This window comes from Roseospira navarrensis, from assembly GCF_009601025.1.
In the GTDB taxonomy this organism is placed as follows: domain Bacteria; phylum Pseudomonadota; class Alphaproteobacteria; order Rhodospirillales; family Rhodospirillaceae; genus Rhodospira; species Rhodospira navarrensis.
Genome location: NZ_WIVE01000021.1, coordinates 1 through 56,984 on the forward strand (window position 1 = coordinate 1; position 56,984 = coordinate 56,984).

The window sequence follows — 56,984 nt, forward strand, 5'->3', positions numbered from 1 at the left end:
GGGGTGTGCGAAGGTGACGGTTTTCTTGGATGTGCGGACGGTCATGGGAGACCTCCACGTCGCGACGATCCCGGCAGCGGGGAGGCGGGTGGAGGGGCGGCCCCCTCCGAGTCCGGTCACTTTGGCTTCTGTGCCGACGCCACGTCGCTCCCTTTCCCGGGGGGCTGGGCAACTGGTTTGCCGGCGGCCGGCGAACCCGCCGCCTTGTCGTCCGGCTTGTCCTTGTTTGCGCTGGGCTGCGATTGGGAGAATGATTTGAAAGACATGACTGCCCCTTTTCGGGCCATGCGGACAATGATTTGCCAGCGTTTACAATATGGTATTGATGGTGTGTTCTTTCAATGCGTCCGCAGGTTTTAAAGTTTTTTTCAGAGGGTCTCTTTTGTCGTTTTGATATCGCTCGTTTTTTCTGGACCTCTTTCCAAACCGGAATGCGCGGCCGCCCCCCGTTCCCGCGAGGACCCCACAGTTTGCTTTGGGCCAGGATCTGATCCGGCGCACCGATGAGAATGACTCCCTCGACACAGGGTGGCCAGGTCGGGGAGGCCGGATCAGCGCCCGGCCCCAACCAGCGCCGCGCAGGTCGCCAGGTCCACGCCGCCCGTGTCCAGGTCCGGCACCACGCGGTCGGCGGCGGAAAAATCCTCGTCGCGGGTATAGGCGGAAGGCGTGACCAGGCAGCGCATGCCGGCGCCCTTGGCCGCCGCGAGGCCGATGCCGCTGTCTTCCACCACCACGCAGCGCGCCGGGTCCAGGCCCAGGGTCTCCGCCGCCAGGGTGTAGACCGCCGGGTCCGGCTTCTTCCGCGCCACGCAGTCGCCCGCGAACACGGGGATGCGCCGGGCGCGCTCCGGCCCCAGGCATACCCGCACCACCGCCGCCACCGCGCGCTCGTGCGACGTGGAGCACACCGCCACCGGCACACCGGCCCCCAGCGCCGCGTCCACCAGCCGCGCCACCCCGGGACGCGGCGGGATCGCGCCAGCCTCGATCAGGTCCAGATACAGCCCGGTCTTGCGGTGGTGCAGGTCGGCGATCAGGGCGGATCGGGCGTCCGCGTCCGCGTCCGCCACCGGCCAGCCGGCCTCGTCGAAGTACCGACTCATCCGCTCCTTGCCGCCGCCCGTGGTCAGGAGGGGGCCGTAGGTCTCCTCTGTCCACGCACACCCCAGCCCGATTTCGGCGAAGGCCCGGTTGAAGGCGACGCGATGGCCGTCCCGCTCGGTGTCGGCCAGCACGCCGTCGCAATCGAACAGCAGCCCCTGAAGCGGCCCACGAGTTGCCATGGTCTAGCGCCCCTCCCCGGGTCCGCTGCCGTCGGGATCGGGCAGCCCGACCGCCGCGCCGGAGGGATTGGCGTCCAGCGGCGTGCCGGGCGTGGCCACCGCCCCGGGCCGGGTGGCATGCTCGCCCATGGCCGCCAGCCGGTCCACGTGAAGGTGCGCCGGCGGCGCATTGCCCTGCTTGTCCACGCCGAAATACAGCGTCATGTGCGGGTACGGGATCTCGATGCCCTCGGCGTCGAAGCGGTGCTTCATGCGGCGATTGAACTCGCGACCCACCCACCACTGCATGATCGGCTTGGTCTTGATGCGCGCCTTGATGATGACCGCCGAGTTTTTGAAGCCGTCCACGCCCAGCACCTCCAGGGCTTCCAGGATGACCGGGCCGTATTCGTCGTCCTGCTGAAGCCCGGCGGCGATCTCCCGCAGGATCTGGGTGACCTGGTCCGTGTTCTCCCGATAGGCGACGGCGACTTCCATCAGGTAGTACGAAAAGTCCTTGGTCATGTTGGTGACCGTATCCACGGCGCTGAACGGAATGGTGTGCAGGTTGCCCGACAGGTCGCGCAGCCGGATGGAGCGGATGGACATGGCCTCCACCACGCCCGCGTGCGTGCCCACCTGCACGACGTCACCGACGCCGATGGTGTCCTCCAGCAGGTTGAACACGCCGCTGATGACGTCCTGCACCAGCTTTTGCGAGCCGAAGCCGATGGCCAGACCGATGACACCGGCACCGGCCAGCAGCGGGGCGATGTCCACGCCGATTTCGGACAGCACGATCAGAGAGGCCACCACCACCAGGAACACCGTCAGCACGTTGCGCAGCAACGGCAGCAGCGTGCGCTCGCGCTGGCCGCGCTCGACCACCTTGCCGTCCGCATCGGTCGAGGTCAGATAGCGCTGGATCATGTGGTTGACGCCCTCCCAAAGGCCGATCGCAATGGCCAGGACCAGCAGAAGGTTCAGCGCCATGGTGACAAGGCGCTGGCCGCCGCCCATGGTCAGCCAGGACGTCGCGCCCACGTGCCAGGAATCCAGCACCAGCACCAGGGCCACCAGGGCCACCATCAGGCGGGCCACACCGGCGCCGATGCCCACATAACGCCGGCCCCGGTCGCGGGCCGCGCGGTCCAGCTTGGAGGCGCCGTGCAGGCGCAGGGCGGCTGCGTCGCGCAGTTTCTGGACTCGCTCCAGCAGCAGCACCGCGACGAACAGGGTGAGGACGGTCTTGACGGTGGCCCAGCCGGCGACCGCGAACCACTGTTCCGAATCGATGATCCAGGCGAAGAAGATCCCGATGGCATAGGCGGTCGCCAGGATGTGCCAGATGTCGGCCAGGCCCCTCTGCAGGCCGCTGATCCAGGGCGCGGATCCCCCGGTCTGAACGGGGATCCGGCGGATCGCGGCCTTGCCCACGCTGCGCAGCGAGATCAGCGTCCGCACCACCAGCACCAGCACGATGAAGCCGGCCACGTGGCCGAGCAACGTGCGCCCTCCGGGGGGCATGCCGAGCAGGCGCGACACCTCCACCATCAGATAGCTCAGGACCAGCGCAAGGGCGGTCCAGCGCAGGCCCCGGAACAGCAGGCGGGCCGTCTCGTCGCCCACGGGGATCAGGCGCAGGTCGGCGTTCGCGGGCGACAGGCCGGCGCGCAGCACGATATCCAGACCGCGCAGGATCACCAGACTGGTGACCACCACGGCCGCCACCAGTTCGGTCCGCCACGGCGCGTCGATCACCGGCATGATGGCCTGGGCGGCGGCGGCGAAGACGCTGATCGGCAGCAGGGCCAGCACCAGATGCGTGACCAGCAGGATCACGCGCCGGCTGGTCCCGGTGTCGGTCGCCTTTTCCCGCAACCGGCGCATGGCGCCGCCCAGTGCGAGCCGGAGCAGGACGGCCGCCGTCAGACCGGCCAGCACCACGGCGCCGATCTGCCACGCGAGATTGAGCCACAGACCGCGCTGGGTGTCCTCGAACTGCACCACCAGCCAGGTCCAGATTTCCGGGATCTGGGTGGTGATGCCGCTGGTCGAGACGACGTCCTCGTACAGGTCGTGGAAAAACTCGGTCAGCGCGGTGATGTCCGGCGCGGGAATGGGCAGCGCCGAGCCCGTGTCCGTGGACTCGGCCGGGGGGTCGCCCGTGCCTGTCGTGGCGCCGTCCGGCGCGGCCGCCGTGTCCGATGCGCCGCCGCTGCCTTCGCCGCCGCCGCCGCCGGAGTCGCCGCTGCCGCCGCCGGACATGACCGAGGATACCGCCGCCGCCATGCCGGCCAGACCCCGCCCGGGCGTCGGCGGGCTGGCGGGCTGGGCGGCGTCGGCGGCGCCGGGTCCGTCGGCGCCACGGGCTTCCCCCGCCGAGGGCGGCGCGTCCGGCGCGCTGACCCGCAGCAGCTCGATCAGGGCCGCGCGGGCCTCGGGATCCTTCAGCACGGCGACCAGATTGGCGGCCTCTTCAAAGGCAGTGGGGGGCGCGGCATCGGGGGGCACAGGATCGGGGCCCCTCGGGTCGGCGGGCGGCGCGGGGGACGCGCCGGGTCGAGCGTTCGCGGTGGGCGCGGTCTCTGAGGGGGCCTGGGCCGCGCCGTCGGCGGCCGCCGATTGGGGCGGGGCGGATGCGGCGGGCGCGGTTTCTCCCGGCGGGCCGTCCGCCTGGGTCGCGGCGGCGGCCTCGGCGGCCGCGCGGCGATCCTCCAGCATGGCCCCGAGCGCGCGCTGGGTCTCCTCGGGCAGCGGCTGGGCCGCCGGCGCGGGCATCCAGGGGCCGCCCCACAGGACGGCGAGGAGGCAGAGGAGGCCGAGCAGCGGCAGCAGGGGGAGCCGGGGGAGCCGGTGCGGTGGGCGGCGGCGTGGTGGCGTCACGTCGGATCATCTCCGTCTCGGCGGGGATCGGGGACAGGGCCACCCACTCGGACCGGATGCCCGGGTCCGGGGCCTCCATATCCCGGCGTCGGATGCGCGGGACTCATCCGCCCGTTCGGCCCCGGTCCGCGTCCCGACGCGGTGAGCCTCATCCTGTTCCCTGGAAGCGCGTCGAGGGGGCGGGCGGCGGACCCGCCTTCGGCAGGGCGCCTTGCCTGTGGTCTGCCGTTACCATCCCCGATCCAGCGGGGGCGGCGCAAGGCCCCTGGGGCCATCGGGCCGGGCAATCGGGCGGGGCGGCGGAGGCGATCAACCGGACGAGTCCGGTTCGTCGCCGATCAGTATGAAACGCATGAACAGGGTCCGGGCGGGGTCGGGCAGACCGAAGAACGCCCCCGGGCGGGTGCCGGGGGCGTTCGCGTAAGCGTTGGTGTTGGTGCGGCCGTCAGGCGGCGGCGCGGCCCTTGTTCAGCCAGCGCGTGCCCGCCAGACCGACCAGGGCCGTCAGCAGGAACCAGCCGGCGGCCGGCAGCGGCACCACGGACGGATCGCCGTAGACGCTGACATGCGACAGGGCCTGATTCAGGTCGCTGTCGATGGCGTTGAAGGCGGTGTAGGGCGAATCCTCGTGCCCGGAGCCGATGGCCCAGTTGAACGACAGTGTGGACAAGGCCAGCGCCGCGACATCCACCGAGAACGCCGCATAGTCCGGATTGCCGTCGTTCTTCTTCCCGCCCTGCCCGGACTTGAACGAGATGTACAGCGTGTCGTAGCCGGTGGGCACGATGAAGGAAAACGTGCCGTACAGACCGGATTGCAGATCATTCTCGTCCGTCTTGCCCAGCAGCAGCGGCATGGTCCCGTCGCTGTTGCTGTCGCTCTTGTCCAGCAGCGTGCCGGTGAAGCCGGGCAATTTGTCCAGCTTGTCGTTGCCGTCGCCGAAGGCATAGCATCCGATGCTCGCCACATCGGCGCTGGCGAGAGAAAACTCCCGGTCGTCCGTCGCGGCCGTATCCGGACAGGTGGCCATCGCCGCCTGGGCCCCGCCGGCCGCCCCGAAGGTCATGACCGCCGCGAGCCCGGCGGCTCCAAGGATACCCTTGACCATCGTCAAAAACCCCCGTCGCATCCGGCTGCATCTGTTGGACCCCGAAGGTCCGACGGCGCCGGCAAGCCAATTTCGTTAGCGTAAAGATACGACCAAGTCTCCGACGCTTCAAGTATGTCTTCCAGGATAGACCCGCAAACGACCAGGGCGCGCGCGTTTCATTCCGCACCCTAAAAAGGCGCCCGCCGACGAACGGTTTCCTGGCGTTTTCTCTCAGCCGGAGGCGAACAACATCAGGAGTTGTGCGGTCGAGCGGCCGGGTCTTGCCCCGAGCCGGTGCCGCGCATCCGCCCCGAGTCGCCCCGGGGTCCAAAGCGGGGCGGGAAGGCGGCGCGGAGCCCCCGGACGGGCGCCTAAAGACCCATCAGGCTGCTCGAAAATTCGTCCGCCCGGAACGGCCGCAGGTCCTCCACGGCCTCGCCGATGCCGACGAAGTGGATCGGCAGCTTGAACGCCTGCGCCAGCGAGATGACCACGCCGCCCTTGGCGGTGCCGTCCAGCTTGGTGACGGCCAGGCCGGTGACCCCCACCATCTCCTGGAACACCTTGACCTGCTGCATGGCGTTCTGGCCCACGGTGGCGTCGATCACCAGCAGCACGGTGTGGGGGGCGGTCTCGTCCAGCTTCTTGATGACGCGGACGACCTTCTTCAACTCATCCATCAGCTCGGTGCGGTTCTGCAGCCGCCCGGCGGTGTCGATCAGAAGCACGTCGTCGCCGCGCGTGCGCGCCTCCTGGATGGCGTCGAACGCCAGACCGGCGGCGTCCGCGCCCGTCTGGCGGGCGATGACGGGGGCCCCCGTGCGCTCGCCCCAGATCTTGAGCTGCTCGACCGCCGCCGCGCGGAAGGTGTCGCCGGCCGCCAGCGAGACCTTGATGTTCCAGTCCGTCAACTGGCGCGCGATCTTGCCGATGGTCGTGGTCTTGCCCGAGCCGTTCACGCCCACGACCAGCACGATATGCGGTTTGGGCTGCTTCCGGATGGCCAGGGGCACGGCCACGGGTTCGATCAGCGTGGCCAGTTCACCGGCGAAGTGCTCGCGCACCTCCTGTTCGGTCGGGTTGGCGCCGAAGCGGGCGCGGGACAGGGACTGGATCAGATCGTTGGCGGTGGACACGCCCAGGTCGGACTGGATGAGCACATCTTCCAGGTACTCCAGCGCCTCGTCGTCCAGGCGGGCGGTCACCATGTGGTCGGTGATGCCCTTCGAGATCTTGGTGGACGAGCGGGTCAGCCCCTCGCGCAGCCGGGCGAAGAACCCGCCGCCCGCGCCCTTCTTCTTCTTCGGCGTCTCGCCCCACTCGATGTGGTGGAGGTTGGGATCGGCGACCGCGTCCGCCGCCGGGGCGCCGGCTTTCGCGTCAGCCGGCCTTTTCGCGTCGGCTGCGGCCTTCGCTCCGGCCTCGGCCTGCCATCGTGCCTCGGCCTCGGCTTTCGCCTCGGCCTGCTGTCGCGCTTCGGCCTCGGCTTTCGCCTCGGCCTCCTGTCGCGCTTCGGCCTCGGCTTTCGCCTCGGCCTCCTGGGCCTCCCGGCGGCGGCGGGCCTCGGCCTGAGCCTGGGCCTCGCGCTGTCGGCGCTCCTCTTCCTCGGCCCGGGCGAGAGCCTCCGCCTCGGCCAGAAGCCGGGCCGCCTCCCGGCGTTCCGCCTCGGCCGCCTCGCGGCGGCGTTGCTCGTCCGCGTCCGCGCGAGCCTGCGCCTCGGCGGCGTCCTTGCGCTGGCGCTCCTGCTCTTCGGCCCGAGCGCGGGCTTCGGCCTCTTCACGACGACGACGTTCTTCCGCCTCGGCGCGAGCCTGCGCCTCGGCGGCGTCCTTGCGCTGGCGCTCCTGCTCTTCCGCACTGGCGCGGGCTTCGGCCTCCTCGCGGCGGCGTTGCTCGTCCGCGTCCGCGCGGGCCTGCGCCTCGGCGGCTTCCCGGCGCTGGCGCGCCAGCTCCTCGGCGCGGGCGCGGGCTTCGGCCTCTTCTCGACGACGACGTTCTTCCGCTTCGGCGCGAGCCTGCGCCTCGGCGGCTTCCCGGCGCTGGCGCGCCTGCTCCTCGGCGCGGGCGCGGGCTTCGGCCTCTTCTCGACGACGCTGGTCTTCCGCCTCGGCGCGAGCCTGCGCTTCGTCCGCTTCCCGGCGCTGGCGTTCCTGCTCCTCGGCCCGAGCGCGGGCTTCGGCCTCCTGGCGCTGGCGTTCCTGCTCTTCGGCGCGGGCGCGGGCCTCGGCCTCCTCGCGGCGGCGGCGCGCCTCGGCCTCGGCGCGGAACCGGGCCTCCGCCTCCTGGCGCTGGCGCTGCTCTTCCGCCTCGGCCCGGGCCTGCGCCTGGGCGGCCTCGTGACGGCGGTGCTCTTCTTCCTCGGCGCGGGCGCGGGCCTCGGCCTCCTCGCGCTCCCGGGCTTCCTGCTCCGCCCGGGCCCAGAGCTCCGCCCGCTCGCGCCGTCGCGCCTCTTCTTCCTCGGCGCGGCGCCGGGCGTCCTCTTCCTCGCGCTGCTGCTTCTTCTTCTTGCCAAAGCCCCAGATCACGCCGACATCCTCTCGTCTGAGCTTCCGGTCTGGCGCCCGTCGGGCGCGGCGCTGAGCCGCCCGTCCCGCGCGCCGGTCAGGCGCACCGGCACCACGGTTCCGGGCGCCGCAGACCCGCCGTCGTCCAGGTCCACCGGAAGGTAGTCCTCGGTATGGCCGAAGCCGGGAGTCTCCACCAGCACGGTCGCCGGGCCGCCCACGCGCCCGGCCAGCCGCGCCGCCATGCGCGCCTCGCCCGCCGCGCGAAGGGCCGCCGCGCGCGTCCGGCCCACGTCGCCCGGCACCTGCGGCATGCGGGCCGCCGGGGTGCCCGGGCGGGCGGAGTAGGGAAAGACATGCAGGTGACTCAGGTCCGCCTCGTCCACCAGCGCCCGGGTGTTGGCGGCCTGGGCCTCGGTCTCGGTGGGAAAGCCGGCGATCAGATCGGCCCCCAGCGCCAACCCGGGGCGGAGGTGCCGCAGCCGCGCCGCCAGGGCCACCACATCGGCGCGCCGGTGGCGGCGCTTCATGCGCTTGAGCACCAGATCGTCCCCCGCCTGCACCGACAGATGCAGATGGGGCAGCAGGCGCGGTTCCTCGGCCACCAGCCGCAGCAGGGCCGCGTCCACGCCCACCGGGTCCAGCGAGGACAGCCGCAGGCGGGCCAGGTCCGGCACCAGCGCCAGCAGGCGGGCCACGGTCTCGCCGAGGGAGGGCGTGCCGGGCAGGTCGGCGCCGTACGAGGTGATATCCACCCCGGTCAACACGACCTCCCGCGTGCCGCCCTCGACCAGGGTGCGCACCTGCTCCACCAGCCGGCCCAGCGGCACCGAGCGGTTGGGGCCGCGCGCGTACGGAATGATGCAGAATGTGCAGCGGTGATCGCAGCCCTGCTGCACCTGAACGAAGGCCCGGGTGCGGGTTTCGAACCCCGTGATGAGGTGCCCGGCGGTCTCCTTCGCCTCCATGATGTCCGTCACCATCAGGTCCCCGGCGTCGGCGCGGTAGCTTTCGGGGCGCAGCTTCTCGTCATTGCCGAGCACCCGATCCACCTCGGGCATGGCCGCGAACCGCGCCGGATCGAGCTGCGCCGCGCAGCCGGTCACGATCAGGCGGGCCGAGGGATTGTCGCGCCGCAGCTTGCGGATGGCCTGGCGGGCCTGACGCTCGGCCTCCTTGGTCACCGCGCAGGTGTTGATGATGACGGCGTCATCCAGACCGGCGGCGCGGGCGTGGTCGCGCATGACCTCGCTTTCATAGCCGTTCAGGCGGCACCCGAAGGTGACGAGCCGGGGGCCGGGGGCGGTGCTCATGACAGCAGGCTCCCGTTCAGGTGGCCGGTGAAGGCGGTGGCGACGGGTCCGGTCATCAGCACCGGGGCATCCCCGCCCGCCCAGTCGATGACCAGCGGGCCGCCGTCCAGGACGACCGTGACCGCGCCCGGCAGCATCAGCCCCCGGCGGATGGCGGCCACGGCCACGGCACAGGCGCCGGTGCCGCAGGCGCGGGTGATGCCGGCCCCGCGCTCCCACACGCGCATCCGCAGGGTGCCGTCCGGGCGGCGCGAGACCACCTCGGCGTTGACCCGGTTCGGGAACAGGGCGTGGTGCTCGATCACCGGGCCGATGCCGCGCAGGTCCACCCGCTCGGCGTTCTCCACGAAGGCCACCACGTGGGGATTGCCCATGCTGACCGCCACCGCGTCGGAGAACGGGGCCACGCCCAGGTTCACATGGAGGGTGTCGCGGGCCTCGGCCAGCGGGATCGCGGCCCAGTCGGTGCGGGCCGGGCCCATGTCCACGCGGACCAGACCATCCGCGGCGCGCGTGGCCACCACCGGCCCGGCCAGCGTGCCCAGGGTGACGGTCTCGGCGCCCGCCTCGTCCATCAGCAGGTGAGCCACACAGCGGGTGGCGTTGCCGCAGGCCTCCACCACGCCGCCGTCGGCGTTGCGGATGCCCATGAAGGCCGCGCTGCCGGGATACGCTGGGCGAGGCGGCTCGATGGTCACGAGCTGGTCGCAGCCCACGCCCGCGCGCCGGTCGGCGATGCGGGCCGCCTGGGCGTCGGTCAGGGCGAGCGGATGGGTCCGGGTGTCAACGACCACGAAATCGTTGCCCAGGCCGTGCATCTTCCGGAACGGAACGCCCGCGTCTGTCATGGCCGGGTTATAGGGCGCGGCCGGGAGCGGGGCAAGGGCGGGCTCCGATCTGGAAACGAAGGCCGGCGCGGATCAGGCCCCATCACCCGGAGCGGTGCCGGCCCAGGATCGCGGCGATGGCGCGGGTGGCCTCGGCCCCGGTGAGGTAGTCCGCGGGCGCGGCGCGCAACGCGGTGTCGCGCGGGGGCTCGGGGGCAGGCGTCGGCGCGGGCGCGGGGTCGGGTTCGGCCCGGGCCGTCTGCGCAGCCCCGGCGGCGGGCTCGACGGCGGCGAGGCCGGGCACCTCCATGGTCAGGCCGGCCGCGCCGTCGCGCGTGCTGACCGCGCCGCCCACGGCCAGAACCCGGGTGTTCGCGGCATCGGTTCCGGCGGTCGGGGCGGGCCAGGGGGCGGCGTCGGGTTCGAACAGGCCGCGCGCCGTGCGGGCCAGCGCCAGAAAGGGCACGTCCGCATCGGCATCCATGCCGGGCAGCGGCAACGGCGCCGGGGCGGGCTCGGCCACGGGGGCGGCCACGGGGGCGGGCGCGGCGGCCGGACTCGCCGGCGAGGCCGGCGCGGATGGGCCGCTCATGGAGTCGAGCAACGCGGCCACGGCCACGGCGGACGCCCCGGGCAGGCTGAACCCACGCGCCGCGCTGGCGTCCTCCACCGCGCGGGTGGCGCTGAGCACGCGGGCGATGGTGGAGGCCGACTCGGTCCCGGCCGGCGCGATGGGCGCGACGGGCATTCCGGGCGCGGCGGGCGCCGGGTCGGCCTCGGCCATGCGGATCTCCGGCGGCGGGGCGACGGGCGTCGGCGGCGGCTCCACGGGCAACGGGGCGGGGGCCTCGACGCCGGGCGGCAGCGGACGCGGCCCCGGCGGCACGGGCGGACCGGCGTCGGCGACGCGGGTCGCGCCCATGTCCTCGGGTGGCGGCGCGGCGGGCTTGGCGCCGGGCGCGACCGGCGGGCCGACCTCGGCGGTGCGGACGGCGCCCATGTCCTCGAAGCCCGGCGGGACCGGCTTGGCCCCGGGCGCGACCGGCGGCCCGGCCTGGGCGCTGCGGGTGGCGCCCATGTCCTCGGGCGCGGGCGGGGTCGGCTTGGCGGCCGGTGGCGGCGCGGGCGGCCGGGTCAGGCTTTCGACGCCCTGGAACCGCCGCATGGCGTCGCTGATGGTGGCATCCAGCAGACCGTGCAGTTCGCGCAGGCTGCGCGGCCGCCCGTGGTCCAGGAACAGGCCGGGGTTGGCGTGGGCGGCCTCGGGCAGCACGTCGGCCGCCGGGCGGTCCGGGGTGCGACCGACGGCGGTCAGGAAGGTGACGGCCCCGCCCGGCCCCAGGAAGTGCGCAAGGTAGATGTCGGTCGTGCCGGCCGGACGGCCCAGCGAGGCTTCCAGGTGGCGCTTGTTCTCGGCCGCGTACTCGGCGGCCATGATGGACGACAGGCCCGGGTCGCGCCGCAGGGCCAGGACGTTCTGTTCCAGCTCCGAATCGGCGATGCCAAGGCGGCCCCGGCTGTCGGTGTGGATGCGCGCGGCGATGTCGCCCAGGCCGTGCTTGGCGCCGTGCCGCTGCAGGGTGTCGAGCCAGGTGTCGCGGGTGAACTGGAACAGCCCGCTGGCGGTGCCGCGCAGGTTCCGGGCATCGGGCCGGAAGCCGCTTTCCTGATTGGCCTTCGCCAGCATGTAGGCGAAGTCCACGCCGGTCTTGACGCTGGCGTCCCGGATGCCCGTGAGCACATCGCCGCCCACGGTGCGATTGCCGATCTGGACGCTCGCCGCGAGTTGCTGGGGAAGCGATGGTGTGGTCAGTCCCGTCACGGCCCTGTCCCCGCGTCTGGTGTCCGCCGGGGCGGCCCCGTCCTGGGGCCGGCCCCCGCCCGAATGCTCGGGGCGCGGCGACGACTCCGTCCCACGCCCGCAGTCCCCAGCATGTGGACAAAAGGGTGGATGACCCGTTAACGCGCGGGGAGAACGTGGCGCGGCCAGTTGAGGGGCATTTTACGGAAAGCCCGCCAAGGCCTTGTTTTTGCAGCACAAAAAGGCCGCCCGCAATGGGCGACCGGCCGCGAGTCCGGGGCCGGGTCGTTCCTACCCCGCCTTGGGATATCTCGGCTCTGCACGGCGCCCGGAGTCGGGTCAAGGGCCGCCGTCACACCAGCGGCGGGCGCGTGGGACTCACCCGCCCTGGGCGCCCGAGGGCGCCCATCCTGAAACGCGCGGCACCGGCCCACGCCCTCACCCGGCCACGGGCTTCAACGGTCATCGTCAGATGCCGTTGGACTCAGACGACAGCGCCCCCGGACCGGATGGCCCGGGGGCGTCGGCGCGATGAGATGCGATGGCCGCTGGTCCTACTCGCCCTTGGCGTTCTCGGCGGCCTGCTTGCGGGCCTTGGAGACCTCGCGCTCGTGGGTGAGCGCCTTCTGGGTCGCGGTCCCGTCCTCGACGATGCGGGCGGAGCGGCCGCGACGGCCGCGCAGGTAGTACAGCTTGGCGCGACGCACCTTGCCGCGACGCACCACCTCGATGCGGTCGATGGTCGGGGCGTACAGCGGGAACACGCGCTCGACGCCCTCGCCGAAGGAGATCTTGCGCACGGTGAAGGTGCTGTTGAAGCTGGCGTTGCGCCGCGCGATCACCACACCCTCGTAGACCTGGATTCGGCTGCGGGTGCCTTCGACCACCTTCAGGTGGACCTTGACGGTATCGCCGGGCGAGAACTCGGGGACGCCGCGCGCCTCCAGGGCCTTGTCGATCTGCTCTTTTTCGAGCTGCTGGATGATATCCATGGTCAGGGGTCCTTTTGCGTCAATCTTGATTGGTCTTCATTGGCGTCAGGGATGTTTGACCCGCGCGCGCGGGAGGGGTGAGCTTGTACACCCTCGCCGCGCCGGCCGCAAACCGTTTGTTCCGGGGCGCGTGGCGCCGGATCCGCCCTACCCCTCGGACTCGGCATACGCCGCCCACAGGTCCGGGCGGCGCGCACGGGTGATCGCCTCGGCCTGCTCCCGCCGCCATTGGGCGACGCGGGCGTGATGGCCCGAGATCAGCACGTCCGGCACCGGGCGGCCGTCCCAGTCGCGGGGCCGGGTGTAGTGCGGGTACTCCAGCAGGCCGTCCTCGAAGCTGTCGTTGTCCAGCGACTCGGTCTTGCCCGTCACCCCGGGGAGCAGGCGCACCACCGCGTCCAGCAGAACCAGCGCCGCCGGCTCGCCCCCGGACAGGACGACATCGCCGATGCTGACCTCTTCCAGGCCGCCCCGCTCGCTCCAGGCGTCGATGGCGCGCTGGTCCAGGCCCTCGTAGCGGCCGCAGACCAGCGTGACCCCGGGGCCGGCCGCCAATTCGCGCACCAGCGGCTGACCGAGCCGACGCCCGCGCGGGGACAGATAGAGCAGCCGCCGGCCCGAGTCGGGCGCGTGGTGCGCGGCGATGGCGTCGCTGACCACATCCGGCCGCATGACCATCCCGGCGCCGCCGCCGTAGGGCGTGTCGTCCACGGTGCGGTGGCGGTCGCGCGCATACGCCCGAATATCGACCGTCCCGAGCGCCCACAGCCCGTCGGCCAGCGCCTTGCCGCCCAGCGAGTGCCCCAGCGGCCCGGGGAACATCTCCGGGAACAGGGTCAGGACCGTGGCCGTCCAGGGCGCGGCCTCGGCCGGGGCGGGCTCAGCCATCGGATGGGTCGCCATCGGATGGGTCGCCATCGGATGGGTCGCCATCGGATGGGTCGCCATCGGATGGGCTGTCGGACTCGCCGCCGGGTGGCGGCGGGTCCAGCAGGCCGGGCAGCGGCGCCACCACGATCCGGGCGGCCTTCAGGTCCACCACCGGCACGGCCGACCGGGTGAACGGGATCATGAGCGGGCGCCCGGCGCCGTCCCCGTTCCCGTCCCCGTCCGCCCCCTGAGGCGGCGGGGCCACCTCCAGCATGTCGCCGGCCCCGAAGTCATGCACGGCCCGGACGGACCCGAGGCAGGTGCCGTCCTCCTGCTCCACCGCCAGCCCGACGAGGTCGGCGTGGTAGTACTCCTCCTCGTCCTCCGGCGGCGGGAGGGCGGCCCGGGGCACGTGCAGCCGCACCCCCTTGAGGGCTTCGGCCGCCGTGCGGTCGGCCACGCCGTCGAGGCGGCAGATCACCACGCCCTTGGCGGTGCCGATCACCCGGATGGGCCAGGAGCGCGCCCCGTCCCCGGTGGAGACGGGGCCGTACGCCGCCACGGCCTCGGGCGCGGCGGTGAAGCTCTTCACCCGCACCGCGCCCCGCACCCCGTGCGGCCCGACGATCACCCCCAGGCAGACGTGCTCGGCCATGGCCGGTTTCCTCGCGGCGTGCGATTACTCGCTGGCCGCGCCCTCGGCTTCCGCAGCGGCGGCGGCCGCGGCCTCGGCCTTCTCGCGGGCCTCGCGCAGGCGCTCCTGCGCCTTCGCCTTGGGCTGGCTCTTCTTGGTCTGCTCCGGACGCGGCAGCGGATCCATCAGGCCGGCCTCGGCCAGGAACTTGGCCACGCGGTCGGTCGGACGGGCGCCGTTGGCCATCCAGTGGCGGATGCGGTCTTCCTTGAGGCGGATGCGCTCCTCGTGCTCGCGCGGCAGAAGCGGGTTGTAGGTGCCCAGCTTCTCCAGGAAGCGGCCGTCGCGCGGCCAGCGGGAGTCGGCCAGAACGATACGGTAGAACGGACGCTTCTTGGCGCCGCCACGGGCCAGACGGATCTTGAGGGACATGGGAAACGGCTCTCCTTGAGGGTGTGTGTGGATCAATGATGGGAATGGGGGAGGGTGACGGAGGACGCGGCCGCGGGGCCGCGGGTTATCTCTTGCGGCCCTTCGGCCGTTGGGTCAGCAGGTTGGCGGGGAGGCCGGAGCGTCCCGGTCCGCCCGCGCCACCCAGACCCGGCAGGGCGGGGCCGGCGCCGCCGCCGCCCAGGCCGGGCGGCATCTTGCCGTCGGCGAGCTGGTCGGCGAGGCCCGGGGGCAACTCGCCCTTCTTGGCCATCTTCTCCAGCTCCTTCGGGTCCATGTCGGCGAGCCCGGCCATGTCGCCCATGCCGCCCCCGCCGCCGCCGAACATGCCGCCCATGCGCTCGGCGAGGCCCTTCATGCCGCCCATCTTCTTCATCTGCTTCATCATCGCGCCCATCTGCTGATGCTGTTTCAGCAGCTTGTTGACCTCGGGCACGGTGGAGCCGGAGCCGGCGGCGATGCGCTTCTTGCGGGACGCCTTGATGATCTCGGGGTGGCGTCGCTCGCGCACCGTCATCGACAGGATGATGGCTTCCTGACGCTTGATGAGCGAATCGTCGATGTTGGCGGCGTCGATCTGCTTCTTCATCTTGCCGATGCCGGGCATCAGGCCCATCAGGCCCTTGACGTCGCCCATGCGGCGGATCTGGCGGAACTGGCTGAGCATGTCCTCCAGGTCGAACTTGCCCTTTTCCATGCGGCGGGCGATCTTTTCCGCCTCGTCCATCTGGATGGACTGGGCCGCCTTCTCCACCAGGCTGACCACGTCGCCCATGCCCAGGATGCGCCCGGCGATGCGCTCGGCCTGGAATTCCTCCAGCGCGTCCATCTTCTCGCCCACGCCCATCAGCTTGATGGGGCGGCCCGTGATGGCGCGCATGGACAGGGCCGCGCCGCCGCGCGCATCGCCGTCCACGCGGGTCAGGACGATGCCGGAGATGCCGACCTTCTCGTTGAACTCGGTCGCCACGGTCACGGCGTCCTGGCCGATCATCGCGTCGGTGACGAGCAGGGTTTCCGCCGGGTTGGTGATCTTGCGGACCTCGGCGACCTCCTCCATCAACTCCTCGTCGATGGCGAGCCGGCCGGCGGTGTCCAGGATGACCACGTCGTAGCCGCCCTTGCGGCCCTCGTCGAGCGCGCGCTTGGCGATCTGGGTCGGCTTCTGGCCCATGATGATGGGCAGCGTGTCCACCCCGGTCTGCTCGCCCAAAACGGCGAGCTGATGCTGGGCCGCCGGGCGCTGCACGTCCAGCGAGGCCATCAGCACCTTCTTGCGCATGGCCGTCTTCAGGCGCAGGCCGATCTTGGCCGAGGTGGTGGTCTTGCCCGAGCCCTGCAGGCCGACCATCAGGATCGGCACCGGCGGCGTGGCGTTGATGTTGAGAACCTCGGCGACGCGGTCGCGCTTCTTGCGCTCGCCCTCGCCCTTGCCGTCGTCCTCGGCCTCGTCCGGGGCCTGGGCGCCGATCTGGCCGGCCAGCATCTCGACCAGCGCGTCATGGACGATCTTGACGACCATCTGGCCCGGGGTCACCGACTTGATGACCTCCTGGCCGACCGCGCGGGTCTTGACCGTGTTGACGAAGTCCTTGACCACCGGCAGCGCGACGTCCGCTTCCAGCAGCGCGATGCGGACCTCGCGCATGGCGGCGTTCACGTCGTCCTGGCTGATGCTGCCCTTGCCGCGCAGCTTCTCCAGGACATCGCCGAGACGACCGGACAGACCTTCGAACATGGGGGACCCCGTGGTGAGACTCGGTGGCGTTTGCCGGCGGCCACACACCGGCCGCCGTCGGGACCGTCCACGCAAACACGTATGGCGCCAGTGCGCGAACCCTCGCGGACTGACGGACCGCCGTGGCGGTGAACGGGCAACCGGGGTGCGGTTGGCGTGCGGTCAATGACCAGAACCGCCGGACCCTGCCGGGGCCGCGCGGACGGTGCGATGTCTACGCGGCGGGCGGTCGGGAGTCAACAGTTCGGCGACCCGCCCCCACCTTTCCGGTGACGCCGCGCCCCCGAAGTGGCACCTTGCGCGGATCGCGGCGGGCGCACTCCCGCCCGGTTCCACCCCGACCCTGATCCCGATCCGGCGATGCTTGAAACCTTCACCGTCATCACCGCCCTGGTGGGCGTGCCGTCCCTGTTCCGCGCGGTGGTCGGCCTGGGCCGGGGCCGCCCCGCCCCCGGCGACGACGAACGGCGGCTGCAACTGGTGCTCAAGGGCGGCAGCCTGGTGGCCATCGCGCTGCTGACCGCCGCCACCCTGGGCGTGTTCGGGGCCTGGGCCGTGGCCTTCGCCCTCTGCGCCCTGCTGAGTCTGGTGCGGCCGCGCTGGATGATCCCCGGCGCGCAGTTCGATTCCAAACAGGGCGCCGCCGCCTATGGCGCCATGGCCGGGCTGATGCTGATCGTCTGGCTGACCATGCCGACGCAGTTCAATCCGTCCGCCGGGGCCACCGAGACCCTGGATCTGGTCACCCTCGGCACGCTGCTGGGCGGGCGGGCGTGGCTTTGGTTCGCGCGGCCCGGCGCGCCCTTCCGCAAGCGGCGGGGCCGGCGGCGCATCGACCTGGAGGACGACCCGGCGGCCCTGGGCGCCGACGGCACGGGTGCCGGGCAGGCCTGGTGGGATCGCGTCTGGAGCCAGCGCAGGGCGCGCGAGGACGCCAGCTTCGCCGATGCCGCGCCCATGTCCGAGGCCGCAGGCCCCTGGGACGACGCGAGCGGCCGCACGGGCCGGACCGGCCCCTCGGCCGATCCCGACCCGGACCCGGCCCCCGATGCCGCACCCGATCCGGCGTCCGATCCCGCCGCCGCCGACGCGGCGCTGGCGGTCCCGGGCTATGACCCGGACCTGCTGCGCGAGGAACTGGCCGCCTTCCGCGCCAACCGCGCCCTGATCGACCGGGTGGCCATCGCCTGGCCCAGCCATACGGTGTCGGAGGCGCTGATCCACGTCTCGGTGATCCTGAACGAGACCCGCCGCTTCCTGCAGGATCACCCCGACAAGTACCGCGACATCCGCGCCATCCTGGTGGGCCATGCCGCCACCGCCGCCGACATCGCCCGGCTGGTGGACCGCATCAAGAGCACCGGCGAGGTGCTCGACGATCCCGACGGCGTCGCCGAGCGCCTGTTCGCGCTCGCCACCCTGATGCGCGAGACCCGCCGCAAGTCCACCCAGGCGGAGCGCGACCGCCTGAAGGCCAGCATGGCCGTCATCGACGACGAGTTGAGCGCGCTGTCGGCGGTCAAGGACCTGCGGGTCCGCATGGCGCGGGAGGGCGACCGCGCCTGACATCCGCGCGGGTTCTGGCCCGGGACGGGGCGCTGCGATACAGTCCGAACAGACCATCCGACGCGACCGACAAAAGGGAGAGTCCGGCATGACCGGCGTGATTCATCTGGGCGGGCCCGAAGCACAGGCCATCGAGACGCTGGGCGCCGAGGGCATGCGCGCCCCCGACCCGACCGATGCCGCCACAGCCCGGCGGATCGAGGAGATCATGGCCGACATGGACGGCATGGAGCCGGACCGCTTCGCCGTCGGGCCGTCGCGCATGGCCGCCGACTACAGCGACCGGGTTCTGGCGCACGTGACGGCCTCGGAACTGGATGGGGTCCACGACAAGCTGGTCGAGCTTCAGATGCTCTACAAGGGCCTGGGCGCGGATCGCCTGCGCAAGGACAGCCACGGCTTCGTGGGCCGCATGATGTTCAGTTTCCAGAAGGAACTGGAGAAGTTCCGTCAGCGATTCGAGAGCGCCAAGACCACCGTGGACCGCGTGGTTGCCCAGCTTGAGAAGGACCAGCGCGAAAGCGCCATCGCCATCCAGACCCTCGCCCACATGGGCCAGGAGGTCACCGGGGCCTTCCGCGAGCTGGCCCTGCATGTCGAGGCCGGCCAGCGCAAGCTGGAGGACTGGCGCGCCCAGGGGCCGTCGAACGCGGGCGCGCCCGAGTCGGCCGGCACCGAGACCGCGCAGCTCATGGACGCCATGCAACAGCGCGAATGGCAGGAGCGCCTGGACCACTGGGACCGGGTGGTCACCAACCTGACCAAGACCCGCACCATCATGGGCACGACCATCCCCACCGTCTATCAGACGCTGAAGATGGAACGCGTCGTGATGGAGGAGCTGGGCACGGCCCTGACCCAGTTCATCCCCGCCATCCGCCAGCAGATCGCCCTGTTCGTCCAGCAGGCCCGGCAGGGCCGCCGCCTGGAGAACCTGAAGGCCACCCGCGAGATGACCGACGATGTGCTGCGTCAGGTGGCGGGCCAGTTGGAGGAGAACGCCGACCTGCTGAACGAGCAGATGCGCGAGGGCGGCGTCTCCACCGATGTGCTGCTGGAGATGATGGACAGCGTGGCCGGGTCGATCGAGCGCCTGGACCGGCAGGCGACCGAGGCCATGCAGTACCGCCGGGAAAGCCGCGCCAAGCTGCAGGACGCCACGCGGGCCTTCGCCGAGCGGGTTTCGAAGGTGGCGGCGGGGTAGGGGGCGACCGTCCGCTGGCGCCATCCGGGTCGGCCGACGGCGCCCACACAAGGGAGGACCAGGGTCATGAGGCTGGCTGGACTGTATCGGGGCACGGTGGTCAATGCCCTGGATCCGGAGGCGCGCGGGCGCGTCCAGGTCATGGTGGCCGAGACGGGCGGGAGCGCGGCGGTGTGGGCGGAACGGTGCGTGCCGCTGGGGGCGGCCCCCGCCGGTCAGGGCGCGGCGGCGGTCGGCGGCCAGGTCTGGGTGATGTTCGAAGGTGGCGACGCCGCCCGGCCCGTGGTCATGGGCGCTCGGCGGTAGCGCGGCGGGGCGGCCCTTGCTAACGGCCGGCGTCGAAGGCGCTCAGGCGGTGGCGGCGGCGGCGCAGGCGGCCGGTCACGACCATCATCACACCCGTCAGGCCGACGGCGATCCACGCCGGCAGCATCATCACCGTGGCGGTCACCACGTCGAGCCAGTGCCCGGACGTGCTGCCCGCGCCGGACGGCAGGCCCGACAGCAGGGTCCAGATGTCGCCCGTCGCCAGGACGGGGCGCGGGCCCGGCCCGAGGGCGAGCACGGCCTCGGCCGAGGCGGTGATGAACGCCACGGCAATCAGGACCCATCCGAAGAATCGCATCAGAATCATTGAGTCCCCGGCTTTTGCACCGATACGTGAAGACTGGAGTCCAGAATCTGCGCCTAACAGGCGGATTCCGCAAGGCTTTTTTCAATGCAATTTTATGCAAGGTCGATGGAGTTTGACGCCGGGAGGGCCGACGCGTCCGGCGGCACGGCGGGAGCTTTCCGGGGGCTTTCCGGGGGCTTTCCGGGAGCTTTTTTGGGGCAGGAAAGCCGTTGCATCGGCCGGACGCCTTCGGTATTGTCCGGCGCTCTCCGGGTCAGCCCGGAACCGTGTGGAGGGATGGCCGAGCGGTCGAAGGCGCACGCCTGGAAAGTGTGTATACCGTGAAGAGCGGTATCGAGGGTTCGAATCCCTCTCCCTCCGCCAGTTCCCAAGAGCCCCGCACTGCCGTTGATGGGACGGTGTGCGGGGTCTTTCGTTTTCTTCCGTGCCTCTCCGATGTGGGCCGGAAGGGCGGCCCCCCGGATAGTGACACGCGGTCCCGCCCTCGACCGCGAACACGGCGGGCACACCGTGCGATTCCGCCGAAATCGGCTTGGCGGCATCGCGCGGTTGTGCCAAATTCATTGCGAGACGGATACAATCCCGCCGATCACGGACCCCAACGGCCCGCCCCTTCGCCCCCCGCCCCCAACAGACGGCCCCGCACTCCAACAATGGCGTGGGAGACGGCCTGACCGCCGTCTCGGTCGGCCCGGCCGGAGTCCGGCTCGCATCCGGTCAGGCGGGGGTTGCGTGAGCGGAATGGGCGAGTTCCGCGCGGCGCGGCGTGGCATCCTGTCGGAGCGTCGGCGGCGGCGAGGGCAACCGGCCTTCGGCCCCGGGGACGCATCATCGCAATCGAGGGAGACCAAACACGATGGCGGACGAGAAACTCGGCAACCCGGCGGTGGTGGGCCTGGGCGGGTTCGGCCTGACCACCATGGTCCTGCAGTTCCACAACGTCGGCTGGATGCCCAGCGTGGGCCCGGTGGTGTGGCTGGGGCTGATCTTCGGCGGCCTGGCGCAGTTGATCGCCGGGCTGCAGGAAATGAAGACCGGCAATAACTTCGGCTATTGCGCCTTCAGCGGCTACGGGGCGTTCTGGATCGCGCTCGGCATGCTGTTCCTGGGCAACCACTTCGAGGTGTTCCAGGCCAGCACCACGGACGTGGGCTGGTTCCTGGTGGCCTGGACCATGTTCACCGCGATCCTGTGGGTCGGCGCCCTGCGCATTCACGGCGCGATGGCCTTCACGTTCACCACGCTGCTGCTGGGGTTCATCCTGCTGGTCCTGGCCCACTTCGGCTTTCCCGAACTGACCGTGGTCGCCGGCTACGAGCTGATGATCTGCGCCGCCTCGGCCTGGTACATGATGGCCCGGATCATCCTGAACGAGATCTACGGCCGCGAGCTGCTGCCCGCCGGCCGCCCGTGGATCAAGTGAGCCCGCCGCGACACCCCCCCCAGACTCCGGGAGACGATCACCATGCGAAACCACCTGAGAGGCCTGGCCGCGGCGGCGGCGATTGCGCTGGCGGCCCCGGCCACCCTGACCGCGACCCTGACCGCGCCCACGCCCGCGTCCGCCGCCGAGGAGACCTCGGCCACCGCCGAAGAGGTCATCACCAAGGTGCTGGAGGCGGCCCGCTTTCTGCACGACAAGGGCCAGGCCGGCTTCGCCGACTTCAACAACAACGCCCGCTGGGTGTGGAAGGACAGCTACGTCTTCGTGTTCAGTTGCCTGGACAACCGCATGATCGCCCACCCGCTGCGGCCCGATCTGGTGGGCCGACCGATCCTCCAGATGGAGGACGAAAAGGGCAACATGCTGTTCCAGGAGCTGTGCGCGGCCGGCGAGTCGCCCGAGGGCGGCTGGGTCGAATACTGGTGGCCGCGCCCGGGCGAGGCCAAGGCGTCGCGCAAGATCTCCTACACCACCAGCACCGAGGTCTCATTCCAGCCGGACGTGCGCGTGGCGGCCGGCATCTATGACGACTCCATGAGCCTGGAGGATCTGGACGCCCTGACCGAACGGGCGGTGCGGCCGAAGAAGGACGCGCCCTGACGCCCTGGGCGCCCTGTCGGGCTGGTCTTCGGTCGGCCCGAAGCCCGTAGGGTGGGGTCGCCTCGCCCGTTTCCCGGGGGGAAACGCGGCGGGGTACCCCGCCGGGGGCGCGGCATCACCCCCCCCGCGCCCCGGTCCAGGCGCGGTCCGGCGTCCATTGCGCCGCCCACTGGGGAAAGCGGTCGGCCGGCATGGGGGGCGCGATGCCGAACCCCTGGGCCAACTCGCAGCCGAGCGCGAGCAGCATCACCCCCTGTTCGGTGGTCTCCACGCCCTCGGCGATGACGGTCAGGTCGAAGGCCCGCGCCAGACCGATGACGCCGGAGACGATGGCGTGATCCTCGGCCTCGCGGACCATGTCCAGGATGAACGACTTGTCGATCTTCAGGGTGTGGACCGGCAGCAGCTTGAGATAGGTCAGCGACGAATACCCGGTGCCGAAGTCGTCCAGCGCGGCGTGCACACCCAGCGCCCGGCAGGCGTCGATCAGCTTGGTGATCAGGCGCAGATCGTTGATGGCGGCGGTTTCGGTGATCTCCATCTCCAGACAGAATTCGTGCAGCCGTCCGGCCGTGCGCAGGTGCTCCTCCAGGCGGGTGACGAAGTTGGCGCTCTGCAGGTGGCGCGGCGCGACATTGACGCTGACCGCCACATCCAGGCCGATCCGGCGCCACATCTCCATCTGGCGCAGGACCTCGCCGATGACCCAGTCCCCCAGGGCCACCATCACGTCCTGATCCTCGATCAGCGGCAGGAACTCGCCGGGCGGCAGCAGGCCGCGTTCGGGGTGGTGCCAGCGGACCAGGGCCTCGGCGCCGACCACCCGGCCGGTGCGCATGTTCACCTTGGGCTGGTAGTGGACCACCAGTTCGTCGTCGGTCAGCGCGCGCTGGATGCGCTTGATCATGCGCTGCTGCTCGACGATGACCGCGTCCTGGTTGTCGTCGTAGAAGAAGTAGGTGTTCTTGCCGAGCTGCTTGGACTTGTACATGGCCTGATCGGCCTGCCGAAGCAGGGTGTCCGTGTCGGTCGCCCGCGCCGGATACAGCGTGACGCCGATGCTGGCGGTCACCGTGACCTGATGGCCCTCGATGGAGAACGGGCGGCTGACGGTGGCCAGGATGCGTTGCAGGATGCGGATGCAGGCGGTCTGGTCCTGCAGGTCGGCCAGCAGAATGATGAACTCGTCGCCGCCCAGGCGGGCCACCGTGTCGTTGCCGCGCAGGGCGTCGCGGAATCGGTCGGCCAGTTCCACCAGCAGTTCATCGCCGGCGCCGTGGCCGTGGGTGTCGTTGACCGGCTTGAAGCCGTCCACGTCCAGGAAACACACCGCCAGCACACTGTGTTCGCGCTGGGCGCGGGCGAGGGACAGCTTCAGACGGTCATTGAGCAGCACCCGGTTCGGCAACCCCGTCAGGGCGTCGTAATGGGCGATGCGGTCCAGCTCCGCCTCGTGCCGCTTCACGGCGGTGATATCGACCCCGACGCCCACGTAGTGCGAGGGATGGCCGCAGCCGTCCAGCACCGCCGAGATGGTCAGTTGCTCCGGAAAGACCTCGCCGCACTTGCGCCGGTTCCAGACCTCGCCGCGCCACAGGCCCTCCTCGCGCAGGGCCATCCACATGGCGCTGTAGAACTCCGGCCCGTGGTGCCCCGACTTGAGCAGGGAGGGCGTTCGGCCCACCAGCTCGTCGCGGTGGTAGCCGGTGATGCGCACGAAGGCGTCGTTGACCTCCAGGATCACATTGTCGGGGTCGGTGATGACGATGCCTTCCTGGGTGTTCTCGAACACGCTGGCCAGCAGTTGCAGGCGCACCTCGGCCTTCTTGCGGTCGGTGACGTCCTGGAAGGTCACGGCGAACTGCCCGGGCGCGGGTCGGAACGCCCGCACCTCGAACGCCTTGTCGATGTCCTGGCTGTGCATCTCGAAGGCATCGGGTTCGCCGGTCAGGGCGACCCGGCCATAGCGCTCGATCCAGGCCCTCTCGGTGCCGGGCAGCACCTCCCGCACGCAGCGCCCGATGAGATCGTCGGCGCGCAGGCCCGTCATGGCCTCGAAGGCCGGGTTGACGGCCAGGAAGCGGTAGTCCACCGGGTGGCCGGCGTCGTCCAGGATGATCTCGTGCAGCGCGAAGCCGTTGATCATCTCGTTGAACAGGGTCTTGTACTTCTCCTCGGCCAGCAGGCGCTGACTCTCCGCCTGGGCCTCCTGGGCCCGGCGCCGCTCCGTGGTGTCCTGCAGGGTCTCGATGGCCCCGATCAACTCGCCGTCCAGGCCGTGCAGCGGCGCCGCCGTGAAGAACAGCCAGCGTCCGCCGCCGGGGAAATGGGGGAAGTAATCCTCGGCCTCGAAGGCGCCCTCGATGAACGACGAGGCCGTGTAGCGGCCATAGTAGCGGTCGTAGTCGGCGCAGCGGGCCTGGTCCAGGATCAGGTCGGCCATCACCGGACGCGGGTGGCCATAGAAGGCGCGCCACTGGTCCCGGGTGCCGATCATCTCTTCGGCCGGGATGCCCATGATGATCTCGCAGGCCCGGTTCCAGTGCGTGACCCGGTGTTCGGCGTCGATCACGAAGGTCGGCACCGGGTTGCCCTGGATGATCTCGGTCAGCAGGCGCTGGCTGGCCTCGCGCTCCATGGCCGGGATCTTGTGGGCGGTGATGTCCACCAGCGTCTGGACGGCCCCCACGAGGGCCCCCGCGTCGTCGTGCAGGGGGGCCGCCGCCCCGGACAGCCACCGGCCCCCCTGGGGCAGGGCGGGATAGTAGCCCTCGGAGTCGTAGGCGCCAGGGATGGACGAGGGCCAGTGCGTGTCGGGAAACACCGGCGTGATGCCTGTCCCGGCGGCCTCCGCCAGCACCAGATCGGCCAGCAGCGGCCGGGCCTCGGGATGGAAGACGCGGCGGTGATCCCGTGTTCCGGCCACGGTGTCGGGCGGCACGCCGGTCAGCTCGGCGCAGGCTTGGTTCCAGTGGACGACGCGATGGTGGACGTCGAGAACAAAGGCAGCAATCGGCAGGCGGCCGATCAGGCTGATCTGGTGACGGTACATGCCCCCCCCATCCGGTCGTTGTCGTACACCCGTTTTGTCTGCAGGCGTGCGCACTGATCCCCCAGGCCGATTGAGGATACTCTACCGCATTCATCCCGGCGTCACGACTGGGCGATTGTTCTGGGGGGCGCGGTGGAGGGCGCGGCGACGGGGCGATGCCACAAAAAAAAGGGGCCGCGCAGAAGCACGGCCCAAGTTTAGGGAGGAAACGTCCAAGATACACAACACGGCTTCGCGGCGCGAAGGGACCCCGTGCTGCAATGCGAAATATGACCCAGCCGGACGCGGCTGTAAAGGGGAAAATTAAAAAATATCAGTGCCTTCTTTCTATGCTGCACTGCAAAAAGTTTGAGCACATCAGGGGTTCGAGCGGCCCGCGCGCGCCCGCAGTCCGAGGCGACCCGGCCCACGGTCGGCCCCCGGCCCACTGTCGGCCCCCGGCCCACTGTCGGCCCCCGGCCCACCGTGCGCCACGCCCCAGCGGGACGAATCGCCCGCGCGTCGCGGGCGGCGTGCCACGGGCGCATTCCCCCGAGCCCTCGTATCGTGTATACGCCATATCACTATGGTCGGACGCATTGCGCATTCGCAACGCCCCATCATTTCCAACGGGTCCATCGCTGGCCGACCGTTGCCGACGCGCGACAGTCACCAGTGATCTGGCCCCAGGCCGCGACCGGGCGGATGGCCGGCCCGCCCCCGCGACCGCTTCATCGGAACGCACCATGCCCCTGATCGAATGGACCGACCGGATGAGTGTTGGCGTGGAGGCTCTCGACTCCGATCACCAGCGCCTGATCGGGCTGCTGAACCAGCTCGACGCGATCATACAGGGTACGGAGTCGGAGGCTGCGCTGCCCGGACTCGTGCACGAGCTGGTGCGCTACACCACATACCACTTCGCCAGCGAGGAACGGATGATGCGCCTGGCCCGCTATCCGGGGCTGGACGAACACCTGCGGGCCCACACCGACCTGCGGCGGCGCATCGTCAGCTTCGAACAGAAGTTCCTCACCGCCCCCGGCACGGCCGCCGACGCGGTGCCGCTGTTCGAGTTCCTCTCGGAGTGGCTGACGCGCCATATCCTCCAGGAGGACATGCGCTACCGGCCCTACATGGTCAAGGAGTCGGCCTGACCCTCCGCCGAGCCTGCTCCACCACCCGACGGGCCACCACCCGACGGGCCGCCACCCGGGGGCGGCGAGCCCCGCCGCAGCGAGACGGCGGCGGCCCCCAGCACCTCCGCGCCGACCGCCTGGACCAGAGCCAGGCCCAGCACCTGCACCTTGACCCAGTCCGCCATGTCCCGCGCGCCCAGGCTGGCGATGGTGCGGGACACCTGGCGCTGGGTCTCCTCGTCCACGTCCTGCGCCATGGCGAGGCAGTAGATGACGAACGGGCCGCTGGCGGTGGCGAAGGGCATGCCGCCCATGGCCCGGCGCACGAACGCCGCGCGGGCCGCCGGGCTGGCGTCGTCGGGATCGCCCAGGCTCTCGTCCGTCCCCGAGTCGTCGCGGCCCAGCGCCCCCCGCAGATTGTCCACCGCCGTGCGCAGCGCCTTGCGGCCGACGATGTTCATCAGCAGCAGGCCAAGGGTGCGCACCTTGATGGCCTCGGCGGTTTCGTCCTTCTCCAGGCTGGCAAGCTGGGTGGCGATCTCGTGCTGTTCGGCCGGTCCCACGTTCTGCATCAGCGTGAAACAGTACGGCACCAGCCCCGTGCGGGCGCGCGCGAAGTCGATGCCAGCCATGATGCGGTCGATGTCCTCGGCGCGCTGGGCGGCGAGCCGCCGGTCGGTGGCCCGGTCGGCGAATCCGGTGATGGTCTGCAGAATGAAACTCGGCCCCACGGGCACGTCGGTGTCGTTGACCCGGACCGAGACCAGGGCCGTGCGCAGGAAGGCCATGGCCGACAGGCCGGCCAGCAGGATGTCGCCCGCCCGCCCCTCCAGGCCGGCGCCGGCCGTCACGTCGGGAAACCAGGTGGTGAGCGCATACCAGGCCGCCACCGAGGCCAGCGCATTGACCGCCATGTAGAGCGCCGCGCTGGCCGTCCACAGGGCGAGCAGGGGCGCGGCGCGGTAGCGGGCCATCAGTTCGGTGGTGCCGACGGCGGCGCCCAGCAGCCCCGCCAGCGCCGGATCGAGCCAGGCGAACGCAACCGGATCCGCCATGGCGTTGCCTCCGTCGGGTTCGGCTCAGTCGCCGGCGTGGGCCGCCACGATGCGTGCGCCCGTGTCGGTCAACCGGAAGCGCCGGGTGCCGTCCTCGTCGGTGAGCGGCTGCACGGTGCCCAGGAACACCTGATCCTTGAGCGTCGGCAGCAGGGTGTCCACATCCAGCCCGGTGGCCTGCACCAGGGCGGCGGCATCCGCGTGGCCCTCGGCCAGGGCGGCCAGCACCAGATCGGTCGGTCGGGCCCCGGCCGCCTGCGCGGGACCGGGCAGCGGCGGTGTCGGCGGCGGTGGCGGCGCGGCCTGGGCCTCGGCGGCGTTGCCCGGCGCCACCTCGGGGGTCGGGCGCACCCCGCCTTCGCCCAGGGTCCGCGCCATGGACTCGAGGAAATCATTCACCGCATTGCCCCCGGGGGCCTTCCGGGCGCCGGCCGCGCGGCGGCCCCGTTTCTGCTCGGTGAGCTGGCGGGTGGTGTCCAGATAGGTGCCGAAATAGTCGAAGCTGCGCATGGTCGGCCGCCCCTGCTCGCGGGCCGCCGGATGCGGACGCCACATGGCGCCCGCTCTCGGCCCTCCCCTTGAAGGTAGGGCGAACGGTCCGGTCGCACAACGGCGGTCGGGTGGGGATTACAAGCCCTCGAACAGCGGCGTGGACAGGTACCGTTCGGCGAAGGACGGCAGGATGACCACGATCTGCTTGCCGGCCATGTCGTCGCGCGCGGCCACCTCCGCCGCCGCCGCCAGCGCCGCGCCGGACGAGATGCCCACGGGCAGCCCTTCCAGTTTCGCGACCTCGCGGGCGGTGGCGAAGGCGGTCTCGTTGCCGATGCCGATCACCTCGTCATAGATGCCGGTGTTCAGGATGCCGGGCACGAAGTTGGCCCCGATGCCCTGGATCTTGTGCGGGCCGGGCTTGCCGCCCGACAGCAGCGGGCTGTCCTCGGGCTCCACGGCGACCATGCGGACCGACGCTTTCCGGGCCTTCAGCACCTCGCCCACGCCGGTGATGGTGCCGCCGGTGCCGATGCCCGAGATCACCACATCCACGGCGCCGTCGGTGTCGGTCCAGATTTCCTCGGCGGTGGTGTTGCGGTGGATCTCGGGGTTCGCCGGGTTCTCGAACTGCTGCAGCATGATCGCGCCGGGAATGCTGTCCACCAGCTCGCGGGCGCGCGTCACCGCGCCGTTCATGCCCTGGGCCGGCGGGGTGAGGTCCAGCTCGGCGCCCAGCAGGCGCAGCATCTTGCGGCGTTCCACCGACATGCTCTCCGGCATGGTCAGGATCAGGCGATAGCCCTTGGCCGCGCACACGAAGGCCAGCGCGATGCCGGTGTTGCCCGACGTGGGCTCGACCAGGGTCGCACCGGGCTTGATGCGGCCGTCGGCCTCGGCGGCCTCGATCATCGCCAGACCGATGCGGTCCTTGACCGAGGCCAGCGGGTTGAAGAACTCGCACTTGCCCAGGATGTCGGCCTTGGCGCCGTGGGCCTCGCCGAAGCGCTTCAGGCGCACCAGCGGCGTGGCGCCGATGGTGTCGGTGATGCTGTCGTAGACCCGGCCGCGGAACTCCGTGCCGGCGGTGGGGGCGGTCGCGTCCATGATGTTCTCCATATCAAACACGTGAAACTTTTTTCAATGCGTGTTGGGCTTGTATTTAGGCGACGCGGGCGGCGATGAAAAGGGGGTCCGCGGTCCGGCGGTCCGATTCCGTCGCCCGCACCGATGCGCCCGGCGCCCCGAGGGACCGGCCCGCGCCGATTCGCCCTGCGATGGATGGGCGCCTGTGCTACGCTGGAACCAGACCAGCGGAGGGGTTCCGCCCTCCGGCGGAGACGGAGTCGTCAAAAGGCGGTGTCATGATTTTGTATGCCCTGCGATGCGATGGCGGACACACGTTCGAGGCCTGGTTCCGGGATGCGGCGGCCTACGATCGTCAGGCCGAGGCCGGTGCGGTCACCTGTCCCGTCTGCGAGAGTCGGGGCGTGGAAAAGGCCATCATGGCGCCGCGACTGGCACGGCATCACGGGGCGCGGTCCGAACCGTCGGCGAGTCCCCCGGTCCCGGATGCGTCGGGTCCGGCGGAGTCGCTCCCCGCCGGGTCCGATTCGGCGGACGCGGGGCCGGAACAGGCGCCCGTACCCTTGACCGGCAGCCCGGGCGACGGATCAGAGCCGGCGGCGGACCTGCGCGCCCTTCGGGCCTTCGTCGAGCGCACCTGTGACGATGTGGGTGATCGGTTCGCCGAAGAGGCGCGGCGCATCCACTACGGCGAGACGGATCCACGCGCGATTCGCGGCGAGGCGACGGCCGATGAGGCCGAATCCCTGCGAGACGAGGGAATCGCCTTCGCCAGCCTGCCGTGGAGCCGGCGCACGAACGCGTAATCCTGATCGACGACGAATCGGCCGCGTCCGGTTTCGTCCCAACGGTCATCGTCGGAGGCCGTCGGGATCGGGACGAAAGCCGGCCGCTCAGCCCCAGAAACGAAAACCGGCGGCGCGAGGGTATCGCGCCGCCGGTCGCTGAGAGGTGCTGGACGTGGCTGAGTCCGAGGAGGAAGACAGGGAACGGTGTACCGTGGCGCCGCGCTGTGGTCCCGATGGGGGCTCCTGCTGACGGAGGCGTCCGGATCGGGAGTCGCGCGGTTCTGGAAGACCCGAACCCCTTTACCGTGACACCCCGCCGCTAACGGGGCCCCGTCCGCCCCATTACAAATCGGTAATGCCGGAGTCGAGGGGGGTCCTATGGCCCATCGGGAGCCCCCTGGGATTGCGCCCGACCATGGGATGCCCGAAAAGGGGATCGCGGGGCCGGGGTGTCAACGGAATATGACAGGTCATGTGAAAACCTGTGTTGACACTCCGGCGGCAATGTGTGAAAACAGCACTCGGGTTGTGGAGATCGCTTGTTGATCCCGGGCCGCTCGCTTCTCTCCCTCGGGGGGGACGGGGTACCCAAACAGGGACATCGGGCGAACCATTCACCGCAATCCAGATCGGATTGTAGGATCCATCTTTGCTGAGGGGAAATACAATGGCTGATGCACCTGCCGTGACGAACTACAAGAACCTGAACCGTACCGGCCTGACCGACGACGAAGCGAAGGCTTTCCACGCCATGTTCCAGCGTGGCGGCCAGGTCTTCTTCGCGATCTGCCTGCTGGCTCACTTCCTGGTCTGGGCGTGGATGCCCTGGTATCCGGCCGCCGGCTGATAAGCGGATCTTCCGTTCTTATCATCCAGTAACCTGACCTAGCCAAACACTACAGACCGTGGAGAAAGCTGATGCTTCCGAACTTCTTTAACGAAGACTGGCGCTTCTGGCAGATCGTGTCCCCGAAGGAAGGCTTCGTTGCCACCTTCATCGCCATGTTCGTCCTGGGCATCGTGATCCATCTGGCCGTCCTGTTCGGTTCCGACCGTTACGCGACTGCCTGGATGGGCTGATCCGGTTTGCACCGGCGTCCATGGGGTGGCTGACCCCATGGGCCCGGTCGACCAGATTAACGGTCTTCGGACCGTCTGATGATATCGCCCGGCGGCGTCTGCCGCACCGGGCGATATCTCTGTTTGGGCCGCCTGTTCTCAAGACTCTCCTCTCTTTGCCCTCTCCCGTTCGGGAGGCAGGGAGACCCGCCCGATGCCCCGCGGGCCACGGGACCGCCCCGGCCTCGGGCCTGATCCCCGCCCGACCGCGCCCGCGCCACACCGCGCCACACCGCGCCACACTGCGGCGGACGCGATCAGCCGACCGTCTCCGGCTGATCGCCCATCAGTAAGACTGGTCCGGTGACCAGAGACGCCGCCCCTCGTGGTCGGCCACGGTTTCCACCCGCACCCGCCCTTCGGTCAGCCACAGAGCGTGGGCCCCGCCCGCCGCCAGGGCGCTCCGGTCGATCACCCGCGCGCGGGTGCCGCAGGACGCCGGGGCCGGCAGCGGAGTCACGATCACGTCCGCCCGCCCGCAGTCCTCGGCCAGCGCCGCCCGATGCCAGGCGACGGCCACCATCACGCCCGCCCGCACCAGCACGCAGCCGCGCGGATCGCACCGCAGCCCGTCGTCCGCCGTGGCCCGGCCCGGCTCCGGCCACGACTCCGCGCTGGCGCCGCCGGCCCGCTCCACCCACAGGTCGCGCGCGAATCCGTCCGCCCGCCCTGGCGACAGCAGCAGGCCGCCGTCCGCCGCCCGCACCGCCACCAATCGGCCCGACTCGTTCACCAGCAGGTCCGGGCCCGGCCGCGCCCAGGGACTCGCGATTCCGACGGCGATGCCGAACACCCCCAGGACTCGCCACGGCCGCCGCCACAGGCACAGCCACAGGCCGCCCAGCACCAGCGCCGCCAGACCCCACACGGGCGCCGCCGGCACCAGCGGGTGCGCGCCCGGCCAACCCGCGACGGCGGCGGCCACGGCCGCGATGGCGTCCAGGCCCCAGCCGAGGGGCGCCAGCGCGAGTCCCTCCAGGCGCAGCGGCGCGAGCAGCAGCGCCGCCAGCAGCCAGGGCATGACCCACAGGCCCATGACCGGCACCGCCAGCATGTTCGCCGCCAGTCCGTAGACCGCGACTCGGTTGAAGTGAGCGGCCGCGAAGGGCAGCGTCGCCAGTCCCGCGACCAGACTGGTCAACAGCACACCGCCCAGATAGAGCAGCACCATTCGCCCCAGCCATCGGCCCGCGCCCGCGCCTGCGCCGCCGCCACGCGTCCGCCAGGCCCCCAGACGGGGCGCGGCGGCCTCCCAGGTGGCGACCAGCGCCAGCACGGCCGCGAACGACATCTGGAAGCTCGGCCCCAGCAGCGCCTGCGGCTGGGTCGCCATCACGGCGACCGCCGCCCAGGCCACCATGCGCGGCGAGATCGCGGTGCGGTTCAGCAGCACGGCCACCAGCACCAGCGCGGTCATCATGAACGCCCGCTGCGCCGGGACGTTGGCCCCGGACAGCATCAGATAGACGGCGGTCCCCGCCAGCGCGAACACGGCGCAGGGCTTCTTCAGGTCCCAGCGCCCGGCCAGCGCGGGGATCAGCGCCAGTCCGGCCCGGCCGCCCACGAACAGCAGCCCCGCGATCATGGACATGTGCAGGCCGGATATGGCCAGCAGGTGCGCCAGCCCCGCGCCCCGGAACGACTCCAGCACCGACTCGGGCACGCCGCCCCGGTCGCCGGTCGCCAGCGCGGCGGCCAGCGCCCCCGTTTCGCCCGGCAGGCCGTCGCGGAAGCGCGCCGCCACCGTCTGCCGCGCCTGCTGGGCCAGGGCGGACAGCCGATCGGTCAGACTCGGCGGCGGCACGGGGGTCCCCACCGCCGCCCAGGCGCCGACGCTGAAGCCGACGGCCCCCAGGCGCTCGAACCAGGCCCGGCGCGGGAACTGGAACGCGCCCGGCGCGGCGGGCCGGGGCGGCGGCGAGAGAATCGCCCGCACCGAGACCCAGGCGCCCGGCACAGGGGCGTCACCCCGGGTGGCGGTGACTCGCACGCGGGCCGGCGTGCCGTCGCGGGACCAGCCGGCGAGGGCCACCCTGTCCAGGGTCACGCGGTGGCCGCCGTTGGCGCGGGCCTCCACCTCGATGACCCGGCCGGAGACGGCGATCGGCCCGATGCGCTCCGCCAGCACCGGGGCGGCGACGGTGTGGGCGCGCTCCTGCGCGGCGACGAAGCCCACCGTGGCCGCGCCCAGCGCCAGCAGCAGCGCCGTGATCCAGGCGGCCCGGCGCGCCACCGCGATCAGCACCAGCACGCCGGCGGCCATCGCCGCCCCGGTCCAGCGCGGCGGTTCCTCGGGCGAGGCGAAATAAAGCGCGACCCCCAGCCCCACCGCCACCGGCAGCCACAGCGGCCAGCGCACCCGCTCGGCCTCCAGGGTCTCGGCCAGCCAGCGGGACAGGGCCGTCCAGTCCGGCATCGCGACCCAGGGGGAGGGGGCCGCGACGGCGCGGGACGATCGGTTGGGCCGGCGGGGGATCATGCACACACGCCCTTTGATGGCACACCCAGGCCGGCAGCATAGCATGGGCGTCGGCTGACCGTGCCGACTTGCACCCAACCGTGCGTATCTCGTTGCTGCCACAAACGGAGGCTTCGATTATCCTCGGGACATGCGCATCGTCATTGACACGAATGTTTTCGTTGCCGCCTGCCTCGGGTCTGGACCATCGAACGATGTTCTTGGGCGGTGCCTGACCGGGACACTGACACCGCTGATGGGCTCCGCACTGTTGGCCGAGTACGAGAGCTTGCTGGGGCGCGAGGACGTTTTCCGCGCGGCTCCCCTGGATGCCGGCCAAAGGGCAGACCTATTGGATATCCTGCTTGCGTCAGCCCAATGGGTGCGCATCAATTTTCTGTGGCGTCCAAACCTGAAGGACGAAGCCGACAACCACCTCGTGGACCTCGCGATTGCGGGCGGCGCACGATACATTGTCACACGAAAGGTGAAGGATTTCTCCAACCCGGACCTTCGCCTCCCAGACCTGTGGATTGGTCTGCCTGAGGTCTTTCTGAAGGAGTTCGCGCCGTGACGGCCATGACCATCCACGTGTCCGACGGAACCCGCCAACGCCTGGAAGACCTAGCCCGACGGCGCGGGACCTCGATCGACCGCCTGATCGACGACATGGCGACGGAGATGCTGGCCGAGGCCGACGCGGAAGCGCGGTTCCAGGCCCGGGCGATGCGTGGGGCCGGACGGGCGGCCGAGGGCCTCCGCCTGTTGGCCCGAGCGCGCGATGCTGCCGGCGAGGCGTGATCCCGGCCCACCGGATCGTCCCACGCCACGTCCCTATCCGGACGCCCCCTCCCCACACTGCTGCGCCCGACGTCGGCATATGGTACAGAAAGCCCCCGCCGGGTCCCAGCGCGCACCGCATGGCTGCGCGCCCCGCGTGGATTCGCCTGATTCCTTCCGACCGACGCACCGTCGAGGCCCCATGACCGTCGTCACCCGATTCGCGCCCTCTCCCACGGGCTTCCTGCACATCGGCGGCGCCCGCACGGCGCTGTTCAACTGGCTGTTCGCCCGCCATCACGGCGGCCGGTTCCTGCTGCGCATCGAGGACACCGACCGCCAGCGCTCCACCCCCGAGGCGGTGGAGGCCATCTTCGAGGGCCTGCGCTGGCTCGGCCTGGACTGGGACGACGAGCCCCTGTTCCAGTTCAGCCGCGCCGCCCGTCATGCCGAGGTGGCCGAGGCCCTGCTGGCGGAGGGCAAGGCGTACCGCTGCTATGCCTCGCAGGAGGAGTTGGCGGCCATGCGCGAGGCCCAGAAGGCCGCCGGGCAGCCCATGCGCTATGACGGCCGCTGGCGCGACCGCGACCCGGCGGAGGCGCCGGAGGGCGTCAAACCCGTCATCCGCATGAAGGCCCCGCGCGAGGGCGAAACCGTGATCGAGGACCAGGTGCAGGGTCGGGTGACCGTCGCCAACGACCAGCTCGACGACATGATCCTGCTGCGCTCCGACGGCACGCCGACGTACATGCTCTCGGTGGTGGTGGACGACCATGACATGGGCATCACGCACGTGATCCGGGGCGACGACCACCTGACCAACGCCTTCCGGCAGTCGCAGCTTTATCGGCTGATCGGGTGGGAACCGCCGACCTTCGCCCACATCCCGCTGATCCACGGCCCGGACGGCGCCAAGCTGTCCAAGCGGCACGGCGCGCTGGGCACCGAGGCCTATCGCGACATGGGATTCCTGCCGGAGGCCATGCGCAATTATCTTTTGCGCCTGGGCTGGGGCCATGGCGACGACGAGATCATCAACGATGCCCAGGCCGTGGACTGGTTCGACCTGGACGGCGTGGGGCGGTCGGCCGCCCGCTTCGATCTGGTCAAGCTGACGGCGCTCAACGGGCATTGGCTGCGCCACGCCGACGACGCCCGGCTGGTGGATCTGGTCGCGGGCCGCCTCGGCCACACCGTGAACGAAGAGGGGCATCGCCGCCTGCTGGTGGGCATGGCCGGTCTGAAGGAGCGCGCCAAGACCCTGGTGGATCTGGCCGAAAGTGCGGCATTCTATGTGCGGCCGCGCCCGCTGGTTCTGGACGACAAGGCGCTCAAGCAGGTCTCGGGCGACGGCGCGGCGACCCTGGCCCAGCTGCGCGCGCGGCTGGCCGCGCTGGAGCCGTGGGACCGCGAGGCCCTGGAGGCGGACGCCCGCGCCGCCGCCGAGGAGTCGGGCCTCAAGCTGGGCAAGGTCGCCCAGCCCTTGCGGGCGGCCCTGACCGGCAGCACCGTCTCGCCGCCGATCTTCGAGGTCATGGAGATCCTGGGCCGGGCGGAAACCCTGGGGCGGCTGGACGACGGCCTGAACCAGACGGCCAACGTCTGAGTCTGACCGGCGATGCACCGGACTCGTCTGGTTCATCGCCTCCGCCGCTTCGCGGCGCCGGCCCAGTCGGGCCGGCCGGCCGACAAAAAGGTCACCCTTTTGGTCAGCCGGTCTGATCCGCCGGATCAAGAATTTTTATTTCAAGCGGTCGTGGGGTGTATCCCGCAGACCGGAAACGTTCTAAAAGACGGCAATAATCGTTCGTGCCCGCGATTGGGCGGCCGGCGCCCTGGGGCCCCGAGGGGGGCTGCCCCGGGGCGCCGCGCCGGAGAGGGGTTGGATCGCGGGGGTCTGCTGAGGAGAAAGGACAAGTCCCCATGACGCAGAAAAACACCGTCACCGTGACCGACAACCGCACCGGCGCGTCCTACGAGCTTCCGATCATCGACGGCAGCGTGGGCCCCAGCGTGGTGGACATCCGCAAGTTCTACGCCGAGACCGGGATGTTCACCTATGATCCCGGCTACACCTCGACGGGAAGTTGCGAGTCCGCCATCACCTACATCGACGGCGACCAGGGCATCCTGCTGCACCGGGGCTACGCCATCCAGGACCTGGCCCAGAACTGCTCGTTCCTGGAGGTGGCTTACCTGCTGCTGCACGGCGAACTGCCGAACCGGCAGGAATTCGAGACCTTCGAGAACGCCATCACCATGCACACCATGGTGCACGAGCAGATCCACAAGTTCCTGGAAGGCTTCCGCCGCGACGCCCACCCGATGGCGGTCATGTGCGGCATCGTGGGCGGTCTGGCCGCATTCTACCACGACAGCACCGACATCACCGACCCGCACCACCGGATGATCGCCTCGCACCGGCTGATCGCCAAGATGCCGACCATCGGCGCCTGGGCCTACAAGTACTCCATGGGTCAGCCGCTGATGTACCCGCGCAACAATCTGCGCTACGCCAGCGACCTGTTGCAGATGATGTTCGCGGTCCCCTGCGAGGACTACGTGGTCAATCCGGTGCTCGCCAAGGCCATGGACCGCATCCTGATCCTGCACGCCGATCACGAGCAGAACGCCTCCACCTCGACGGTGCGCCTGACCGGCTCGTCCGGGGCCAACCCGTTCGCCTGCATCGCGGCCGGCATCGCCTCGCTGTGGGGTCCGGCCCACGGCGGCGCCAACGAGGCGGTGCTGAACATGCTGAACGAGATCGGCTCCGTGGACCGGGTCAACGAGTGCGTCCAGCGCGCCAAGAACAAGGACGATTCGTTCCGCCTGATGGGCTTCGGCCACCGGGTCTACAAGAACTATGACCCGCGCGCGAAGATCATGGCGCAGACCTGCCACGAGGTGCTGGAGGAACTGGGCGTCAAGGATCCGCTTCTGGACGTGGCCATGGAGCTGGAGAAGATCGCGCTGGAAGACGACTACTTCGTCGAAAAGAAGCTGTATCCCAACGTCGACTTCTACTCCGGCATCATCTTCCGGGCCATGGGCATCCCCACTTCGATGTTCACGGCCATCTTCGCCATTGCCCGCACCACCGGCTGGGTGGCGCAGTGGAACGAGATGATTACCGACCCGGCGCAGAAGATCGGCCGGCCGCGCCAGTTGTTCACCGGCGCGACCCAGCGCGACTTCGTGCCCTTCGACAAGCGCTAGGCCCGACCGCAGGCCCGACCCCCCGCCCCGGAGATCGAGGACGTCTCCGGGGCGGTGTCGTGTCCGGCGGGCGCCCGCGCGGATCCGCGCGATTGGGGCTATCGTCCCACCCTGGGGCTGCGGTAAGAGTTCCTCCCGACGGTCAGAAAAGAGGCACGGTCCGCGTTCCGCGCGGGCCGCCGCAGGGAGGTCCTGAACATGCCAGAGCTTCGGTCCCGCACCACCACCCACGGCCGCAACATGGCCGGCGCGCGCGGTCTGTGGCGCGCCACCGGCATGACGGATGCCGACTTCGGCAAGCCGATCGTGGCGGTGGCCAACTCCTTCACCCAGTTCGTGCCCGGACACGTCCACCTGAAGGACCTGGGCCAACTGGTGTGCCGCGAGATCGAGGCCTCGGGCGGCGTCGCCAAGGAATTCAACACCATCGCCGTGGACGACGGCATCGCCATGGGCCACGGCGGCATGCTCTACAGCCTGCCGTCGCGCGAGATCATCGCCGATGCGGTCGAATACATGGTCAACGCCCACTGCGCGGATGCGCTGGTGTGCATCTCCAACTGCGACAAGATCACCCCGGGCATGCTGATGGCCGCCATGCGGCTGAACGTGCCGACGGTGTTCGTCTCGGGTGGCCCGATGGAGGCCGGCAAGGTCATCCTGGAGGGCGTGGAACGGGCCGTCGATCTGGTGGACGCGATGGTTCATGCCGCCAACCCGACCGCCACCGACGCGGAGGTGGAGGCCTACGAGCGGTCCGCCTGCCCCACCTGCGGGTCGTGCTCGGGCATGTTCACGGCCAACTCGATGAACTGCCTGACCGAGGCGCTGGGCCTGTCGCTGCCGGGCAACGGCTCCACCCTGGCCACCCACGCCAACCGCAAGGCGCTGTTCCTGGAGGCCGGCCGCCGCGTCGTGGACCTGTGTCGGCGCTGGTACGAGAACGACGACGCCAGCGTGCTGCCCCGCCATGTGGCCGGATTCGCCTCGTTCGAGAACGCCATGCGCCTGGACATCGCCATGGGCGGGTCCACCAACACGGTCCTGCACCTGCTGGCGGCGGCGCGCGAGGGCGAAATCCCCTTCACCATGGCCGACATCGACCGGCTGTCGCGCGAGACGCCCAACCTGTGCAAGGTCGCGCCCGCGATCCAGAACGTCCACATGGAGGATGTCCACCGCGCCGGCGGCATCATGGGCATCCTGGGCGAGCTGGACCGCGCCGGACTGCTCGACACCTCGGTGCCCACGGTGCACGCCGCCACCATGGCCGAGGCGCTGGCCCAGTGGGACGTGGTGCAGACCCATGACCAGACCGTGCGCGACTTCTACCGCGCCGCCCCCGGCGGGGTGCGCACGACCGAGGCGTTCTCGCAAAGCCGCATGTACACCGAACTGGACGTGGACCGGACCGGCGGCGTCATCCGCGACGGCGCGCACGCGTTCTCGAAGGATGGCGGTCTGGCCGTGCTGTTCGGCAACATCGCCGAGCGCGGCTGCATCGTGAAGACCGCCGGCGTGGACGAGTCCATCCTGCGCTTCTCCGGCCCCGCCGTGATCTGCGAGAGTCAGGACGAGGCCGTGGCCAAGATCCTGGGCGGTGAGGTGACGAAGGGCGATGTGGTCGTCATCCGCTACGAGGGCCCCAAGGGCGGCCCCGGGATGCAGGAGATGCTGTATCCGACCAGCTACCTGAAGTCGATGGGCCTGGGCAAGGACTGCGCCCTGGTCACCGACGGCCGCTTCTCCGGCGGCACGTCCGGCCTGTCCATCGGTCACTGCTCGCCCGAGGCGGCGGCCGGCGGCGGGCTGGCGCTGGTGGAACCGGGCGACATCATCGACATCGACATTCCGGCGCGCACCATCGGCGTGCGCGTGGACGCGGCCGAACTGAAGCGCCGCCGCGCCGCCATGGAGGCCCGGGGTGCGGCGGCCTGGCGGCCGCTGGACCGCCGGCGCGTGGTGTCGCCGGCGCTCAGGGCCTATGCGGCGCTCACCACCAGCGCCGACATGGGCGCGGTGCGCGACGTCTCGCAGGTGGAGCCGGGCGGCCCGAACGCGGGCGCGCCCGAGGCCCCGATGACTGCCGGAACCACCGCCGCGACGCAGGAGGCTTGAGACCCCATGGCCTATCTGAACTGGACCAGCGACCTGGAAACCGGCATCGAGGTGGTGGACCGGGATCACAAGATGCTTGTGGACCTGCTCAACCAGGCGCACGACTGCATGGGCGCCGAGGAGGAGCCCGCCACCCTGGGCAGCGTGCTGAACGCGCTGATCGACTACACCGCGTTCCATTTCGCGCGCGAGGAACGGCTGATGCAGGCCGCCAACTATCGGGACGTGGATGCCCACCGGGACATGCACGCCGCCCTGACCACCCGGGTGCGTGAAATCCGCACCCGCTACGCCTCGGAACCCACCACCGTGAGCGCGCGGGAGGTGATGGAGTTCCTGCGCCGCTGGCTGATCGACCACATCCTGAAGCAGGACTTCCGCTACCGCGCCGACGTCATGGCGGCGCCGGACGCGGTGAAGGCCGTGGACGCCGTCTCGCTCGCCAGCCCCGCCGGGGCGCCGCCGGCGCGGGGATCGCAGGAACCCACGGCGAAGCCGGATCCCGTCGCCAGCGATCCGACGTTGGGGCCGCCCGGCATCGAGGTGCCGTTCCGCACCCTCTCGGCGCTGGTGGTGGACGACAACCCGAACTTCCGGATCATCCTGCGCACCATCCTCAAGGGTCTGGGCTGCCCGGCCATCACCCTGGTGGAGGACGCCAGCCAGGGGCTGGCCGCGCTGGATGCCGGGGAGCCGCCCGGGCTGATGCTGGTGGACTGGCGCATGCACGGCATGGACGGGCTGGAGTTCGTGCGCCGGGCCCGCGCCAAGGGCGTGGACGCGCCGGTCGTGATGATCTCGGGCTACAGCGAACCCGGCTTCGAGGACACCGCCCACGCCGCCGGCGTGGACACCTTCCTGGAAAAGCCGATCACGGCGCGCGGCCTGACCCTGGCGGTGGCGGCGGCCATCGCCGCCCGGCAGGCAACGCCCGCGTCGGAGTAGTCCGGGGGCCGGCAGGGGAACGGCATCGCTCTTCCAGGTCTTTGCAGCGGGTCGGAGACCTGCGCTCGAGGTCCTTCAGCCGCTTCGCGGCTTCAGGGTTACATCTTTTAATTGTGGTGCGTCATCCCGAGCGAGCGAAGCGAGACGAGGGATCTCGAGAGGCGGGCTCTGACGGCACGGAACGCGCCGTCCTGTTGCCGTGAGCCCGGGAGCCCGCTCCCGCCCGCCGGGGCACCGAACTCGGACGACAGGGGTGTCATGGGTCGTGTCACCGCCCGAGATCCTTCGCCGCCGATGGCGGCTCAGGATGACGCATTTCAATTTTAGGGGGGCATCCCGAGGGAGCCCCCGCGATCATCGGTCCGATGGTCGCGCGCCTTTGCGGCGACCGAAGGATCTCGTGAGGTGGGGTCCCTTCCACCGTGTCACGGAACGGCACTCCCGGTGCGGAGCCCTGCTCCCGCCCGTCCAGCCGGTTGCGTTCCCGCCCGAGTTGGGGCAATGGTGAGCGTCGGTCCCGCCGCCCGGGCGGGCGCGTCCGTCCGCCGGGGGTTCCTGCGTGCTCGACCATCGCCCGATCCTTCTGGTCATCGGCTTCCTGCTGTCCATCCTGGCGCTGGGCATGACCGTCCCGGCGTTCGTGGACTATGTCCACGACAACCCGGACTGGATGGTGTTCGTCATCTCCGGTGGGCTGACGCTGTTCATCGGCGTCTTGCTGATCCTGGCCAACCGGGCCGCGCAGCTTCGGTTCTCCATCCGCCAGGCCTTCCTGATGACGACGCTGAGCTGGGTGCTGCTGCCCGCCTTCGCGGCCGTGCCGTTCCTGCTGGCCAACCCGGACACCAGCTACACCGACGCCTATTTCGAGGCGATGTCGGGCATCACCACGACCGGCTCGACCGTCATGACCGGGCTGGACCTGATGCCGCCCGGCCTGCTGCTGTGGCGCGGCGTGCTGCAATGGCTGGGCGGCCTCGGGATCGTCATCATGGCGCTGACCGTGCTGCCCATGCTGCGCGTCGGCGGCATGCAGATGTTCAAGGTCGAGGCGTTCGAAACCCAGGAAAAGGTGGTGCCCCGCGCAGCCAGTCTCGCCAGTTGGCTGGTCGGGATCTACATTGCTCTTACGCTGATCTGGGGCCTCTTCCTGTACTGGGCCGGCATGGCGCCCCTGGATGCCGTGGTTCATGCCATGACCACCATTTCGACCGGCGGCTATTCGACGAAAGACGCCTCGGTGGGGCATTTCCGCTCGGCGGCCGTGGACTGGATCATCGTCGGGGGTATGATCGTTGGCGCCATTCCCTTCCTGCTCTTCGTCAAGGTGGTGCGGGGCAGAATAATGTCGCTTCTCCGGGATACTCAGGTGCACTGGTTCCTGGGGACCTTGGTCGCCTCGGTCGCCGTGGTCGCCTGGTGGCTGTGGCGGGACGGCGGGATGGACGCCCTCAATGCGTTTCGCTACGCGGCCTTCAACACGGTCTCGGTCATGACCGGCACCGGCTACGCCACGGCCGACTACTGGCAGTGGGGCGGCGTGGTGGGCGGCGCGCCGGTGGCCGTGCTGTTCTGCCTGACGTTCGTGGGCGGCTGCGCGGGGTCCACGTCGTGCGGGATCAAGGTGTTCCGGTTCCAGATCCTGGGGGCGATGGCCGCGATCCAGTTGCGCCGCCTGTTGCAGCCTCACGGCGTGTTCATCCCGCACTACAACAAGAAGCCGATCCAGGAGGGCGTGGCCGAGGCCGTCATGGCGTTCTTTTTCATGTACGCCCTGTCGGTCACCTTCCTGGCCATGCTGCTGGGCATGACGGGCCTCGACTACGTGACGGCGGTCTCGGGCGCGGCCACGGCGATTTCGAACGTGGGGCCGGGGCTGGGCGACGTGATCGGACCGGCGGGCAACTTCTCCACCCTGCCGGATTCCGCCAAGTGGCTGCTGTCGGCCGGGATGCTGCTCGGCCGGCTGGAGCTGTTCACGGTGCTGGTGCTGTTCGTGCCCCGCTTCTGGCGGGACTAGTCCGCCACCTCCAGGTCCGCCGGGGCGCTGTCGGCGATCTCCGTGCGGGCGTTGGGCAGGTCGTTGTCCTCCGCCCGGCGGCGCGCGGCCTCCGGCGCGAGGCCGTGGCCCCGCCAGCGCGCCAGCAGACGCGCGCGCAGCACATCCGGGTCCGCCCGCAGCATCACCGTCAGGTCCATCAGCGCCCGCAGGTCCCGCCAGGGCGGCCGGTCGAGCAGCAGATAGTTGCCCTCCACCACCACCACCCGGACGGCCGGATCGATGACCCCGGCGCCCGCCACGGCCAGATCGCGCGCCCGGTCGAACACCGGATGCACCACGCCGCCCCCGGGCGCCCGCGCCCGCCGCAGCAGGTGGAGCAGCCCGTCGGCGTCGAAGGTCTGAGGCGCGCCCTTGCGGGCCAGCAGCCCGCGCGCCCGCAGCACCGCGTTGTCCAGGTGGAAACCGTCCATGGGGAGCAGGGTCGCCGGCGCGGCCGGACCCTCGGGCGCGGCGTTCAGGCGCGCCACCAGGGCCGCCGCCAGCGTGGACTTGCCCGCCGCCGGCGGTCCGGCGAGGCCGACCACGACGCGCGCGGGTCCCGCCGCCCGCAGCGCGGGCAGGGCGTGGATCGCCATGACCACGCGGTCCAGCGCGGACGGGTGGGGTTCGGGCGCGGCCGTCACGAGGGAAGGGGGCCGCCGGGTCAGCGGAACTGGTTGTAGCTCTTGACCAGCTCGGTCAGGGTGACGCCGATCTTGTCGCCCTCGGTAATGACCACTTCGCCGCGCGCCACCAGGATGTCGTTGGCGAAGATCTCCACCGGCTCGCTGGTCTTGCGCTCCAGTTCGACCACGGCGCCGCGCCCCAGCTTCAGAAGCTGGTTGACCCGCAGGTTGGCCTTGCCGAGGACCACGGCGATTTCCACCGGGACGTTGTAGACCGCCTGCTTGCGATCCTTGGTGCTGGGCTCGCTGGCCATGTCCGGAGTCCCGTCCTGGCGACAGTGGGAAGGAAAATGCGCGCATCACGCGCCGACTCGGTGGCGTGCCGGAACGCTCCACCATAGCCGCCCGGGGGCCGCCCGGGGGCCGCCTCTTTGCGCGGCACGATCGGCAACAGAATGCCCCGCAAAGAGTTAACGTCCCATTAGCACGGAAACCGCCGGACTCCCGCGCCCGTCCGCCCCGGGGCGGGCCATCCACCTGCAGCGGCATCGCCGATCCGCTGTACACCAGTGCCCGAACGGTGCACTCTGATGCTCAAGTATTCCCCAGGGGGCCTGGGCAACACCAAAACGACCGAACAGGAGGCTGAGATGGAGGGCTCTTCCGAACGCGGTATATCCCCGGTGCAGGTCGATGACCGCCGGGCGTTCCCGCGCTGGCAGTTGTTCGACACCGCCACGTTGATCCTGGAAACGCAGTTCGATGTGCAGTGCCCGTTGCGCAACGTGTCGGGATCCGGTCTGGCGGCCGAAACGTCGCTGCATCCGATGGTGGGTGACGAGGCCGTGATCTATGTGCGCTCGCTGGGCCGGTTCGCCGCGCGGGTCGCCCGCGTGGCGGACGATCATGTGGCGTTCCGGTTCCTCCTCAGCGACCAGCGGCAGATGATCCTGCTGCACCGCCTGGAACAGCGGCTGATCTCGCAGGCCGCGCACGACGAGCACCCGACCGGCCCCGCGGACTCCCCGTTTGCCGAAACCCGGCACTGATCCGGGCATCAGTGCTCGGACATCGGTGCTCGGACTAAGCCGCGGCCGAACGCGCCCCGGTGTCGTTGGCGGTGGGGATCTCGCCGTCCAGACGCCGCAGCCGGAACCGCAGATAGCGCCACAGCGCGCCGGCGAACAGCCGGCCGAGCCGCCCGTGCGGCGCCAGCCCGGCCGCCTTCAGCACCATGGCGCTGCCCCGGTCGATATGGCCCGAGCGGTAGTGCCGGAAGGCCCGCGCGGCATAGGCCCGGCTGCTGGCGGCGCGGTCATAGGGCCGGTCCGGCGTGTTGGCGCAGTGGTAGGCGAAGGCCAGCTCGTCGTCCTCGCTCTCCTGCATCCGGGAGACGGCCACCAGGAACCGCCGCCGGCGCGAGATGTTCTCGCGGTCCAGGTAGCGCTTCAGGGTGCTGTAGAACAGCTTGTAGTGCCGGAACTCGTCCCCGGCGATGCGCCGACAGATCTCTTTCAGCACGGGCTCGTCCACCGCATCGCGCAGGGCGGAATAGAAGCTTGATGTGCCGGTCTCGACGATGCAGCGGGCGACCATCTCCCCGCTGCGGGAGCCGCGAATGGAGGCCTCGACCTCGGTCGGGATCACGTAGCCGTTCACGAAGCGCCCGAAGGCGTCCTCGAAATCGAAATCGGGGTCGGCCAGCTCCGCCCACCGGCCGAGCGCATCGCCGTGCCGCACCTCCTCTTCCGCCCAGGTTTCGGCCTTGGCGCAGAACTCGGGGTCGTCCCGGAAGACGTTGCACAGGTACTTGGAGTAGTGTCCGCTGTTGCGTTCGGTCAGCGCCGCCGCCTTGATGATCCGCGTCAACTCGGGGTCCACGCGCGACGGATCGAACGCATCCCAAGGGATATCGTCGAGTGTCCAGTGAGACATGATCCCCACCATTGTGGAAGGAAGGCCGGTGTGATGGAGGCGGCGCAGAGCCGCCGCCCGGAGGTCCGCTTGGTGCATGATATAGGGATCGACGCACGGCCCGGCAAAGGGTTCCCGGGCCATTCCGCAGCGTTGGAGTGGCGATCCGGGCTAGAAGGCGTCCGGATGCCCCGCCAGAGCGCGCGCCTCGGCCGGGCTGACGCCGGACTCGCGCAGGGTGCGCAGGGCGCGGGCATTGTCGCGCTTGGCGAGACGACGGCCCGCCTCGTCGGTCAGCAGGCCATGGTGGTGATAGGCCGGCGTCGGCAGGGTCAGCAGCGCCTGCAGCAGGCGATGGACGTGCGTGGCCTCGAACAGATCCCGGCCGCGCGTCACCAGGGTGATCCCCTGGGCCGCGTCGTCCAGCGTGACGGCCAGATGATAGCTGGTGGGGATGTCCTTGCGGGCCAGGACCACGTCGCCGAACAGGGCGGGCCGGGCCGCCTGTGGGCCCGCCGCCGCGTCGTGCCACGACAGCGGGCCGCCCACGCGGGCCAGCGCGGCCGCCATGTCCAGGCGCAGGGCGTGGGGCGCGCCCGCCGCCAGGCGGTCGGCCACGTCAGCCGGGTCCAGGGCGCGGCAGGTGCCGGGGTACAGCGGCCCGTCCGGGCCGTGCGGCGCCGAGGGACTGGCCGCGATCTCGGCCTGAATGTCCTTGCGCGTGCAGAAGCAGGGATAGAGCAGCCCCGCCGCCCGCAATCGATCGAGCGCGGCGGCATAGTGGTCCATGTGCCCGGACTGGCGCCGGACCGGCGTCTCCCAGGTCAGGCCGAGCCAAGCCAGGTCCTCCAGGATCGCGGCCTCGTATTCGGGGCGGCAGCGGCCGGCGTCGATGTCCTCGATCCGCACCAGGAATCGCCCGCCCGGCCCCGCCGCCGCCAGGCGGGCCGCGAACAGGGCCGAGTGGGCGTGCCCCAGATGCAGCAGGCCGGTGGGGCTGGGCGCAAAGCGGGTGATGCGCTCGCCCGGGGGGGCATCGGCGCCAGATCCGCAAGAGTCCGTGAGGGCCATGGGGAAACTGTCATGAAATCGTGATGGTTTTTTGTCCGGGACTGCTGTAAACGGTCTACATCTAGTCCGCAATGGTGCGGTCGTGACCGAACCTGCCCCTCTCCGGCTGCGTCCGGCGGCGTGCATCGGCCCCACGACGAGAAGGGGACCAGCGACGGGGACGGATTTCGGGCGGCCGGCCATCCAGCCGGAGGACCCTGCGTCGTGGAGTCGGTGCCGCCCCATGCCCCTGCCCTGGTCCTGAACGCGGACTATCGTCCGCTCAGCTATTTCCCGCTGTCGCTCGTCCCCTGGCAGGAGGCGATCAAGGCCGTCTTCCTCGACCGCGTCAACGTGGTCTGCGAATACGACCGCGTCATCCACTCGCCCAGCCTGGAAATCCGCCTGCCCAGCGTGATCTCGCTGAAGCAGTTCGTGAAGACGGCCCGCATGCCCGCCTTCACGCGCTTCAACGTGTTCCTGCGCGACCGCTTCACCTGCCAGTATTGCGGCCAGCGCTTCCCCACGCATGACCTGACGTTCGATCATGTGGTGCCGCGCTCGTGGGGTGGGCGCACCACCTGGACCAACGTCGTCACCGCCTGCAGCGCCTGCAATCTGCGCAAGGCCAACCGGACGCCGCGCGCCGCCTCCATGCCGCTGAAGACGCCGCCCCGCGCGCCGGACCACTTCGCGCTGCAGGAGGTCGGCCGAGCCTTTCCGCCGAACTACCTGCATGAAAGCTGGCGCGACTATCTGTACTGGGACTCCGAACTGGACCCCTGGTAGGGCATGGCGCGTCTGTGGGTCATCGGCAACGTCAACGCGGACGAGGTGGTGCATCTGGATGCGCCGCCCTGGCCCGGCGCGCACATCGCCGGACGGCCGGGCGGCGAGCGCCTGGGCGGCGGCGGCGCCAACGGCGCGGTGGCGCTGGCGCGCGCCGGGCACGCGGTCACGCTGCACGCCTGCGTCGGCGACGATGCCACCGGCGCGGCGATGGTGGCGGCCTGCGGGGCGGAGGGCCTGGACGTCTCCGGCCTGCGGCGGCTGCCGGGCCGCGCCACCAGCCGCCCCCTGATCCTGATCGACCCCGACGGCGAGCGCACGCTGATCGCGCGGCGCACCGTCTCGACCGCCGACCTGGACCCGCCGCCCGCCGATGACGGCCGCGTGGCCGGCCTGCTGGTCAAGGCGGCCTCGTCGGCGCTGGTGCCGCTGATGGCGGGACTGACGGCGCGGGGCGTGCCGGTGGTGGCCCATGCCCCGCCGGCGTCGATGGCGTCCTGGCCGGCCACCGTCTGGGTGACCTCGGAGAGCGAGCCCTCGGCGCTCGATCCGGCCGCCCCGTGGGCGTCCGCGCGCGCCCGGGCCGGCGCGGCCCTGCGCTGGGTGGTGGTCACGCGGGGCGCGGCGGGCGCGACCGCTTTCGGTCCCGACGGGGCCGAGGTCACCGGACCGGCCGCGCCGGTGGCCCGCGTGGTGGACACCACGGGGGCCGGGGACGTCTTCGCCGCCGGCCTGTTGCACGGTCTGACCGAGGCCGGCGGCGACCGGATCGCCCCCATCCTGGACCTGGCCGCGCATTGGGCGGCGCGCGCCGTCGCCACCGACGGGTCCATTCCCCCGGGCGATCTATGCGGGCCGGGCGTTTTACCTGCGGGCGACCCGTGAGCATTTCGGCGAACTTGCGGCAACCGAAAGTCCGAGCGACCGACTATGTAACCAGAAAATAAACGGCACCCATGAACATTATATTGAGACATGCCTTGTAATGAATGGCGCCGGATCGAATAGCAAAAGTGGCATTCAGTAGTAAAAAAGTTCTTTCGCCGTGCTATTGCCTGCGTTTTTCTGCCCCAGTTCAGGCCCCTCGGCCCGGAACCCCGGTTGACTCTCGCCCCCGGCCCGTCTAGGGTTTTCACAGTCAATCAGAACGTTTCAGGAATATTGATCGGGTCGTCCTGGTGTCGTCCCCTCGGGCCCCGCGCGTGGTCGAGGCGACCGGATGGGCTCGCGGACGTTCGGGGGGGGGCGTTCAGACGGAGGGCCACCGTGCCAAGAACGCCACAAGATAAGGGGCAGAGCCTTTGAGCAAGACAGACAAGCTGGTCGTCCGGAACCTGTTCAAGGTGTTCGGCGACCATCCGGATCAGGCCATGGACCTGTACCGACAAGGCCTGGACAAGGCCGCGATCTTCGATCGCACCGGCATGACGCTGGGCGTGGTGGATGCCAGCTTCACCGTGCGCGAGGGCGAAATCTTCGTCGTCATGGGCCTGTCCGGCTCGGGCAAGTCCACGCTGGTGCGCATGCTGAACCGGCTGATCGACCCGACGGCGGGCGAGATCATCGTGGACGGCAGCGACATCGCGAAGATGAAGACGCGTGAACTGACCGAGTTCCGCCGCAAGTACATCAGCATGGTGTTCCAGTCCTTCGCGCTGATGCCGCACCTGACGGTGCTGCAGAACACGGCCTTCGGTCTGGAACTGTCGGGGGTCGTCACGGCCGAGCGCGAACAGCGCGCCATGACCGCCCTGGAACAGGTCGGGCTCGCCGCCAACGCGCAGAGCTACCCCAACGAGCTGTCCGGCGGCATGCAGCAGCGCGTGGGTCTGGCCCGCGCGCTGGCCAACGATCCGTCGATCATGCTGATGGACGAGGCGTTCAGCGCCCTCGACCCCTTGATCCGCAGCGAGATGCAGGACGAACTGGTGGCCCTGCAGGAAGAGCAGAAGCGCACCATCGTGTTCATCTCGCACGACCTGGACGAGGCCATGCGCATCGGCGACCGCATCGCCATCATGGAAGGCGGCCGCGTCGTGCAGGTGGGCACGCCGGACGAGATCCTGAACAACCCGGCCGACGACTACGTGAAGTCGTTCTTCCGGGGCGTGAACGTCAGCAACGTGCTGACCGCCGGCGACGTGGCCGTGAAGCAGGATGTCATCATGGTCGAGCGCGATGGCACCGTGCGCGCCGCCCTGCAGCGCATCGGCCGGGCCGGGCGCGACTTCGCCTATGTGGTGGACAGGCGCCAGCGCTATCACGGCGTGGTGTCGGTGGCCTCGCTGGAGGCGGAGTCCCATACGCCCCATCCGGACCTGCACAACGCGTTTCTGCCCGGCGTCGAACCGATCCGGGCCGACACCAGCATCGGCGAGATCATCGGTCTGGTGGCGCAGGCCCCCTGCGGCCTGCCCGTTCTGGACGAGGCCGGGGTCTACAAGGGTGTCGTCTCGCGCGCCCTCTTGCTGGAAGCATTGAACCGGGAGGGCGCCGAGAATGGCTAAGCAGATGACGGAAACAGTCGTGGCCCAGGACAGCGGCAGCGCCGACCCGTGGGCCAGCGGGGGCGCGGGCTCCGCCACCCCCGATCAGGGCGGCGGCGGCGCGGCCAGCGACCCGTGGGGCGGCGGCGGCGCCGCGCCCGCCCCGGGCGGAGGGGACAGCACGGGTACGGACTGGCTGAGCCAGGCCGCCCCGGCCGAACCCGATGCCGCCTTCAACATTCTCCATCCGTTCCAGGATGCCGTGATCCCGCTGGAAGGCTGGGTGGAGACGTTCCTGGACTTCGTGGTCAGCGAATACCGCTGGGTGTTCCAGTCGATCCGTCTGCCGGTGGACTACGTCCTGAGTTCCATCGAGGCCATGCTGACCTCGGTGCCCGCCCCGATCATGCTGGTGCTGATCGCGCTGCTGGCGTGGCAGGCGGCCGGCTGGCGCCTGGGCCTGGGCACGCTGCTCTCGCTGCTGTTCGTGGGCCTGATCGGCGCCTGGGATCAGACCATGGTGACGCTGGCCCTGGTCATCACCTCGGTGGTGTTCTGTATCATCATCGGTCTGCCCATGGGCATCTGGCTGGCCCGCAGCGACCGGGCCGTCCAGGTGGTGCGACCGATCCTGGACGCCATGCAGACCACGCCGGCCTTCGTCTATCTGGTGCCCATCGTCATGCTGTTCGGCATCGGCAATGTGCCGGGCGTGGTGGTCACCATCATCTTCGCCCTGCCGCCGGTGATCCGCCTGACCAATCTGGGCATCCGGCAGGTCCCGGGCGACTTGATCGAGGCCGCCAAGAGCTTCGGCGCCTCCAAGCGGCAGTTGCTGTTCAAGGTGCAGCTTCCGCTCGCCATGCCGACCATCATGGCGGGCGTCAACCAGACCCTGATGCTGGCGCTGTCCATGGTCGTGATCGCCTCCATGATCGCGGTGGAAGGCCTGGGTCAGATGGTGCTGCGCGGCATCGGCCGCCTCGACATGGGGCTGGCCACGGTCGGCGGCCTGGGCATCGTGCTGCTGGCCATCATCCTGGACCGCATGACCCAGGCGCTGGGCGTCTCCAAGCGCGACCGCGACAACATGGCCTGGCACGAGACCGGCCCGGTCGGTCTCGCCCGGCGCACCCTGGCCCGGCGCAAGAACACGGCGGCTTAAGTCAGAGGGGCCGCGGGGACACGGGACCCGCGCCCCCGCTCCCCCCATCCGCGCCCCCGGCCGGGGACCGACATCGGCCGGAGGCGCACCGGGGCGCTGGCCCCGCCGACCACACGGCGGCCGCCCCCTCCCCGCAAGACAAACCATTGCTATAGAACAGGAGACCGTTCCCATGACTCATCTTTCGTCCCGCCTGAGTGTGCGCGGCCTGGCCGTCGCCGCCGGCCTGTCCACCGCCCTGATGGCTGGCACCGCCCTGGCCGACAACCACATGCCGGGCGACGGCGTCACGGTGACGCCGCTGAAGTCCTCCATCGCCGAGGAAACCTTCCAGACCGTCCTGGTCATGAAGGCCCTGGAGGAGCTCGGCTACGAGGTCGAGGACATCAAGGAACTGGAATACGCCACCGCCTACGTGGCGCTCGGCAACGGCGACGGCACCTTCCTCGCCGACGGCTGGTTCCCGCTGCACACCGACTTCTTCGCCGAAGCCGGCGGCGAGGAGAAGCTGTACCGCGAGGGCACGTATTCCCCGGGCGCCCTGCAGGGCTACCTGATCGACAAGAAGACCGCCGACGAACACGGCATCACCAACGTGGGCCAGTTCACGGACCCGGAGATCGCCAAGCTGTTCGACACCAACGGCGACGGCAAGGCCAACCTGACCGGCTGCACGCCGGGCTGGGGCTGCGAGAAGGTCATCGAGCATCACATGGATGCCTATGAGCTTCGCGAAACGGTGACCCACAACCAGGGCTCCTACTCGGCCCTGATCGCCGACACCATCACCCGCTATGAGCAGGGCGAGTCGGTATTCTACTACACCTGGACCCCGTACTGGGTCTCCGGCGTGCTGGTGCCGGGCGAGGACGTGGTCTGGCTGCAGGTGCCGTTCTCGTCGCTGCCGGGGGCCCGCGAGGACGTGGACACCTCGCTGCCGAACGGCGCCAACTACGGCTTCCAGGCCAACAGCCAGTATATCGTCGCGAACCGCGACTGGGCCGAAGCCAACCCGGCGGCCGCCAAGCTGTTCTCGATCATGCAGGTCTCGGCCAACGACATCAGCGCGCAGAACCTGAAGATGCGCGATGGCGAGGACAGCGAGGAAGACATCAAGCGTCACGCCGATGCCTGGATCGCCGGTCACCAGGAGACCTGGAACGGCTGGCTGGAAGAAGCCCGCGCCGCGGCTGAGTAAGCCCGAGCGGGGCCAGACCCACGGTCATTCCGCATGACCACGGGATCGGGGCGGGATCCGGGAGACCGGGTCCCGCCCTTTTCTTTGGACAGCCCCCCTCTGGACGGCACGGGGCGCACCAAAAAAACGGGCGTTCCGACACATCGGAACGCCCGCGCAGTCTGTCCAGGTAAGGGATGCAGAGGACCCTGCCCCCTGAGGGGCAGGAGCCGGGGACCTTGTGGCAAGGCCCCCGTCCCGGTCCAACCACCATCGGGGCCACCGCGATACGCTCTTGGATGCGCGACCGAAGCATTTGACCCGGTTCCGGTCGACGCCACGAGGCCGTATCTCACTGACGAACCCAGTCTAGCAAAGTCAGGCCCTTTGGACAGGGGCGCATCCGGGTGTCATCCATTGTTGACACACGGCTATCGAAAGGCGCAGTCGGGCCCCTCCCTTCGAAGGAAAACCGGCCCCCGTGTCCCGCCCCCCGCCGCCGGCTGGAGACAATGGCCCCGATCCCCGCCCTGTGTTACCGTCACGTGACCGTGTGACGTCGCGTCACGCCGCGTCACGCCGCGTCACGCCGCGTCTCTGCGGCCGTCGGGACGCCCCGGGCACGGCGGGACCGGCGCGGGCTCGACTGGCAGAAGGGCGGCCTCTTGAAACCCAAGGACTTCAAGCACTGGCGCAAGGGCATCATGCGGATGTCCCAGAAGGAGGCCGCCGAGGCCCTGGGCCTGAAGCGGCGGATGGTGCAGTACTACGAGAAGGGGGAGCGCGACGGCGACTCCATCGACATCCCCAAGACCGTCCGCCTGGCCTGTTTCGCTCTCGCCCAGGGGGTGACGGACTACCACGGCCCCGATGAGGGCCCGCGCGGCGTGCCGCCGGACCCGGTCGCCGGCACGGTGCCCGCGCCCGACGAGGTGGCCGGCAAGAAGAAGCGCAGGAAGCCCGCGCGGACGGCGGCCGCGCCGGAGGGTGTCGCCGCCCCCGATCCGTCGGACGACGCCCCGGCCCGCGCCACCGCCGAGGCCGCCGCATCGGAGACCTCCTGAGGGGGACTTGGGGACCATGCGCAGCCCGCTCGCCGCTGCGGCGCTGTTCGTCCTGACCGCCTGGGCCGCCTGGATCGGGCACGGCATGGCGACCCTGAGCGGGGCCGTCCGGCAGACCGCCCGCGCCGCCGTGACCGTCGCGGCTCCGGATGTCCGGGGCGCGGCCGTCACCGATCTCGACATCGCCCACGGGGGCTGGAGCGCCGTCGTGGACACGGAGGCGGGCGGTCATCTGGTGACCGGACGCTATTCCATGTTCGGGTGGGGCGTCCCGGCGCCGGTGCCGATCGGCGGGTGAGTCACACTCACCCGCCTCTGGTATGAGACCGCGCCCGCGCGCCGCACAATGCACCTTTCACCCGGAGCCCGCCCGCGCTATGGTGCTGCCGTCGCGCGCCACCCCGGGTGGCGGGCGCGTTCCGTCATTCCCGGTCCCGCACGCGGATCAACCCCCCTAAGACGAAGCCGATGGCCCGACGCAGACAACTCTATGAAGGCAAGGCAAAGGTCCTGTTCGAGGGCCCCGAACCCGGCACGCTGGTCCAGTACTTCAAGGACGACGCGACCGCCTTCAACAATCAGAAGAAGGGAACCATCACCGGCAAGGGGGTGCTGAACAACCGCATCAGCGAATACCTGATGCAGCGGCTTCAGGAAATCGGCGTGCCGACCCACTTCATCCGCCGGCTGAACATGCGCGAACAGTTGGTGCGCGAGGTCGAGATCATCCCCATCGAAGTGGTGGTCCGCAACATCGCCGCCGGTTCGCTGGCCAAGCGCTTCGGCATCCAGGACGGCACCGTGCTGCCCCGCTCCATCGTCGAGTATTACTACAAGAGCGACGAGCTGGGCGATCCCATGGTGACCGAGGAGCACATCACCGCCTTCGGCTGGGCCGCCATCCAGGACCTGGACGAGATGATGAGCCTCGCCCTGCGGGTCAACGACTACCTGTCGGGCCTGTTCCTGGGCATCGGCCTGAAGCTGGTGGACTTCAAGCTGGAGTTCGGCCGCGTCTACGACGACCAGACCGACGAGATGCACCTTGTGCTGGCCGACGAGATCAGCCCCGACAACTGCCGCCTGTGGGACGTCAAGACCAACGAGCGCCTGGACAAGGACCGCTTCCGCCGCGACATGGACGGGGTCGAGGAAGCCTATCAGGAGGTGGCCCGGCGACTCGGCATCCTGCCCGAGGGCGGCCCCCGCGACATGCAGGGTCCGTCGGTGCTGCAGTAGGGCCGCCGCCCACCCGTTCCCATCGCTCGCAGAGATTGCCCGCACACATTGGAGGATCCGCCCCGTGAAGGCGCGCGTTCATGTCACGCTCAAGCCCGGCGTGCTCGACCCCCAGGGCAAGGCCATCGCCCACGCGCTGCAGGCGCTGGGCTTCGACGGCGTCAACGAGGCCCGCCAGGGCAAGGTGATCGAGCTGGATCTGGCGGATGACGTCGCCGGCGACCCGGAGGCCGTCCGGGCGCGCGTGGACGACATGTGCCGCAAGTTGCTGGCGAACACCGTGATCGAAACGTACCGGATCGACCTGGACGCCTGACGGGCGCCCGCGCCGTCCTCCCCCTCGCCTTGACACCCGCCGTCCCCCTCCCGCACGCTTGCGCCCTGGACGCAATTGCATGTCCTCGGAGAAGGGAGGGGTCCCCATGACCGTGCCGGGTCGTCTCGGCCGTGCCGCGCTGGCGGTCGGCCTCACCGCGCTCTTCGCCACGGGCCTTGCCCCCATGGCGTCCCCCGGCGCGGCCCGCGCCCAGAGCGCCGCCGAGCCGGCCCGCACCGTGCTGGTGCTGGATGCCTCCGGGTCCATGTGGCAGCAGATCGCGGGCGGCCACAAGATCACGGTGGCGCGCGAGGTGGTGGGCGAGCTTCTGGGCACGCTGCCCGAAGACCAGACCCTCGGCCTGTGGGCCTATGGCCACAACCGCAAGGGCGACTGCAGCGACATCGAGGAACTGGTGCCCGCCGGCACGGGCAACCGCGACGCCATCCGCGCCGCCGTCGAGGGCCTGAACCCCAAGGGCAAGACCCCTCTGTCCGATGCCGTGCGCCGCGCCGCCGAGGCCCTGCGCTACGAGGAGAACGCGGCCACGGTGGTGCTGATCTCCGACGGCCGCGAGACCTGCGACCGCGACCCCTGCGCCGTGGCCAATGCGCTGGAGGCCGCCGGCATCGACTTCATCGCCCATGTCATCGGCTTCGACGTCAACGCGTCGGAGGATCAGGCCCAGTTGCGCTGTCTGGCGGAAAACACCGGCGGCACCTTCCGCACCGCCGACGACGCCGGCTCGCTGAAGGATGCGCTGGTCGAGGTGACGGCCGCCCCCGCGCCGACACCCGCCCCCGAACCGGCGCCGGAGCCCGAACCGGCCGCGCCCCAGGTCACCCTGACCGCGCCCGCGACCGCGCCGGCGGGGTCCCGTGTGCCCGTCTCGTGGGACCCGACGGTGGATGCACGCGACTATGTGACCATCGTCCCGATGGGCACCCCGGACGACGAGGTGGGCAACTACAAGCGCGCCAGCGACCGCAACCAGGAGGTCGCGGTTCAGGCTCCGGCCGAGCCGGGCCTGTACGAGGTCCGCTATGTGGCGCAGGACGGCCGCCAGGTGCTGGGCCGCGCGCCGCTGGAACTGACCCGGGCCGCCGTGACCCTGACCGCGCCCGCGACCGCACCGGCGGGCTCGCGCGTGCCCGTCTCGTGGGACCCGACCGTGGATGCCGGCGACTATGTGACCATCGTGCCCATGGGCGCGCCCGAAGACGAGATCGGGAACTACAAGCGCGCCAGCGACCGCAACCACCAGGTTGCGGTTCAGGCTCCGGCCGAGCCGGGCCTCTATGAGATCCGCTATGTGCTGAACGAGGGCCGGCGCGTGATGGGCCGCGCGCCGCTGGAACTGACCAACGCCGCCGTGACCCTGACCGCGCCCGAGACCGCGCCGGCCGGGTCGCGCGTGCCCGTCTCGTGGGACCCGACCGTGGATGCCGGCGACTACGTGACCATCGTGCCCATGGGCGCGCCCGAAGACGAGATCGGGAACTACAAGCGCGCCAGCGACCACAACCAGGAGGTCGCGGTTCAGGCTCCGGCCGAGCCGGGCCTCTATGAGATCCGCTATGTGCTGAACGAGGGCCGGCGCGTCATGGGCCGCGCCCCGCTGGAACTGACCAGCGCCGCCGTGACCCTGACGGCCCCCGAGACCGCGCCGGCGGGCTCTCGCGTCCCCGTCTCGTGGGACCCGACCGTGGATGCCGGCGACTATGTCACCATCGTGCCCATGGGCGCGCCCGAGGACGAGATCGGCCCCTACAAGCGCGCCAGCAGCCGCGATCAGGAGGCGCAGGTGGAGGCTCCCAGCGAACCCGGGCTGTATGAACTCCGCTACGTCCTGAACGAGGGCCGCCGCGTCCTGGGCCGCACGCCGCTGGAGGTCGTGCCGCTGTCCGCCACCATCACGGCCCCGGGCGAGGTGGTGACCGGGGCGGCGCTGGATCTGTCCTGGCAGGGACCGGGCCGCCGGAACGACCGGGTGGAGATGGTGCCGGCCGGTGCGGCACCCGACGCCGCGCCGCTGGAGCAGACTCGCGCCGACCGGGGCGACAGCGCCCGATTCACGGCGCCCGACGACGCCGGGACCTATACCCTGCGCTATCGGCTGGGCGAGACGGGCGCGATCCTGGGCCGCGCCGAGGTGTCGGTGATCTCCGTCGCCGCCTCGCTGACCGCGCCGGACACGGCCGCGCCGGGCGCGACCATCCAGGTGCGGTGGACCGGCCCGGGCGGGGCGCAGGATCGCATTGCCGTCGCCGCGCCCGATCAGGGGCCGTTCCAGTGGCTTGGGGCGGCCAGCGTGCGCACGGACGAGGGCGACGGGGTCGCCCTGACCCTGCCGGGCACGCCCGGGGCCTATGAACTGCGGTATGTGGACGTCGCCAACCAGGCGGTCCTGGCCACCCGCCCGATCACGGTGGAGTGACCGTCCGGAGGGGGGCGACACGGCGGCGAATTGCGGGTATACAGCGGCCATTCATCACGCCCCCTTCGATCCGCCCTTGCCTGCGAGAGCCCCACCCGTGAAGTCCGCCGTCATCGTCTTCCCCGGCTCCAACTGCGACCGCGATGTGGCCGTCAGCCTGGAGCGCACCACCGGCCACGCCCCCCTGATGCACTGGCATGGGGACTCTGCCCTGCCCGAGGACCTGGATCTGATCGTGATCCCGGGCGGGTTCTCCTACGGCGACTACCTGCGCTGCGGCGCCATGGCCGCCCGCGCCGCCGTCATGCCGGCGGTGCGCCGCGCGGCGGACCGGAGCGTCGCCGTCCTGGGCATCTGCAACGGCTTCCAGGTGCTGTGCGAGACCGGCCTGCTGCCCGGCGCGCTGATGCGCAACCGCGACCTGCGCTTCCTGTGCAAGGACGTGTATCTGCGGGTCGAGACCACGGACACGATCTTCACCAGCCACTACGGCCCGGGTCAGGTGATCCGCATCCCCATCGCCCATCACGACGGCAACTACGTCGCCGACCTGCCGACCCAGTGCATGCTGGAGGACGAGGACCGCGTCGTCTTCCGCTACTGCGACGCTGGCGGCAAGACCACGGACGAGG

The 56,984-nt window shown here is 70.5% G+C and carries 50 protein-coding genes and 1 tRNA gene (1 of these 51 running past the window's edge); 29 read left to right on the forward strand and 22 right to left on the reverse strand.

The genetic code is table 11. From position 1 onward, the window contains the following. Positions 1–551 precede the first annotated feature (551 nt). The 12 genes from GHC57_RS08295 to GHC57_RS08350 form a co-directional block, all read right to left on the reverse strand. Entirely contained in the window at positions 552–1,286 is a 735-nt protein-coding gene (locus tag GHC57_RS08295) for an HAD-IA family hydrolase (RefSeq protein ID WP_153343097.1), read from the reverse strand. 3 nt (positions 1,287–1,289) lie between these two features. Next, complete coding sequence (locus tag GHC57_RS20430) at positions 1,290–4,151, reverse strand: mechanosensitive ion channel domain-containing protein (RefSeq protein WP_153343099.1); 2,862 nt, start codon at positions 4,149–4,151, stop codon at positions 1,290–1,292. 445 nt (positions 4,152–4,596) lie between these two features. Beyond that, positions 4,597–5,259: a VPLPA-CTERM sorting domain-containing protein gene (locus GHC57_RS08305; protein WP_153343101.1), complete on the reverse strand. Its 663-nt coding sequence runs from the start codon at positions 5,257–5,259 to the stop codon at positions 4,597–4,599. A 353-nt stretch (positions 5,260–5,612) separates the two neighbouring features. Then, positions 5,613–7,766: a signal recognition particle-docking protein FtsY gene (gene ftsY / locus GHC57_RS20435; RefSeq protein ID WP_343031142.1), complete on the reverse strand. Its 2,154-nt coding sequence runs from the start codon at positions 7,764–7,766 to the stop codon at positions 5,613–5,615. Beyond that, positions 7,763–9,058, reverse strand: coding sequence for a tRNA (N(6)-L-threonylcarbamoyladenosine(37)-C(2))-methylthiotransferase MtaB (mtaB, locus tag GHC57_RS08315; RefSeq protein ID WP_153343103.1), 1,296 nt, complete (start codon positions 9,056–9,058; stop codon positions 7,763–7,765). The genes ftsY and mtaB overlap by 4 nt, the downstream gene beginning before the upstream one ends. Continuing rightward, positions 9,055–9,906, reverse strand: a complete 852-nt coding sequence (dapF, locus tag GHC57_RS08320) for a diaminopimelate epimerase (protein ID WP_153343105.1) — start codon at positions 9,904–9,906, stop codon at positions 9,055–9,057. Before dapF ends, mtaB begins: the two co-directional genes overlap by 4 nt. Before the next feature lie 82 nt (positions 9,907–9,988). Beyond that, positions 9,989–11,707 carry a lysozyme family protein gene (locus GHC57_RS08325; protein ID WP_153343108.1) on the reverse strand — a complete coding sequence of 573 codons (1,719 nt, stop codon included), beginning with the start codon at positions 11,705–11,707 and terminating at the stop codon, positions 9,989–9,991. Between the two features lie 533 nt (positions 11,708–12,240). Beyond that, positions 12,241–12,678 carry a 50S ribosomal protein L19 gene (gene rplS, locus GHC57_RS08330; protein ID WP_153343110.1) on the reverse strand — a complete coding sequence of 146 codons (438 nt, stop codon included), beginning with the start codon at positions 12,676–12,678 and terminating at the stop codon, positions 12,241–12,243. 147 nt (positions 12,679–12,825) lie between these two features. Further along, the gene (gene trmD, locus GHC57_RS08335; RefSeq protein WP_153343112.1) at positions 12,826–13,566 is read right to left on the reverse strand and encodes a tRNA (guanosine(37)-N1)-methyltransferase TrmD; all 741 of its coding nucleotides are present in this window, start codon (positions 13,564–13,566) and stop codon (positions 12,826–12,828) included. Next, positions 13,559–14,203: a ribosome maturation factor RimM gene (gene rimM, locus GHC57_RS08340; protein WP_153343113.1), complete on the reverse strand. Its 645-nt coding sequence runs from the start codon at positions 14,201–14,203 to the stop codon at positions 13,559–13,561. The genes trmD and rimM overlap by 8 nt, the downstream gene beginning before the upstream one ends. A gap of 24 nt (positions 14,204–14,227) precedes the next feature. After that, positions 14,228–14,614, reverse strand: coding sequence for a 30S ribosomal protein S16 (rpsP, locus tag GHC57_RS08345; protein WP_153343115.1), 387 nt, complete (start codon positions 14,612–14,614; stop codon positions 14,228–14,230). A gap of 85 nt (positions 14,615–14,699) precedes the next feature. Further along, positions 14,700–16,370 (reverse strand): signal recognition particle protein, encoded by a 1,671-nt coding sequence (locus GHC57_RS08350; protein ID WP_153343117.1) that lies wholly within the window; start codon positions 16,368–16,370, stop codon positions 14,700–14,702. Between the two features lie 360 nt (positions 16,371–16,730). Between GHC57_RS08350 and GHC57_RS08355 the strand changes: the two genes are divergently transcribed. The 3 genes from GHC57_RS08355 (at position 16,731) to GHC57_RS08365 (ending at position 19,446) form a co-directional block, all read left to right on the forward strand. Continuing rightward, positions 16,731–17,936: a hypothetical protein gene (locus tag GHC57_RS08355; protein WP_153343119.1), complete on the forward strand. Its 1,206-nt coding sequence runs from the start codon at positions 16,731–16,733 to the stop codon at positions 17,934–17,936. Positions 17,937–18,024: 88 nt separating this feature from the next. After that, positions 18,025–19,140, forward strand: a complete 1,116-nt coding sequence (locus GHC57_RS08360) for a toxic anion resistance protein (RefSeq protein ID WP_153343121.1) — start codon at positions 18,025–18,027, stop codon at positions 19,138–19,140. 66 nt (positions 19,141–19,206) lie between these two features. Continuing rightward, positions 19,207–19,446, forward strand: coding sequence for a phage baseplate assembly protein V (locus GHC57_RS08365; RefSeq protein WP_153343123.1), 240 nt, complete (start codon positions 19,207–19,209; stop codon positions 19,444–19,446). 19 nt (positions 19,447–19,465) lie between these two features. Here GHC57_RS08365 and GHC57_RS08370 read toward each other — a convergent pair whose 3' ends face one another. Continuing rightward, positions 19,466–19,765 (reverse strand): hypothetical protein, encoded by a 300-nt coding sequence (locus tag GHC57_RS08370; RefSeq protein ID WP_153343125.1) that lies wholly within the window; start codon positions 19,763–19,765, stop codon positions 19,466–19,468. A 279-nt stretch (positions 19,766–20,044) separates the two neighbouring features. Between GHC57_RS08370 and GHC57_RS08375 the strand changes: the two genes are divergently transcribed. The 3 genes from GHC57_RS08375 to GHC57_RS08385 all read left to right on the forward strand — a co-directional run bounded on the left by GHC57_RS08375 (position 20,045) and on the right by GHC57_RS08385 (position 21,818). Then, positions 20,045–20,137, forward strand: a tRNA-Ser gene (locus GHC57_RS08375). A 493-nt stretch (positions 20,138–20,630) separates the two neighbouring features. Beyond that, entirely contained in the window at positions 20,631–21,197 is a 567-nt protein-coding gene (locus GHC57_RS08380) for an acetate uptake transporter (protein WP_153343127.1), read from the forward strand. Positions 21,198–21,239: 42 nt separating this feature from the next. Next, complete coding sequence (locus GHC57_RS08385) at positions 21,240–21,818, forward strand: cache domain-containing protein (RefSeq protein ID WP_153343129.1); 579 nt, start codon at positions 21,240–21,242, stop codon at positions 21,816–21,818. 115 nt (positions 21,819–21,933) lie between these two features. Here GHC57_RS08385 and GHC57_RS08390 read toward each other — a convergent pair whose 3' ends face one another. Next, positions 21,934–24,870: a bifunctional diguanylate cyclase/phosphodiesterase gene (locus GHC57_RS08390; RefSeq protein WP_153343131.1), complete on the reverse strand. Its 2,937-nt coding sequence runs from the start codon at positions 24,868–24,870 to the stop codon at positions 21,934–21,936. 725 nt (positions 24,871–25,595) lie between these two features. On the opposite strand from GHC57_RS08390, the gene GHC57_RS08395 reads away from it, so the two are divergent. Continuing rightward, the gene (locus GHC57_RS08395) at positions 25,596–26,006 is read left to right on the forward strand and encodes a bacteriohemerythrin (protein ID WP_153343133.1); all 411 of its coding nucleotides are present in this window, start codon (positions 25,596–25,598) and stop codon (positions 26,004–26,006) included. Here the strand turns inward: GHC57_RS08395 and GHC57_RS08400 are convergent. The 3 genes from GHC57_RS08400 to cysK form a co-directional block, all read right to left on the reverse strand. Further along, on the reverse strand, positions 25,982–27,043 hold the full coding sequence (locus tag GHC57_RS08400) for a hypothetical protein (protein WP_153343135.1): 1,062 nt from the start codon (positions 27,041–27,043) through the stop codon (positions 25,982–25,984). The genes GHC57_RS08395 and GHC57_RS08400 overlap by 25 nt on opposite strands. Positions 27,044–27,067: 24 nt before the next feature. Next, a complete protein-coding gene (locus tag GHC57_RS08405) occupies positions 27,068–27,598 on the reverse strand; it encodes a hypothetical protein (RefSeq protein WP_153343137.1) in 531 nt (176 codons plus the stop codon). A gap of 72 nt (positions 27,599–27,670) precedes the next feature. Next, positions 27,671–28,642 (reverse strand): cysteine synthase A, encoded by a 972-nt coding sequence (gene cysK, locus GHC57_RS08410; RefSeq protein ID WP_170294763.1) that lies wholly within the window; start codon positions 28,640–28,642, stop codon positions 27,671–27,673. Between the two features lie 257 nt (positions 28,643–28,899). Here cysK and GHC57_RS08415 point away from each other — a divergent pair, with 257 nt between their 5' ends. The 3 genes from GHC57_RS08415 to pufA all read left to right on the forward strand — a co-directional run bounded on the left by GHC57_RS08415 (position 28,900) and on the right by pufA (position 30,489). Next, positions 28,900–29,427, forward strand: coding sequence for a DUF1178 family protein (locus GHC57_RS08415; RefSeq protein ID WP_153343139.1), 528 nt, complete (start codon positions 28,900–28,902; stop codon positions 29,425–29,427). Positions 29,428–30,076: 649 nt separating this feature from the next. Beyond that, a complete protein-coding gene (pufB, locus tag GHC57_RS08420; RefSeq protein ID WP_153343141.1) occupies positions 30,077–30,256 on the forward strand; it encodes a light-harvesting antenna LH1, beta subunit in 180 nt (59 codons plus the stop codon). Positions 30,257–30,327: 71 nt separating this feature from the next. Further along, positions 30,328–30,489, forward strand: a complete 162-nt coding sequence (gene pufA, locus GHC57_RS08425; RefSeq protein WP_153343143.1) for a light-harvesting protein — start codon at positions 30,328–30,330, stop codon at positions 30,487–30,489. Between the two features lie 325 nt (positions 30,490–30,814). Here pufA and GHC57_RS08430 read toward each other — a convergent pair whose 3' ends face one another. After that, positions 30,815–33,007, reverse strand: a complete 2,193-nt coding sequence (locus GHC57_RS08430; protein WP_170294764.1) for a ComEC/Rec2 family competence protein — start codon at positions 33,005–33,007, stop codon at positions 30,815–30,817. A 130-nt stretch (positions 33,008–33,137) separates the two neighbouring features. Between GHC57_RS08430 and GHC57_RS08435 the strand changes: the two genes are divergently transcribed. The 7 genes from GHC57_RS08435 to GHC57_RS08465 all read left to right on the forward strand — a co-directional run bounded on the left by GHC57_RS08435 (position 33,138) and on the right by GHC57_RS08465 (position 42,068). After that, a complete protein-coding gene (locus tag GHC57_RS08435) occupies positions 33,138–33,560 on the forward strand; it encodes a putative toxin-antitoxin system toxin component, PIN family (RefSeq protein ID WP_153343146.1) in 423 nt (140 codons plus the stop codon). After that, the gene (locus GHC57_RS08440; protein WP_211369152.1) at positions 33,557–33,787 is read left to right on the forward strand and encodes a hypothetical protein; all 231 of its coding nucleotides are present in this window, start codon (positions 33,557–33,559) and stop codon (positions 33,785–33,787) included. The genes GHC57_RS08435 and GHC57_RS08440 overlap by 4 nt, the downstream gene beginning before the upstream one ends. Positions 33,788–33,968: 181 nt before the next feature. Continuing rightward, positions 33,969–35,372, forward strand: a complete 1,404-nt coding sequence (gltX, locus tag GHC57_RS08445) for a glutamate--tRNA ligase (protein WP_153343148.1) — start codon at positions 33,969–33,971, stop codon at positions 35,370–35,372. A 317-nt stretch (positions 35,373–35,689) separates the two neighbouring features. Then, positions 35,690–36,985, forward strand: coding sequence for a citrate synthase (locus GHC57_RS08450; RefSeq protein WP_153343150.1), 1,296 nt, complete (start codon positions 35,690–35,692; stop codon positions 36,983–36,985). A 198-nt stretch (positions 36,986–37,183) separates the two neighbouring features. Continuing rightward, entirely contained in the window at positions 37,184–39,103 is a 1,920-nt protein-coding gene (ilvD, locus tag GHC57_RS08455; protein WP_153343152.1) for a dihydroxy-acid dehydratase, read from the forward strand. Positions 39,104–39,109: 6 nt separating this feature from the next. Then, on the forward strand, positions 39,110–40,048 hold the full coding sequence (locus tag GHC57_RS08460) for a bacteriohemerythrin (protein WP_153343153.1): 939 nt from the start codon (positions 39,110–39,112) through the stop codon (positions 40,046–40,048). Between the two features lie 559 nt (positions 40,049–40,607). Then, positions 40,608–42,068: a TrkH family potassium uptake protein gene (locus GHC57_RS08465; RefSeq protein WP_343031143.1), complete on the forward strand. Its 1,461-nt coding sequence runs from the start codon at positions 40,608–40,610 to the stop codon at positions 42,066–42,068. On the opposite strand, the gene GHC57_RS08470 is transcribed toward GHC57_RS08465, so the two are convergent. Both GHC57_RS08470 and fliN read right to left on the reverse strand, forming a co-directional pair. Then, positions 42,065–42,733 carry a nucleoside/nucleotide kinase family protein gene (locus GHC57_RS08470; RefSeq protein WP_211369153.1) on the reverse strand — a complete coding sequence of 223 codons (669 nt, stop codon included), beginning with the start codon at positions 42,731–42,733 and terminating at the stop codon, positions 42,065–42,067. The genes GHC57_RS08465 and GHC57_RS08470 overlap by 4 nt on opposite strands. 20 nt (positions 42,734–42,753) lie before the next feature. Then, positions 42,754–43,029 (reverse strand): flagellar motor switch protein FliN, encoded by a 276-nt coding sequence (fliN, locus tag GHC57_RS08475; RefSeq protein ID WP_153343155.1) that lies wholly within the window; start codon positions 43,027–43,029, stop codon positions 42,754–42,756. Between the two features lie 336 nt (positions 43,030–43,365). Here fliN and GHC57_RS08480 point away from each other — a divergent pair, with 336 nt between their 5' ends. Beyond that, on the forward strand, positions 43,366–43,764 hold the full coding sequence (locus tag GHC57_RS08480) for a PilZ domain-containing protein (RefSeq protein ID WP_211369154.1): 399 nt from the start codon (positions 43,366–43,368) through the stop codon (positions 43,762–43,764). A 34-nt stretch (positions 43,765–43,798) separates the two neighbouring features. Here the strand turns inward: GHC57_RS08480 and GHC57_RS08485 are convergent, their stop codons facing one another. Both GHC57_RS08485 and gluQRS read right to left on the reverse strand, forming a co-directional pair. Next, positions 43,799–44,650 carry a ferritin-like domain-containing protein gene (locus GHC57_RS08485; RefSeq protein WP_153343157.1) on the reverse strand — a complete coding sequence of 284 codons (852 nt, stop codon included), beginning with the start codon at positions 44,648–44,650 and terminating at the stop codon, positions 43,799–43,801. Positions 44,651–44,800: 150 nt separating this feature from the next. Next, positions 44,801–45,700, reverse strand: coding sequence for a tRNA glutamyl-Q(34) synthetase GluQRS (gluQRS, locus tag GHC57_RS08490; RefSeq protein ID WP_153343158.1), 900 nt, complete (start codon positions 45,698–45,700; stop codon positions 44,801–44,803). 204 nt (positions 45,701–45,904) lie between these two features. On the opposite strand from gluQRS, the gene GHC57_RS08495 reads away from it, so the two are divergent. From GHC57_RS08495 to purQ, 11 genes are all read left to right on the forward strand, one after another. Beyond that, positions 45,905–46,468, forward strand: a complete 564-nt coding sequence (locus tag GHC57_RS08495) for an HNH endonuclease (protein ID WP_170294765.1) — start codon at positions 45,905–45,907, stop codon at positions 46,466–46,468. A 3-nt stretch (positions 46,469–46,471) separates the two neighbouring features. Further along, the gene (locus tag GHC57_RS08500; protein WP_153343159.1) at positions 46,472–47,353 is read left to right on the forward strand and encodes a carbohydrate kinase family protein; all 882 of its coding nucleotides are present in this window, start codon (positions 46,472–46,474) and stop codon (positions 47,351–47,353) included. A gap of 416 nt (positions 47,354–47,769) precedes the next feature. Beyond that, a complete protein-coding gene (gene proV / locus GHC57_RS08505; RefSeq protein ID WP_153343160.1) occupies positions 47,770–48,975 on the forward strand; it encodes a glycine betaine/L-proline ABC transporter ATP-binding protein ProV in 1,206 nt (401 codons plus the stop codon). Beyond that, complete coding sequence (gene proW / locus GHC57_RS08510; RefSeq protein WP_246152215.1) at positions 48,968–50,119, forward strand: glycine betaine/L-proline ABC transporter permease ProW; 1,152 nt, start codon at positions 48,968–48,970, stop codon at positions 50,117–50,119. The genes proV and proW overlap by 8 nt, the downstream gene beginning before the upstream one ends. Positions 50,120–50,291: 172 nt before the next feature. Further along, entirely contained in the window at positions 50,292–51,317 is a 1,026-nt protein-coding gene (proX, locus tag GHC57_RS08515; protein ID WP_153343161.1) for a glycine betaine/L-proline ABC transporter substrate-binding protein ProX, read from the forward strand. A 644-nt stretch (positions 51,318–51,961) separates the two neighbouring features. After that, positions 51,962–52,360: a helix-turn-helix domain-containing protein gene (locus tag GHC57_RS19525; protein WP_211369155.1), complete on the forward strand. Its 399-nt coding sequence runs from the start codon at positions 51,962–51,964 to the stop codon at positions 52,358–52,360. 16 nt (positions 52,361–52,376) lie between these two features. Continuing rightward, the gene (locus tag GHC57_RS08525) at positions 52,377–52,658 is read left to right on the forward strand and encodes a hypothetical protein (RefSeq protein WP_153343162.1); all 282 of its coding nucleotides are present in this window, start codon (positions 52,377–52,379) and stop codon (positions 52,656–52,658) included. A 170-nt stretch (positions 52,659–52,828) separates the two neighbouring features. Further along, a complete protein-coding gene (purC, locus tag GHC57_RS08530; RefSeq protein ID WP_153343163.1) occupies positions 52,829–53,599 on the forward strand; it encodes a phosphoribosylaminoimidazolesuccinocarboxamide synthase in 771 nt (256 codons plus the stop codon). A 64-nt stretch (positions 53,600–53,663) separates the two neighbouring features. Further along, a complete protein-coding gene (purS, locus tag GHC57_RS08535; RefSeq protein WP_170294766.1) occupies positions 53,664–53,915 on the forward strand; it encodes a phosphoribosylformylglycinamidine synthase subunit PurS in 252 nt (83 codons plus the stop codon). Between the two features lie 106 nt (positions 53,916–54,021). Continuing rightward, the gene (locus GHC57_RS08540) at positions 54,022–56,352 is read left to right on the forward strand and encodes a vWA domain-containing protein (protein WP_170294767.1); all 2,331 of its coding nucleotides are present in this window, start codon (positions 54,022–54,024) and stop codon (positions 56,350–56,352) included. 97 nt (positions 56,353–56,449) lie between these two features. Continuing rightward, positions 56,450–56,984, forward strand: partial view of a phosphoribosylformylglycinamidine synthase subunit PurQ gene (gene purQ / locus GHC57_RS08545; protein WP_170294768.1) — the 5' portion only. It continues 158 nt past the right edge of the window; 535 of the gene's 693 nt are visible here — the first part of the coding sequence; it begins with the start codon at positions 56,450–56,452; its stop codon lies beyond the right edge, outside the window.

Excerpts from the sequence above, each read along its gene's own strand:
- GHC57_RS08295 (WP_153343097.1), bottom strand. The coding sequence starts at position 1,286 with ATGGCAACTCGTGGGCCGCTTCAGGGGCTGCTGTTCGATTGCGACGGC.
- GHC57_RS08305 (WP_153343101.1), bottom strand. The coding sequence starts at position 5,259 with ATGGTCAAGGGTATCCTTGGAGCCGCCGGGCTCGCGGCGGTCATGACC.
- mtaB (WP_153343103.1), bottom strand. The coding sequence starts at position 9,058 with ATGAGCACCGCCCCCGGCCCCCGGCTCGTCACCTTCGGGTGCCGCCTG.
- dapF (WP_153343105.1), bottom strand. The coding sequence starts at position 9,906 with ATGACAGACGCGGGCGTTCCGTTCCGGAAGATGCACGGCCTGGGCAAC.
- rplS (WP_153343110.1), bottom strand. The coding sequence starts at position 12,678 with ATGGATATCATCCAGCAGCTCGAAAAAGAGCAGATCGACAAGGCCCTG.
- trmD (WP_153343112.1), bottom strand. The coding sequence starts at position 13,566 with ATGGCTGAGCCCGCCCCGGCCGAGGCCGCGCCCTGGACGGCCACGGTC.
- rimM (WP_153343113.1), bottom strand. The coding sequence starts at position 14,203 with ATGGCCGAGCACGTCTGCCTGGGGGTGATCGTCGGGCCGCACGGGGTG.
- rpsP (WP_153343115.1), bottom strand. The coding sequence starts at position 14,614 with ATGTCCCTCAAGATCCGTCTGGCCCGTGGCGGCGCCAAGAAGCGTCCG.
- GHC57_RS08350 (WP_153343117.1), bottom strand. The coding sequence starts at position 16,370 with ATGTTCGAAGGTCTGTCCGGTCGTCTCGGCGATGTCCTGGAGAAGCTG.
- GHC57_RS08355 (WP_153343119.1), top strand. The coding sequence starts at position 16,731 with ATGCTTGAAACCTTCACCGTCATCACCGCCCTGGTGGGCGTGCCGTCC.
- GHC57_RS08360 (WP_153343121.1), top strand. The coding sequence starts at position 18,025 with ATGACCGGCGTGATTCATCTGGGCGGGCCCGAAGCACAGGCCATCGAG.
- GHC57_RS08365 (WP_153343123.1), top strand. The coding sequence starts at position 19,207 with ATGAGGCTGGCTGGACTGTATCGGGGCACGGTGGTCAATGCCCTGGAT.
- GHC57_RS08370 (WP_153343125.1), bottom strand. The coding sequence starts at position 19,765 with ATGCGATTCTTCGGATGGGTCCTGATTGCCGTGGCGTTCATCACCGCC.
- GHC57_RS08380 (WP_153343127.1), top strand. The coding sequence starts at position 20,631 with ATGGCGGACGAGAAACTCGGCAACCCGGCGGTGGTGGGCCTGGGCGGG.
- GHC57_RS08385 (WP_153343129.1), top strand. The coding sequence starts at position 21,240 with ATGCGAAACCACCTGAGAGGCCTGGCCGCGGCGGCGGCGATTGCGCTG.
- GHC57_RS08390 (WP_153343131.1), bottom strand. The coding sequence starts at position 24,870 with ATGTACCGTCACCAGATCAGCCTGATCGGCCGCCTGCCGATTGCTGCC.
- GHC57_RS08395 (WP_153343133.1), top strand. The coding sequence starts at position 25,596 with ATGCCCCTGATCGAATGGACCGACCGGATGAGTGTTGGCGTGGAGGCT.
- GHC57_RS08400 (WP_153343135.1), bottom strand. The coding sequence starts at position 27,043 with ATGGCGGATCCGGTTGCGTTCGCCTGGCTCGATCCGGCGCTGGCGGGG.
- GHC57_RS08405 (WP_153343137.1), bottom strand. The coding sequence starts at position 27,598 with ATGTGGCGTCCGCATCCGGCGGCCCGCGAGCAGGGGCGGCCGACCATG.
- cysK (WP_170294763.1), bottom strand. The coding sequence starts at position 28,642 with ATGGACGCGACCGCCCCCACCGCCGGCACGGAGTTCCGCGGCCGGGTC.
- GHC57_RS08415 (WP_153343139.1), top strand. The coding sequence starts at position 28,900 with ATGATTTTGTATGCCCTGCGATGCGATGGCGGACACACGTTCGAGGCC.
- pufB (WP_153343141.1), top strand. The coding sequence starts at position 30,077 with ATGGCTGATGCACCTGCCGTGACGAACTACAAGAACCTGAACCGTACC.
- pufA (WP_153343143.1), top strand. The coding sequence starts at position 30,328 with ATGCTTCCGAACTTCTTTAACGAAGACTGGCGCTTCTGGCAGATCGTG.
- GHC57_RS08430 (WP_170294764.1), bottom strand. The coding sequence starts at position 33,007 with ATGATCCCCCGCCGGCCCAACCGATCGTCCCGCGCCGTCGCGGCCCCC.
- GHC57_RS08435 (WP_153343146.1), top strand. The coding sequence starts at position 33,138 with ATGCGCATCGTCATTGACACGAATGTTTTCGTTGCCGCCTGCCTCGGG.
- gltX (WP_153343148.1), top strand. The coding sequence starts at position 33,969 with ATGACCGTCGTCACCCGATTCGCGCCCTCTCCCACGGGCTTCCTGCAC.
- GHC57_RS08450 (WP_153343150.1), top strand. The coding sequence starts at position 35,690 with ATGACGCAGAAAAACACCGTCACCGTGACCGACAACCGCACCGGCGCG.
- ilvD (WP_153343152.1), top strand. The coding sequence starts at position 37,184 with ATGCCAGAGCTTCGGTCCCGCACCACCACCCACGGCCGCAACATGGCC.
- GHC57_RS08460 (WP_153343153.1), top strand. The coding sequence starts at position 39,110 with ATGGCCTATCTGAACTGGACCAGCGACCTGGAAACCGGCATCGAGGTG.
- fliN (WP_153343155.1), bottom strand. The coding sequence starts at position 43,029 with ATGGCCAGCGAGCCCAGCACCAAGGATCGCAAGCAGGCGGTCTACAAC.
- GHC57_RS08480 (WP_211369154.1), top strand. The coding sequence starts at position 43,366 with ATGGAGGGCTCTTCCGAACGCGGTATATCCCCGGTGCAGGTCGATGAC.
- GHC57_RS08485 (WP_153343157.1), bottom strand. The coding sequence starts at position 44,650 with ATGTCTCACTGGACACTCGACGATATCCCTTGGGATGCGTTCGATCCG.
- gluQRS (WP_153343158.1), bottom strand. The coding sequence starts at position 45,700 with ATGGCCCTCACGGACTCTTGCGGATCTGGCGCCGATGCCCCCCCGGGC.
- GHC57_RS08500 (WP_153343159.1), top strand. The coding sequence starts at position 46,472 with ATGGCGCGTCTGTGGGTCATCGGCAACGTCAACGCGGACGAGGTGGTG.
- proW (WP_246152215.1), top strand. The coding sequence starts at position 48,968 with ATGGCTAAGCAGATGACGGAAACAGTCGTGGCCCAGGACAGCGGCAGC.
- proX (WP_153343161.1), top strand. The coding sequence starts at position 50,292 with ATGACTCATCTTTCGTCCCGCCTGAGTGTGCGCGGCCTGGCCGTCGCC.
- GHC57_RS08525 (WP_153343162.1), top strand. The coding sequence starts at position 52,377 with ATGCGCAGCCCGCTCGCCGCTGCGGCGCTGTTCGTCCTGACCGCCTGG.
- purC (WP_153343163.1), top strand. The coding sequence starts at position 52,829 with ATGGCCCGACGCAGACAACTCTATGAAGGCAAGGCAAAGGTCCTGTTC.
- GHC57_RS08540 (WP_170294767.1), top strand. The coding sequence starts at position 54,022 with ATGACCGTGCCGGGTCGTCTCGGCCGTGCCGCGCTGGCGGTCGGCCTC.